This is a genomic window from Citrobacter sp. BIDMC107 (assembly GCF_001037575.1).
Classification (GTDB): domain Bacteria; phylum Pseudomonadota; class Gammaproteobacteria; order Enterobacterales; family Enterobacteriaceae; genus Citrobacter; species Citrobacter freundii.
The window spans coordinates 343619-401066 of record NZ_KQ089849.1 but is presented as its reverse complement, the minus strand read 5'-3'; the positions used below and the strand labels follow the sequence as shown (position 1 = coordinate 401066).

Here is a 57448-nt window from a genome sequence, read left to right as displayed (position 1 = left end):
GCTGGCACGGATGGTCTCGGCCATTGGAGCTGCTGCCGGATCTGTAGTGGTACAGACCATGCTAAGGGACAGCTATGAATCAACTGCGCTATCCCGCGTCTTTTCTGTGATGGGTGCCGCGTTGGCATTGAGTCCGGTTTTCGGTCTGCTAAGCGGAGGATGGTTGGTCAGTTTGTATGGTCATACCGGGGTATTTATTGCCCTTGTGCTGCTGGCGCTGCTACTGCTGATGCTGACCGTGACCATGCTGCCAGAAACCCGGCCCGAACATACGCTCAGACCAAGGCTTGCTGCGCTACTCTCCCGCATGGCGCGTGACTATGAGCTGTGGAAAAACGCCATACTGGTTGCTCTACTGAACACCATGCTGTTTAGCTATTACAGCCTGGCGCCGTTTCTTTTTGGGCAATTGGGATGGAGCTCCAGAGCCTTTGGCTTGACGGGGTTGCTACTTGCGTTTGCTTCTCTGTCGGGTAGCCTGCTGAACCAAAGACTGTTAACGACAGGTCTGACGCCGGAACAACTGGTACGTTATGCCTGTGCGCTGGCAGCGTTGTCAGGTCTCGTAGCGTGGTGCTTACAGCACTCTGCGTGGATCCTGATTCCGGTGTTCGGCGTGGTGATTGCCTATGGTATCGCCATTCCCAATGTGCTGAGTCAGGCGCTGCGTCATTATCGTGAACAGGCCGGAGCCGCGGGGGCATTGTTTGGATTAAGCTATTACCTGTTGCTGGGAATGATGCTGGGATTTGCAGGCATGGTGCAACAACTGGGGCTAGTTCTGAGCGTCTGTGCCCTACTCGCCTGGCTTTGCAGCCTGGGCCGCAGATAAACCCGATGGCGCTCCTGAAAGCACAAAGCCCCGGCAATATGCTGGGGCTTTATTTTATCAATTAGCCTGACCTCGCGGATATTTCCAACTTACCGCCGTCCGATGGCGACGAGGCCAGTGGCGCGAATAGTATAGACACACGTTTGCCGATATTTAGCTATCCGTGCCCCATTTACCGCTCGCGCTTAAAAGATTACTCATGCTTGATCATGACATGGCGAACAATAGTGTAATCTTCCAGCCCATAAACCGACATATCCTTGCCATACCCAGACTGTTTTTGCCCACCGTGCGGCATCTCGCTAACCAGCGTGAAATGGGTGTTGACCCAAGTGCAACCATATTGCAGGCGAGCGCTAAAGCGATGCGCACGCCCAACATCCCGGGTCCAGACGGAAGATGCCAGTCCGTATTTCGAATCATTTGCCCACGCCAGCACCTGGTCTTCATCATCAAATACGGTCACGCTGACCACCGGGCCGAAAACTTCCCGCTGCACGATGGCATCTTCTTGCTTCGCCCCGGCCAGCAGCGTTGGGGCAAAGTAGTAGCCTGCGCCATCCACTTTCTTGCCGCCGGTGATAACTTTGATATGCCTTAGGGCTTTGGCCTCATCGACTGCTTTAGTCACGCGATCAAGATGTGCCTGCGAGCTTACCGGTCCCAGTTCCGTCGATTCGTCGTTCGGCGCACCAATTTTCAGGCTGGCAACCGCGGCGCCGAGTTTCTCAACCAACGCGTCATAAATGCCTTTTTGGGCATAGATTCGACAAGCGGCGGTACAGTCTTGCCCGGCATTGTAATAACCAAAGGTCCGCACGCCGCTCACTACCGCATCCAGATCGGCATCATCAAAAATGATCACCGGAGCTTTGCCGCCCAGTTCCATATGTGTGCGCTTAATTGACGGCGCGGTGTGCTGAATAATGTGTTCACCGGTTGCAATGGAGCCAGTCAGAGAAACCATGCGGACTTTTTCATGGCCGGTCAGCGGATCGCCCACCGTTTTACCGCGACCAAACAGGACGTTGATAACGCCAGCCGGGTAAATATCTTTGGCAAATTCGGCCAATTTAAGCGCCGTCAGCGGGGTAATTTCTGATGGTTTAATTACCACACAGTTTCCCGCTGCCAACGCCGGAGCCAGCTTCCACGCCGCCATCATCAGCGGATAGTTCCACGGTGCAATAGAGGCCACCACGCCGAGCGGATCACGGCGAATCATCGACGTATGTCCTTCCAGATACTCTCCAGCCGCCTGTCCTTGCAGAGTTCGTGCAGCCCCGGCAAAGAAGCGAAAAACGTCGACAATAGCTGGAATTTCATCGTTAAGGACACAGTGCAGTGGCTTACCGCAGTTAAGTGATTCCAGCTCAGCGAAGGTTTGCGCGTTATCGGCAATAGCGTCCGCCAGTTTCAGCAGCAGTTCAGAGCGGACTTTCGGCGTGGTTTGCCCCCAGGAGGCAAACGCGGTGTCTGCCGCACGCACCGCGGCATCAACCTGCATGGCTGACGCCTCAGCAATCTCCAGAATGAGTTCACCAGTGGCAGGGTTATAGACTGGCTGCTTTTCACCTTCACCGTTGACCAGCTCGCCATTAATCAGTAATTGATGTTGCATAGCAATTTCCCATATCGTCGTTTATTTACCGTTTCCGGCGAGAGTGTCGCCTTCACGCGTTAGCCACCAGGCCCCTAAAATTGGCAGTGTTGTCACCAGCATTACCAGCAATGCCACAACGTTGGTGACCGGCACATCCCGTGGACGGCCCAATTGATTGAGCAGCCACAGAGGAAGTGTTCTTTCATGTCCGGCGGTGAACGTTGTCACGATGATTTCATCAAACGACAAGGCAAACGCCAGCATCCCGCCCGCCAGTAGTGCCGATGCCAGATTGGGCAGCACGACGTAACGAAAGGTTTGCCAGCCGTTGGCACCAAGATCCATAGACGCTTCAACCAGACTCCATGAGGTACGGCGAAAACGCGCCACAACGTTGTTAAACACCACCACCACGCAAAACGTCGCATGGCCCACTACGATCGTGAGAAAACCCGGTTCCAGGTTGATGGTTTTAAACGCCGTCAACAGCGCAAGGCCGGTAATAATGCCCGGCAGCGCGATCGGCAACAGTAGCAACAGCGATATTGCACTTTTGCCAAAAAAGTCCCTACGCCACAGCGCGGCCGCGGCCAGCGTCCCCAGAACAAGGGCAATAGCGGTCGACAACGCAGCGATCTTAAGTGACAACGTCACAGACTCCAGGATATCGCTACGCTGCGCCGCAACGCTAAACCACTTCAGCGTTAATCCCTGCGGTGGAAAACTAAAAGCAGCCTCCTCAGTATTAAAAGCATAGGTGGCGATGATGAGGATGGGAAAGTGCAGGAAAATAACCCCGCCCCATGCCGCCAGTTTGAGTAACCAGGGCGCGCGTTCAGAGTGCATCGAAAGCTCCCAGACGCTTCACGAACGCCAGATACAGTGCGATTAACACAATCGGCACCAGAGTAAATGCCGCCGCCATCGGCATATTGCCGATCGCCCCTTGTTGCGAATACACCATGTTGCCGATGAAATAGCCTGGTGGTCCCACCAACTGTGGCACGATAAAGTCGCCCAACGTCAGAGAGAAGGTAAAGATAGATCCCGCAGCGATACCGGGTATTGCCAGCGGAAGGACCACATAGCGGAAGGTTTGACGCGGACGCGCGCCCAAATCAGCGGAGGCCTGTAACAGTGACGGCGGAAGTCTCTCCAGTGCGGCCTGTACCGGCAGGATCATAAACGGCAGCCAGATGTAGACGAACACCAGAAAGCGCCCTAAGCCTGAAGTTGACAACGTATTGCCACCTACCGCAGGCAGCGTCAGGAACGAAAGCAGTAGCGGCTCCAGCCCAAGATGGGTTAAAAACCACTGCGCCACACCGTCTTTAGCTAACAGCAGCGTCCACGCATAGGCTTTAACGATGTAGCTGGCCCACATTGGCAACATTACGGCAATGTAAAAAAAGGCTTTCATTTTGCCGCTGGTATAGCGCGCCATATACCACGCCATCGGAAACGCCAGAATCGCGCTGGCAATGGTGACCGCCACCGCCATCGTCAGGGTACGCAAAATGATGTCGTAGTTAGCAGGATTAAACAGCGCCTGCAAATTCGCCAGCGTCAGGTCCGGCGTGACCGACATAGTGAAATCGTCGAAGGTATAAAAACCTTGCCACAACAGCGTCAGTAATGAGCCGAAGTAGACAATGCCAAACCACATCAGTGGTCCAAGGAGCAGCAAAAACAGCCCCATCCCCGGATTACGCCAGAAGTAACCTGAGATCCGGTTCAGGCTTGTCGACTGTGGAGGCGAATGTAAGACGTTCATAGCCATTCACCTCTCCTCAACCAGCGGTACCATCACGTCGCGGGACCATGATGCCATCACCTGCTGACCCGGCGACAACGTTGACGGTAGCATTTCTCCCGTCAGGTTCGCCTGGCTAACCAGCAGTTTTTCCCCTCCGGCAAGTTTCAGCTCAAACCGCGTCGCCGCCCCCTGATACTGCACCGCCTGAATAACACCCCGGGCCTGGACTTCTCCTCCGGCATCATTCAAGCGAATGTGTTCGGGACGTAGGGAGAACATACCCTGTAGCCCACAAACGTTCGCCGACATCGTCGCATCAAAGACATTTGACGTTCCGACGAAACTTGCCACAAACGGCGTCCGCGGACGCATGTAAAGTTCACGCGGAGAATCCACCTGTTCGATGCGACCGTTATTAAACACCGCCACCCGATCGGACATCGACAGGGCTTCACCCTGATCGTGGGTGACAAAGATGAAGGTGATGCCAAGGGATTGCTGTAATTTTTTCAGCTCCAGTTGCATCTGCTCACGCAGTTTGAGATCCAATGCCCCGAGCGGTTCATCCAACAGCAGGACGCGCGGTTCATTGACCAGCGCCCGGGCAATAGCCACACGCTGACGTTGCCCACCGGAAAGCTGCGACGGTTTACGTTCATAAACAAAACCGAGTGCGACCTTATCCAGTGCTTCACGTGCTTTCGCGTGGCGTTGTTTTTTATCAATGCCTTTAACCATCAGCCCATAGGCGACGTTGTCGAGGATCGACATGTGCGGGAATAACGCGTAATCCTGAAATACCGTATTGGCGTCCCGTTCCCAGGGCGGTAATTCGCTGGCCTGTTTACCAAAAATAGTGATCGCGCCGCCTGACAGTTGCTCAAACCCGGCAATCAGGCGCAGACAGGTGGTCTTGCCGGAGCCGGATGGCCCCAGCATAGAGAAAAACTCACCGTCGTTAATCGCAATACTCACCCCATCCACTGCACGAACATCCCCATACAAACGCGAGACGTTATGAAACTCCACTGCGTACGTCATAAAACCCCCAGCGGAATTAACGACCACCCATAATGGCGATGTAATCCTGCGTCCAGCGACTGTAAGGAACGAATTTTCCACCTTCGGCAATTGGCGTTTTCCAGAAGGCAATTTTGTCAAAATAGCTATAGCCGTTGGTTTCACAGCCTTTTTCACCCAGTAACGGGCTGGCTTTACAACCTTCAGGCACCACTGGCAGAGAACCAAACCAGGCGGCTACGTCGCCCTGTACTTTCGGGGTTAATGACCAGTTCATCCATTTGTAAGCGCAAACCGGGTGTTTCGCTTCACTGTGCAGCATGGTGGTATCAGCCCATCCGGTAACCCCCTCTTTTGGGAAGACCGTGGCAATTGGCTGACCTTCACCTTTCAAGGCGTTAGCCTGATAAGGCCAGGCGCTTGACGCCACTACGCCTTCGTTTTTGAAATCGCTCATTTGCACGGTGGTATCGTGCCAATAGCGATGGATCAACGCGTGCTGATCGCTCAGGACTTTGATCACCGCCTGATACTGTTTTTCAGTGAGCTGATAGGGGTCGGTAATACCCAACTGCGGCTGGGTGGCTTTAACGAATAATGCGGCGTCGGCAATATAGATCGGGCCATCGTAAGCCTGAACGCGACCTTTATTGCTTTTCCCGTCAGGCAGATTTTGTTCAACGAATACCACGTTCCAGCTGTCCGGCGGCGTTGGGAAGGTTTTGGTGTTATACATCAGCAGGTTTGGTCCCCACTGGTATGGCGTACCGTAAACTTTACCGCCAACGTTAAACCACTCCCCTTTTACTACTCGCGGATCAAGGGTTTTCCAGTTAGGGATCAGCGCAGTATTAATCGGCTGAACGCGTTTTCCCATTATCAGGCGCAGTGAGGCATCACCAGAAGCGGTTACCAGGTCGTAACCGCCTTTAGCCATCAGGCTGACCATCTCATCAGAGGTGGCCGCCGTTTTTACATTGACCGCACAGCCGGTATCTTTCTCAAACTGCGAGACCCAGTCATATTGTTTATCGGTTTGCCCACGTTCGATATAACCCGGCCAGGCAATAATATCCAGGCGGCCTTCCGGTTTATCTAATGATGTGGGGGGTTCGGCTGCCTGCGCAGTCATCAGCGTCATGCTGAAGGCACACAGGCTACTGAGGGCAAGTTGCTTGCTCATAACGTCTTACTCCTGTCGAAAAAATATTGAGCGGCAGCCTTGCCGTAAATATATGTCCTTTTCTAAAAATAGTCGGGGTGTTGTAAGCGTTCCTGCTGGTGCAAGGAAATTTAATCAGGTTGTGAGCTAACGCTCATTACGCTACAGACTCTGACCTGGGGGGTAATCTTCTGGAGTATAGACAAGGAGTTAGATGCAGAGGTGGCAATAGTATTAACTATTGATATTTTGTATGGCCGCACCCGATATAAATAATACCGTGGTTCAGCATTCACTATTTCGAAAATAAGAATGCGCTATTCATTTATATTGAATAGCGCGTTATGGTTTATTTCATCATTTCACGAATTAATTTGCCAAGCTGTTTTACGGCCTGCTCTTCGCGCTCTCCCCAGTGCCATGCAGTATTAAAACGAAAAAAACGTGTCCAGCTTCCCGAGGTCGAGAACATTTTCCCCGGCGCAATGCTGATGTGGTGTGCCAGCGCATGGGTACTGAGCACACCAGCATCAAGCGGTTCCGGCAGCTCCAGCCACAGAAAATAACCGCTGTCGTTGTGGTGAATTCTGACTTCCGCCGGAAGATGACGCAGCAGCGTTTGCCAGGCCTGTTGTTTACGTTCCGCCAACTGCCGACGCAAGCGTCGCAAATGCGCGTCATAGCGCCGGGTTGAAAGATAATCAACAAGTGCAAGCTGCATGGGCGAACTGGTAGATAAAGTACTCATTAGCTGGAGTCGCTGAATACGCCGGGCATGTTTCCCTGCTGCCACCCAGCCAATACGAAATCCTGGCACCAGACACTTCGAGAAAGACGAACAATGCAGAACGCTGTCGGCGCGATCCCAGGCTTTGGCAGGTAGCGGTTTTTCGCGGCCAAAGTACAGCTCGCTGTAAACATCATCTTCAATCAGCATTACGTGGTATTTTTCCAACAAGGCAACCAGACGCGCCTTTTTCTCTGCGCTGAGCGTAAAACCCAGCGGATTTTGGCTGTTGGTCATTAGCCAGCAAGCTTTTACCGGGTACTCCTGTAACGCCTGCTCCAACGCGGCAAGATCGATCCCCTCGTTAACGTCGGTGGCTACCGACAGCGCCTTCAGACGTAATCGCTCCAGGGCCTGCAACGCCCCGTAAAAACAGGGGTTTTCGACAATCACCCAGTCACCCGGTTCAGTGACTGCTTGCAGGCTCAGGTTGAGGGCTTCCAGCGCGCCGGTGGTGATGACGATTTCGTCCGGTGAAATGGTCATCCCCTGTTGAGCATAGCGACGGGCAATGGCATGACGCAGCTCAGCATTCCCCGGCGGCAGGTTTTCAATCACACTCATGGCGGTGGCGGTTTTACTCACCTGTGCCAACGAGCGGTTCAACTGTTGAAGTGGAAACAGACGCGGGTCGGGGAATGCGGAGGCAAAGGGCATCACTGACGCATCCCGGCTGGCCTGCAACATATCAAAAATATAGGTATTGATATCCACCGCTTCGTCGCGCGTGACCTGCACCTGCGGCGCTGCCAGTTCACGTTCGGGGCGCGCGGCGACATAATAACCAGACTGCGGCCGGGCGATAATCCGCCCCTGGCTTTCCAGCAACTGGTATGCGTGTCCGACGGTCATAAAACTCATTCCGCTGCTGACCACTTGCTCACGCAAGGAAGGCAAGCGATCGCCTGGCTGCCATACGCCAGACGCAATTTGATCGCGAATTTGCTCTGCCAGTCGCTGGTACTTTTTCATTTTTGATCCTGATTACCGGTGTCGGTGACAATCACTGTGTATATCAGTTTACATAATCAGGGTGTTTTTTATAACTGTTATAGTTAACAGTTTTACAACATCGTTAACGCCAGCTCTTTGCCTAAGGCGCGCGCAGCAATCTGCACAGCATCAATTTTTGTCGTGTGCTTTAAATCAAATAAACGGGTGATCTCCTGCTTAGGTCTGCCGATCCTGTTCGCCAGCTCCTGCTGGGTGATTTTTGATTCAAGGAAGGCATTCAGCAGAAGAACCTTTATACACACAAAGTAAACATTTATGATTACCTTTTAATTACCTTGCTATTAATATCGCAAAATCACTAACGTGGGGAGGACGCTATTTAATAACAGGAATCCAGCTTCCAGATTTCATATCAGCGTGTACAACCTATAACAGCACTGCAACTGTTATGGTTAAAAAGAACTGTTCTGTTTCTGCCCCGCAATGCTTCTCAGGCTTAGAATTGCGCCAAATCAATTTTGTCTGCGGAGTTAAGCATGTTCGGTCTTGACGCGTTTCACCTGGCGAGGATCCAGTTCGCGTTTACGGTATCCTTTCACATCATCTTTCCGGCCATTACCATCGGCCTCGCCAGTTATCTGGCAGTACTTGAGGGGTTATGGCTAAAGACGAAAAATCCCACCTGGCGTTCGCTATACCATTTCTGGTCGAAAATATTCGCCGTAAACTTTGGTATGGGTGTAGTTTCCGGGCTGGTGATGGCTTATCAGTTCGGTACCAACTGGAGTGGTTTTTCCGAGTTCGCCGGTAGCATCACCGGGCCGCTTCTGACCTATGAAGTGCTCACCGCCTTCTTCCTCGAAGCGGGCTTCCTTGGGGTAATGCTGTTTGGCTGGAACCGGGTTGGCCCAGGGCTTCACTTCTTTGCCACTTGCATGGTCGCACTGGGTACCATTATTTCAACCTTCTGGATCCTCGCCTCTAACAGCTGGATGCAGACACCGCAAGGCTATGAAATAGTTAACGGCCAGGTCGTTCCCGTTGACTGGTTCGCCGTTATTTTCAATTCTTCATTCCCTTATCGTTTACTGCATATGTCCGTTGCCGCTTTCCTCAGCAGCGCGTTGTTTGTTGCAGCGTCAGGTGCATGGCATTTATTGCGCGGGAATAACACCCCGGCTATTCGCGCGATGTTCTCAATGGCGCTATGGATGACGTTAATCGTCGCCCCGCTGCAGGCTTTGATTGGCGATATGCACGGTTTGAATACGCTGAAGCATCAGCCGGCAAAAATTGCTGCGATTGAAGGGCACTGGGAAAATCCGCCCGGCGAACCAACCCCGCTACTACTCTTCGGCTGGCCGGATATGGAGCAGGAACGCACCCGCTATGGGCTGGAAATTCCTGCCCTGGGCAGTCTGATCCTGACCCATAGCCTGGACAAACAGGTCCCGGCACTAAAAGAGTTTCCTAAAGAAGACAGGCCTAACTCAACTATGGTGTTCTGGTCGTTTCGCATAATGGCCGGGCTAGGCATGCTGATGATCCTGCTGGGCGCTTTTGCCCTGTGGCTGCGCTATAAGCAGCGTTTATACACCTCGCGCCCTTTCCTGCGCTTTGCCTTGTGGATGGGCCCTTCAGGTCTGATTGCCATCCTTGCCGGTTGGGTGACCACTGAAGTTGGCCGTCAACCGTGGGTGGTTTACGGTCTGCAACGTACGGCGGATGCGGTTTCCGCACATGGTGATTTACATATGAGCATCAGCCTGCTGTCCTTCTTTGTGGTGTACAGCTCAGTGTTTGGTGTGGGTTACAGCTATATGATACGCCTGATCCGCAAGGGGCCACATGAAGATGACCCAACAATTCCGCCAACCGGCACGCCTGCCCGGCCGCTTTCGGCTGCCGTCCTTGATTCTCAACCGGAGGCTCATCGCTAATGGGTATCGATTTATCAGTTATCTGGTTTGTGATTATCGTGTTCGCCACGCTGATGTATATCGTGATGGACGGTTTTGATCTCGGGATTGGCATTTTATTCCCCGCGATTCAGGACGCTGATGACCGCGATGTGATGGTTAACAGCGTCGCTCCCGTATGGGATGGGAATGAAACCTGGCTGGTGCTGGGCGGGGCCGGGTTATTTGGCGCGTTCCCGCTGGCCTATGCGGTGATTGTCGATGCGCTGACGATCCCGTTGACCCTGATGCTAATCGGCCTGATTTTTCGCGGCGTCGCGTTTGAGTTTCGCTTCAAGGCCACGCCGGCGCATCGACCATTCTGGGATAAAGCCTTTCTCAGCGGTTCAATCCTGGCGACATTCACCCAGGGCGTGGTGGTGGGTGCCGTACTCAACGGATTTTCCGTTACCGGTCGCAGCTACAGCGGCGGTCCTTTCGACTGGTTGACCCCGTTCACGTTGTTCTGCGGCGTTGGCCTGGTTGTAGCCTATGCCCTGCTGGGAGCGACATGGCTGGTGATGAAAAGTGAAAATCCGTTGCAGGATAAAATGCGTCGCGTGGCCAAAAAACTGCTGCTGGCAATGTTGATTGTGATTGCCATTATCAGCCTGTGGACACCACTGGCGCATAGCGCGATTGCCGAGCGTTGGTTTAGTCTGCCCAACCTGTGGTTCCTGATGCCGGTTCCGCTGCTGGTTGCGCTTATCAGCATCTGGCTGTGGCGTTCGCTGGGGCAACATAACTGCCATACGCTGCCTTTTGTATTGACACTGGGGCTGATTTTCCTCGGGTTTAGCGGGCTGGGGATCAGTATCTGGCCACACATCATTCCGCCGTCCATTACGCTCTGGCAAGCGGCGGCTCCGGCGCAAAGTCAGGGCTTTATGTTGGTTGGCGCACTGCTGATTATCCCGATAATCCTGGTGTACACCTTCTGGAGCTACTACGTTTTCCGCGGCAAAGTTCAACATGGTGAGGGGTATCATTGATGCAACAAACAATCTGGAAACGCCTGATGTGGCTGGTGATCCTCTGGGGCGGCAGCGTGCTGGCCCTCGCCGCTGTTGGCATGTTCTTTCGTCTCCTGATGACGGCCGCTGGATTTAAGTCCTGAATCTCTCCCTGATAACACCCGGGCAGCGCTGCACTGCCCGGGTGTTACAAATCCCAACATCGACTAAACAAAAATGTAAAAAACATCGAAATGACAAAACAGAGATTGTCATTATCCCGATTAAAATATTGAATAGTCACCAGGCGAAATTATCGCCAATTCCGCAGCTAACGTACCAGAGGGTGCATGATGTTTAAGAAAGGGTTAACAGTGTTATTGCTGGCCGGCGCGCTTTTTTCCGGTCAACTTTTCGCTACTAATCAGGGACATGAATATCTTCAGGTGCAGGATGCCGATCATTTACTACGACACACGGCCGACAGCGATGAGCTGCGAGTGACGGCGGAAGAATCCGCCGCCGATCTTCGTGAACACCATCACTGGCAAAAATCACGCAAACCCGATACGCATCTGAGCTAACGATTAACCTTTACGCTTCGGCAGTGTCTTCATCAGTTCTTCCGGACTGACCGAAGCCACGACGCTACCCGGCAACGGCATCTTCAGAATGTGATGTTTCATCTTGCCGATCACGTGCATTTCGCACGGTCGGCAATCAAATTTCAGCGTCAGGACTTCATCGCCGTTAACCAGTTGCATTGGTGTCGCTTTCCAGCTCTTGATATTCCCTTTCGCCTGTTTCGGACACAGGTTAAAGGCGAAGCGCAGGCAATGTTTGGTGATCATCACCGGTACTTCGCCCTTTTCTTCATGCGCTTCATAGGCTGCATCAATCAACTGAACGCCATAACGGTGATAAAACTCACGCGCTTTTTGGTTGTAGACGTTAGCCAGGAAACTCAAGTGCGTTTGCGGATAAACCGGCGCTGGCTGGGATACTGGTTTGCGGCTGCCGCGCTTATAGCTTTGCAGGCGCGCTGTATCCAGCATATCAACGGCTTCACGTCGTAACTGATTTAGTTGACCGTTTGGCACGAACAGCGCGCCCGGCAGATTCACCTGAATATTGCGGGCGTAGTACATCGTCTGCCCAAGTTTTGCCAGTCCGTCCTGTAGGTTACTCAACGCTTTTTCCGCATTGTTCGCTTCCTCAAACTGGCCATCCAGCGTATGGGTGATGCTCACGCCCTCTTCACTGGTGAGCGTCAGAATCAACTGCTCCTGCCAGCCGCCGAGCTCAATATCGATCGCAACACGGCGTTCGCTGGAGGTTTTGGTTAACGCTTGCTGCCAGTTATGATCGAGGTTGCGATTCAGCGGATGATGCGGACGCACTTTGTGCAGATCGGCAGGCATTTCATTCGGCCATACCCGATAACGATTGTTCCCCGTTTTTTCCACGGTGTTGGCGCGGAATCCAACAACCTCACGTTTGATTAACACGTTCAGGCCATCCCCGTTAGCCAGCGGTTCTGTCACCTCAACATCGAGATGATCTTTCGCCACCTTCAGGACTTCGCCGACCGGCAAACCGATAAACTTTGGTGAGTCGAATGCGCCGATATCCCCTTTACGGGCATTCACAAAATAATCGGTGCTGCCGCGATGGAAGGTTTTCTCCGTGGATGGGGTAAAGAAATGTTCGGTACGTCCCGCTGATGAACGGGCCAGGTCGCCGCGCTCTTCAATGATGGCATCGAGCATCTGGCGATAATGCGCGGTAATATTCTTGACATAACTCATGTCCTTATAGCGCCCTTCAATTTTGAAGGAACGCACACCTGCGTCAATCAATGCGCCGAGGTTGGCGGTCTGATCGTTGTCTTTCATCGACAGCAGGTGTTTTTCATAGGACACCACGCGTCCCTGATCGTCTTTCAGGGTATACGGCAGACGGCAAGCCTGGGAACAGTCGCCACGGTTAGCACTGCGTCCGGTTTGCGCATGTGAAATATAACACTGACCTGAATAGGCAACGCACAGCGCGCCGTGAATGAAAAACTCAATGGTCGCATCGGTAGCCTGATGGATGGCGTTAATTTGCTCAAGGCTCAGTTCGCGCGCAAGGACAATCTGGGTGAATCCGACATCAGCAAGAAATTTCGCCTTCTCAACGCTGCGAATATCACATTGGGTGCTGGCATGCAGTTCAATCGGGGGAATATCCAGTTCCAGGATCCCCATATCCTGTACGATCAGAGCATCAACACCGGTCTGATACAAATCGGTAATTAACAGCTGCGCGGGTTCCAGTTCATCATCGTGCAAGATAGTATTTAGCGTCACAAAGATTTTCGCCCCATAGCGATGGGCGAAAGGCACCAGTTCGGCGATATCTTTCAGGCTATTACTGGCGTTATGACGCGCGCCAAAACCCGGTCCACCAATGTAAACGGCGTCTGCGCCGTGCAAAATGGCTTCGCGCGCAATGGCGGTATCCCGAGCCGGGCTTAACAATTCAAGGTGATGAGGCTGCTGGCGCATACAGTTGTTACCATCCACAAGCGGTAAAAATGGCGGCTATTGTAGTCACAAGCGCAGCTTTTCGGAATAGTTTTCCCGATTAACTGCGCGGGTAATGGATCAGCGAATGAAAGTGCACCGTTTGTTCGCTGCTGTTACGGTAACTGTGTGCCATATCTCCGGCGAAACGGACACCCTCACCAGATTTAAGGGTGCGCCACTGCCCCTCAATACACATATCCAGCAGACCATTAATCACCACCACGTGCTCTATTACGCCGGTCTCATGCGGAGTAGATTCACTGAGCGCGCCGGGCGCCAATAGTATCGAAAAATGATCGAAGCACAGTTGAGGATCCCACGGGAACAACGGCGTGACGACCATTGCCTGCTGCTGGGGATCGAATGTTAGCGTGCCGTCTGACTCTGGTGGTGAAATAAACGTTGAAAACGGGACGTTCAGCCCAGTGGCGATTTTCCACAATGTCGCCACCGTTGGACTGGATTCATTACGTTCAATCTGCCCCAGCATCGCTTTTGAGACGCCAGTTTCCTCCGCCAGACGCGAAAGACTCCATTCCCGCTGGTGACGTAATGTCCTGAGCGTTGTGGCCAGATAGTGGGTTAAGTTGTCCATTTTCTCCTTCGTCGCTCTCCTTACTCGGGGCTACAGTTTAGCACTTGTACGCTATAACGCACAGTGCTACAGTGATTGACCGTTATAACGCACACGGAGTGAATATGCGTGCATTCTCCATCCCCCTGCCCACTGTATTATCGGGTTTTGTGGCGGTCCTGGTTGGCTATGCCAGTTCGGCGGCCATTATCTGGCAAGCGGCACTCGCCGCAGGTGCGACTACCGGGCAAATTGCAGGTTGGATGACCGCACTGGGGTTAGCAATGGGGGTCAGTACGCTGGTGCTGACATTGTGGTATCGCGCTCCTGTACTTACCGCATGGTCAACGCCCGGTGCCGCGTTGCTGGTGACGGGCCTGCACGGGGTATCTATTCAGGATGCCATCGGCGTTTTTATCGTGGCTAACGCGCTGATTGTGCTGTGCGGCGTAACCGGACTGTTTGCCCGCCTGATGAAAATCATTCCCCATTCGCTGGCATCAGCCATGTTGGCTGGGATCTTACTGCGTTTTGGTTTGCAGGCATTTAATAGCCTGAACAGTGAGCTTATTTTGTGCGGTAGTATGCTGGTGGCATGGCTGGTGCTAAAAGTTATTGCCCCAAGATATGCCGTTATCGCTGCGATGTTAGTGGGTATTGCCATCGCCTTGATGAAAGGTAACATTGTCACTAATGATGTTAATCTGTCACCGGTTATCCCAGCGTTTATTACCCCGCACTTTTCATTAGCCCACAGTATCAGCATTGCACTACCGTTATTTCTGGTCACTATGGCTTCGCAAAATGCCCCCGGTATTGCGACCATGAAAGCATCAGGATATTCGTTACCCGTTTCCCCTCTGATTGTTTTTACGGGTCTACTGGCGCTGCTATTTTCACCTTTTGGCGTCTATTCCATCTGCATCGCCGCCATAACCGCCGCAATTTGCCAAAGTCCTGAAGCGCATCCGGATGCAAATCGACGCTGGCTCGCCGCAGCGGCAGCTGGCGTCTTCTATCTTCTGGCTGGGGTTTTTGGCGGTTCGGTTACAGGACTGATGGCAGCCCTGCCCGTAAGCTGGATCCAGATGCTTGCTGGTCTTGCATTACTCGGCACGATTAGCGGTAGTTTATATCAAGCCTTACATAATGAAGCTGAACGCGATGCGGCCATCGTGACTTTTCTGGTTACGGCCAGTGGTCTGACGGTATTTGGCATTGGGTCTGCATTCTGGGGGCTGGTTGTCGGCGGTATTTGCTACGCAGTGTTGACGTTATTTCGCCGCGCGTAGCTGCGTTGGTGTTTTACCTGTCACTTGTTTAAACCGGTTACTGAAATGACTCGCCGAACTAAATCCGCAGGCCATTGCAATATCCGACAGGCTGCGTGATGAATAACAGACCAGTTGCTGCGCTAGCGCCATACGGCGTTGCATGACGTACTGATGCGGCGCCATATTCATCGACTGGCGAAACATTCTGGCAAAATGGAATTCGCTTAGCGCTGCTTCACCAGCCAGATCGCTCAACGTTATGGGATACGCCAGATGTGCTTCAATATAGGCCAGCACGTTACGCAAGGTGGCAGGTGCAAGCCCTCCGGTGACAACGGGAAGCCGCCATTGAACGTTGCTGTAATGCTGGATCAGATGCGTTAACAGTAGTGAAGATGCCGCGCTAAGCGTGAGGTGATTAGCGGGTTGCAGCCAGTCGTTACCAAGCAAAAACTGACGGTAAACCGCCGTGATCCCCGGGTCGCTGCCAAAAGTATGCTCGTCCAGCGTGAAGCTATAAGGGCTTTTGTCCCAGACTTTTTCACCCACTTCGCGCAGGTGAGCGTCGGTACAATAGAGATGAACAAAGGAAAGATCGTCACGAATATCCCAACTGGACTCACTCTCTTTTGGCATCAGGCAAAAACGATCCGGTCCGCCGCCATTCTTCCAGCCTCCCGCCGTTTTGTGATAACTCTCGTAGCCATCCGCGATGTATAAACTGAGCGTGTGGTGATCGCAATACTGGGTAATGGTGTCGCGCTTGTTTGACCAGGCAGCCAGTTGGATCCCCGAATGTAACGCAACCGACTCGTGCAGCACGGCATTGTGTTTGCGTAAGTTTTCAAAGGCACCATAGGGCTGAGACATACCATCACATTCAAAATAAGTTAGCAGGCTTTCAGTCTATATCAGCTACATATCGTTAACAGCTTCCTTTTCACCTTTACACTAAAAAAAGCGCAAGATTTTGCAAGTCCAGCGCAAGCCGATGAAAGCCCCCTGCTATCCGACGTGGCACAGTGTGCGCCTGAAGACCAAAAAGAGAGAGTTGTATGAACGGACTGTTGTACTGCCTGGTGGTGGTGATTTGGGGAACGACATGGATTGCGATTTACCTGCAACAAGGCCCGGTTGCGGCGCCAGTTTCCATCTTCTGGCGCTTTGCCATCGCCAGCACTGTGATGATAGCCATCCTGCTGATCAGCGGGAAATTGCGTAAGCTTTCCGGACGCGATCATCTGTTTTGTCTGTTACAAGGTGGATGCGTTTTTTGCTTTAACTTCTGGTGTTTTTACACTGCCGCTGCGTGGATCAATACTGGTCTCGAATCCGTCATTTTCTCGATGGCGGTCCTGTTCAATGCGGTTAATAGCTACCTGTTTTTTGGTCAAAAACCACCAGGACGCTTTTATGTTGCCGCCGGGCTGGGGCTGACAGGTATCGTCACCTTGTTCTGGCAGGATTTGGTCAACAGCGGGTTGAATCACTCGCTGCTGCTGGGGATTGGTTTAAGCGCCCTCGGCACTTTTGGTTTCTCACTGGGCAATATGATAAGTCTGCGTCATCAGAAAAAAGGTCTCGAGGTGATGACCACCAACAGTTGGGCGATGCTGTACGGCACCGTGTTGATTGCTACCATTGCGTTGGTGCGCGGCGACAGCTTCACGCCACAGTGGACCTTCAGTTATCTCAGTGCGCTGTTGTATCTGGCTATTTTTGGTTCGGTAATCGCCTTCGGCGCCTATTTCACGCTGGTCGGACGCATTGGTCCCAGTAAAGCGGCATACAGTACACTGCTTTTTCCACTGGTGGCGCTAACGCTGTCTACGTTGTATGAAGGGTATGTCTGGCAGGTTAATGCGATTGTGGGATTAGTATTGATTTTGCTGGGGAATCTGGTGATGTTTGCCCGACCAGAAACGCTGATGGGTAAACTCGTATATCGTCGCCGGGCGGCATAAAAAAACGCACCATCCAGGGATGGTGCGTTCTTCGTTATTATTGTTTTTTATTTACGTCAAACATGGAAGCATCAGTCGCCATGTCATCAACAACTTTCTTCAACGTTTCGAACGCCATCGGCGTACTTTCGTTGTTCAGGTCTTTACCTTCACCCTGACGTACAACTTTAATGACAGGTTTATTGGTTGCCGCATCAATCAACTCACCTTCGAAAAAGAGGTGCGTGTCCATGGTACGGTGCCCCGTCGCCATTTGCGTACCCGCAACGAGCAGTGCAACCGGGACCACTTCATAGAACTGCAGCCCTTCTTTGCTGGTAGCAACACCGGTGATTGCCCCGCGGAAAATCAGACTGCGCGAGCCTGGCGTCGTAACCAGCGGTTTACGTTTTGCCAGGGCAGTTTTCATTTGGGTATTGGTATAGCTCAACAGCTTATCAAGAACCTGCTGACCGACCTGGGTGGTTGGTTTAGGAACCGGATAATACGTGATCGGGTTATAAACGATGTTATCGTATTTAGACTCATTAAAGTTGGGATCAACCCAACGCAGCACCGGCTGTCCGGTTGCAGATTTTGTTTCCTTCAGGCCGGAGTAATCTTTTAAAAAACCTGAATATTTATCAGGCTGCGTAATTTTTGAAGCACAGCCTGATAACGCCAGTAAACCCGTAAGCACTGCAACTTTAAATAAAGTTTGAGCACGCATGGAACGATCCCTTAGTATTTGCAGATATGCATCTGAAATAATAGCAAAAGGAAATCATTTTGGATGAACTAAAAATGGTAAGGCCCGCACAATTTTATCTTAACGTTTTCTTAATATTCAGCACGAAAAAAATGCTGAACGTAGAAAGAGTTATCACAAATGGGCAGGTCAGATCGTTTTCCGCGCCAGCATTGTTGCAAAGCGTAGTTTAATTCGGTTGCCGTGCTCATCCGTACGATGAAGTTCACCTACGTCTTCGTTATATTTCAGCAGATCCCAACCTGTGTAGTAGCGGCGTAACTCCCCTGTTTTAAACGCAAACGGGAACCCAACGGTGCACGGAAAATCATCGGTATCCATTGCCGCGACGATCAGGTTATACCCACCTGGGTTGGTGCAGCGCTGCATATTTTCAATCAGGCCCGGGATGGTTTTCGCGTCCAGGAACATCATCACCACGGTAGAAAGAATAAAATCGTATTCACCGTCAAAGTTTAGCGCATTGAGATCCGCCACCTCAGCGTGCAGATTAGTCAGCCCTTCCGCGTTTTTAATGCGTTCCAGATTGGCGATGCTCATCGGATTCTTGTCCCATGCGGTAACGTCATAACCGTTGGCCGCCAGGTACAGACTGTTACGGCCATTCCCGCAGCCCAGATCTAACGTTTTGCCCGGGGCAACAATTTTCGCCGCGTCGACGACATCGGAATGCGTGCGGGTCAAATCATATTTCTCAGTAAAGTAGTTTTCGTCACAACGGATCATTATTTATCCTCAGATTTCAGTAATGCAGCACGTTCGGTGCGAATAAGCAGTTTTCCCTGCATCAGCAATGCAAACGTACGTATCAGTAATAGCGCAATGATAAAATTGGTAAAAATAAACAGCGGGATCGCCAGCGTATGAAAAAAACCTGACTCGCTGCCATGCCCTAAATGCAGCCCCGTAGTCGCCAGTGCCGACACGCCGAACGAGAAGCTCCAGAAAGACGCATTAAACGGCTGTGACAAATACCACGGCATCAGGCGTAGCATAAACAGAAGTTGCAGCAGACCATAGCCGAACAGCATTTTGGCTAACGTATCTCCCTCGCCACCGTTCACACTAAGCCACGCGCTACAGGCGACCAGCGCAGGCGCCAGTTGTATACCAAGTGAAGTCCGTAAAACCGTTGGCAGCTCGCCGCAGCTTCGTAAACGCTGCAGAATAACCGGCTCGAGGCTGAGCCAGGAAAATACCCCTGCGCCCAAAAACACCAACCCGGCATCGTTGAAGCCAAGCGCACCACAGGCCATGGCGCTGATAAAGTTATTGGCAACGGTTGGCAGATACAGACCCGGTGTGGTGGCCTCTTCCGGGTGCTCGCCACGCCATAATCCAGCCGTTTGCCAGGCTGCATACGCCAGCTGTATCACCACGCCGATGCTGAACAACACAATTGCCAGCGGTCGATACCACGGGACAAAACCAATCGCGACCAGCATCGTTGTAGCCGGAAACAGACTGACAAAACTGCTCATCACCGGATGACGAATTTCCGCCAGTACGCTATGAGGAAAACGCAGTAAACGACTAATAAAGGCCAGCGTCAACAATCCCCAGATGACCATCGCAAGGATCACTAAACCGTCGCCAATCCAGTGGCTTACAAGCCATACCTGGCTGGCATATCGCCACGCGAACCCCATCCCGATGATGCCCAGTACCATGCCAAAATAACCGGCCGGAAGATTGAGGACTCGCTCACTTTGCTTGCTCTTACTCATTTTGTTTATTTTTTAAAGTATATTTGAAATGCATTTTATGGAATTTCCACGAATTTAGCCAGTGCGGAAAACTTTGCTACGTTTAACTAAGGTGCGCAACATGGAAATGAGCTATGACCAAATATCGTCTGGGCGATGAACCTCGCGCCTTTAGTTACCAGGATAATGGCAATAAAAAGAGCGTATTACTACGCCAGATAATTGCGCTCATTGATTTTAATGATGTTAAAGCCGGTACGCTCGGTGGCTGGATTGATGATGAAAGCGTGCTTTCGCAAAGTGGCGATTGCTGGATTTACGATGAGAATGCGCTCGCGTTTTCCGGCGCGACGATATCCGGAAATGCCCGTATTACACAGGCAAGCGTGGTCAGAGATGGCGCGCAGATTGGTGATGCCGCCTGGATTGACCGAGCAGAAATCAGCCATAACGCGCAAATACGTGACAACGTCACCATTCGGGATTCTGTTGTTCGCGGTGAGTGCCTTCTCTGCGGTGATGCGCGCGTTGTGTGTGACTCTGAAATTATCGCCGCCAAAGGACTTACTCGTGAAAACGACCAGCTCCTGCAAATTTACGATCGGGCGACAGTCAGCAATTCACGCGTGGTGCATCAGGTGCAGATCTATGGTGATGCAATTATCAACTATGCCTTTATAGAACATCGGGCTGAAGTTTTTGATTTTGCACGGGTTGAAGGTAACGAAGAGAATAATGTCTGGATCTGCGATTGCGCTAAAGTCTATGGACATGCGCGTGTCATCGCCGGAACTGATGAAGACGCCATTCCTACCCTGCGCTATAGCTCGCAGGTGGCGGAACACGCGGAGGTTGAAGGTAATTGTGTGCTGAAGCACCATGTGCTGGTCGGGGGGCATGCAAAATTACGCGGCGGCCCAATTCTGCTGGATGGGCACATCCTGATTGAAGGCCACGCCTGTATTCTGGGTGAAGTGCTGATCGAGCATCATATTGAGATAACCGGTCAGGCCCAAGTTGAAGCCTTTGATGGCGATGCGATCCATCTGCGCGGGCCAAAAGTGATCAACGGCGAACAACGTATTACGCGCACCCCTATCGCCGGTTTATTCTGAAGAGTCATCAATGATGCGGGCATAGAGATTCACATCATAGTAATCGCCATTGAGGAACTCCGCTTGTCGTAAGCATCCTTCCAGTTGAAAGCCATTACGCAACGCCACCTGGTTGCTCTTGACGTTATCTACACGACATTTAATCACGAAGCGGCGAATCTCCTGGCGCTGCGCATAATGCTGAATCAATGCCTGTAGCGCCTGAGACAGAATACCTTTGCCCTGGTGATCTTCGTCCAGCCAATAACCAATATAAGCGGCTCTGTTCAGCGGTTCTATCTGGTTAAACGAGATAACGCCAGCCACCTCCCCTTGTTCGAAAATAAGGAACATTTTGGCGTAGCCGCGCTGGTGCAACATCATATTGCCCTGCACATTCTTGCGGGTGTCCTCCACAGAAGTCACAAACTGCGGCCAGTTCAGCGACTGCTGGAGCCAGACTTTATTTTTAAGCACCAATTGATGCAGAGGGGTGACGTGTTGTTCTTCGACGGCACGCAGTTCCAGCGCGTCACTAACGATTATTATTTCTGACATGTTTATCTCCTTTGCAATCGTAAACGGGGCATTTCTGACTGGCAGTAGCCGATATTACTCTGTTTAGAGTCGGGAAAGTCTTATTTTTATGCTGTAACAGCAATCACTTAGAAAGAATCTCTGGCGTGGAACCCGTTACTCTGGTGATCCGGGTATCCCTTCATGGATAGACCGTAATGATGACAATAACACTTTCACTTTATTGCTAAGGAGCAAGCATGGCAGCACCTTTGGGTCGTTTAGCACTTATTCCGCTTTTACTGATTACCGCCTGTCACCAACCCGTTTCCTCCACTCAAGCAGGCCCCGTTCCCTTTGCAGTCAATCAGCAACAGGTCGTGGATAATACCACGCTGGAAATTTCCCGTAGCGCACTGGAATATAACATTCATAAAGTTCAGCAACTGCTGGCAGATAAAACCCGGATGTGCGCCATTCTTAAAGGAGACGCGTATGGCCACGATCTCTCACTGGTAACACCGGTGATGATGCAAAACGGCGTGCAATGTATTGGCATCGCCAGCAATGAGGAGATTAGAACCGTTCGCCAGTCAGGCTATACATCACAGCTCATGCGCGTTCGCAACGCGACGGAAAAAGAGATGCGCCAGGCAGCGGACTTCGATACCGAAGAGCTGATCGGTAATCTGGATATGGCTAAGCGTCTGAGTGCCATTGCTCAGGAGAAAGGTAAAATCATTCGTATTCATCTGGCACTGAACTCTGGCGGTATGTCGCGTAACGGTCTGGAAGTCAGTACCGCTGCAGGTCTGGAAGAAGCCCGCGCCATTTCCGCATTACCCGGCCTGAAAATTGATGGCATCATGTCGCATTTCCCGGAAGAAGATGCTGCGGTGGTTAGACGCGATCTGGCCCGTTTCAACACGCAATCGGCCCAGGTACTGAAAATTACCGGGCTTAAGCGCGAAGATGTCACCCTGCATGTTGCGAATACGTTCGCCACCCTGACCGTTCCAGAATCCTGGCTCGACATGGTCCGTGTTGGCGGTATTTTTTATGGCGATACCATCGCCAGCACCGAATACAAACGCGTCATGACATTTAAATCCGCCATCGCGTCGGTAAACCATTACCCCAAAGGAAACACCGTCGGATATGACAGAACCTATACCCTTAAACGTGATTCCGTTCTGGCCAATATCCCGACAGGTTATGCCGATGGTTATCGCCGTGTATTCAGTAACGCGGGACACGTGCTGATCCGCGGCCAGCGGGTTCCGGTACTGGGTAAAACATCCATGAATACCGTGATCGTCGATGTGACCGATTTACCGCAGGTTGCATCTGGCGATGAAGTGGTGCTGTTCGGTAAACAGGGAAATGCGCAGGTTAGCGCAGAAGAAGTCGAAGAAATTAGCGGCGCGCTGTTCACTGAAATGTCGATCCTCTGGGGGGCGACGAACAAACGCGTGATGGTCGATTAACACCTAAAACAGGAAGGGCTTCCTTTTCTCGCTGGAAGCCCTTTTACACAGCAAGCGCCATTCTACTTAGCTCTCACTGACACTCTCTCTTTGCAAAATTTTGAGCAAATCTTCCTTCAGGTGGAGTTTCTGTTTCTTAAGACGAACAATGTCCAAGCTATACCCCCGACCATCCGAACCTTCCAGTCTGGAGATCTCATGATCAAGGCTGTTGTGTTTTTCGAATAAGGACAGAAAGCGAGGGTTCTCGGATTTCAGTCGGGAAATAAGGTCTCTGTATTCTGGAAACATACTTTCTCCCTGTTAGTGGACAAGAACGTGTATAAGAAATACACACTCACAGAGTACCCATTTGCCATACAGAAAAATGCGAACAGGATCGAGTAAATAGTGTACAGAGTCGTTATGAGGATGAATGCAGATACGGCTCCCCATCAGGAGAGCCGTAAAGAGAGTGATTAACGCATCTCGCGGTCGTCAACGTACTGACGTTTATCCGGCGCTGGTGGGAAGTACTGATACAGCCAGGTTTCGCTGATGGCGTCACCCTGACAACGCAGGAACATACGCATATCTACCGGATCGGTTGAGTCAGAGGTCGGATACCAGTCAAACTGAATGCGATAACCGCCGATTGGTTCCACGTAGAGGATCTCAATCTGTTTCGCTTCACCGCTTGAGAGCGTAATCACCGGTTCAATGCCTTTCGGCGCAGCAGCTTTTAGATCGCCACCAACAAAATCAACGGCAAAACGGCGCGCCCATTTTTCCGGGTAGTGCTCGCCCGGTGCCCATCCTTCCGGAAAACCGCCCATGCCTGTCCGGGTCGCCATCACGCGAGCCAGCGGTGAACGCACCGGCGGCTGAGCGCTCCAGTACAGGCGATATTTGAATTCCAGCTCATCGCCGGCTTTGATCTTCTTCTCAGGCTGCCAGAAGCAGACAACGTTATCCAGCGTTTCGCCGGTCGTCGGGATCTCCATCAGGCCGATGGTCCCCTTGCCCCACTGGTTTCGCGGTTCGACCCACAGGCTTGGACGCTTGTTATACCAGCCCATGATGTCCTGGTAATGGGAGAAGTCGCGATCGAGTTGCAGCAAGCCAAACCCTTTCGGGTTGTTATCGGTATAGGCGTTGAACTGCAGCTTTTGCGGGTTATTCAGCGGGCGGCAGATCCACTCGCCATTGCCCCGCCACATCGCCAGACGATCGGAGTCATGAATTTGCGGGTGAATAGTGTCGCACATTCGACGCTCATTGTTACCGCAGCTGAACATGCTGGTCATCGGCGCAATGCCGAGCTGCTTGATGTCTTTGCGCGCATAGATGTGGTTTTGCACATCCATAATCACCTGCGTTTTCTCGCAGTGGATCACGAACTTGAATGCACCGGTTACGCTTGGGCTGTCGAGAAGTGCATACACGGTAAAGGAGGTTGCGCCCGGTTTAACCGTCTCGAACCAGAAAGAGGTGAAATCAGGAAACTCTTCTTTGCTGTCGGTGTAGGTATCTACCGCCAGACCGCGGGCCGATAAACCGTACTGATAGGTGTCATCCACGGCGCGGAAATAGCTGGCACCCAGAAAAGAAACGACATCGCGGCGGGCCAGTTCTGGCGCTTTAAAAACACGGAACCCGGCGAATCCGAGGTCAGTCTGCCCTTCCAGCTGTTTGGTATCCACGCCCGCATCGTTATATTTAAACAGTTCCGGACGGAAGTGAATTTCACGCGCCATATGCGTACTGCCATCAACCGAGAACATGCGTACACGGCGACGAAAACCCATTCCCACGTGGAAGAACTGCGCATCAAGCTGACGATTTTCAACGTTATTCCACAGAGACTGCTCTGCGTCATATTGAATGCTGTTGTAGGCCTGCGGCGTCAGTTTCGCCAGCGTGTCCGGTAACGCGCGCGGTGCGCCGCCCCAGGGTTTCTGTGCTAAGTCATGGGCCATCGATTGCAGAACGGAAAAATCAAAACGTACGGTTTTTCCGTCTGCAATGTCAGACTCTGCCGCAAAGGCGGCGCGGGAAAAGAGTGATGCAATACCACTGGTTCCGCACACGGCGGCCATTGCCATTGAACCTTTAATAAATCGTCTGCGATTCATGCCTGAAAGTGAGTCCTTCTGGTCGTGTAAATGGTCCCGCGCCGGTCAAAATCAGCGGCAAGAGAGTGCACATTTCTGACCGCTCACTCTAGACAAAATTCATTAATAATCCAATTGTTGGTCGCCGATTATCTGTACAAAATCGAAAATATTTTATGTCGATGGGAACAGACCGAATCCCATGTAAATTCCATTAAAGTAAACCACACCGACGTTTACTTCGCTCTTGCGCCTCCTGATACAGCGCAAACTCGTCATAAACCGCGCAACCCAGCGCCTGTTCAAACGCGTCGCGGCTGGAATTCCCGTGGCTGCGAGCCTGCGTTTCATTCCCCAGATTGGACTGGAAAATCCCTGCGGCGCTCACCGGTAAAAAATCTTCGTAGGTGATGGGTTGCGCAACCAGCCACCCTCGCTCAATGAGCGGTTGCGGGTCGTCATCCGGACGGATTGCCTGGCGATGCGCTTCGCCTGATGGCGTCAGTCGATAACGAAACCAGGCGAGTCCCTGCTGGCGCAGCAGAAACTCACTGTCCGGGAACGCCTTGAACACCTCCTGAAGATGTAACTGGTGCGTCAGATTGTCTTTCCCCGTTCCCGCTTTATTCAGCAATTCGTCGTATAACGCTCTACCTTTCGGCGTCAGGGCCACACCGCGCTGTTCGATTTCACCGAAACGTGCCGTGTGAGTGCCGCGCATTTCACCGGCAAACAACACCGGTTCTTCCAGCGCTTTGAAACTCGTCTGACGTAATAAAATGGGCACCTCGCGGCGTGGCGGCCCTTCAATCAGTATTTTCGGTTCAATGCCGCATTCCGGCATCATCGACTGCACCCGGTCGATATCCAGCGTACGCGGCGTCAGGTGGTTGATATGGCAACCGGGGAAACACACTACATCAGCAATCAGCCGGTGTTCGTTATGCAATGCGTGATAGGTCTCTTCATCGACCGTGGCGTGCTGATGCCAGCGGAATGTTTCCAGCGCTTCATGCACAAACTCTTGCGCCTGTTCAGATGTAAAACTGCCCTGCGCATCAAATTCATCCAGCAGCTCGTGACAACGGCGAGTGAAAATATCGCGTTTCGCAAGGATCTCAGCGGCTTTTTGCCGCAGCGCGGCGTTTTCGATTAGTTCGAGCCGTAATAACGAGGTGAATACCCGAAACGGGTTGCGCGATAGCGAGGCATCGTCGATGGGACGAAAGGCTGTGGAATGTACGGGGACGCCTGCCTGGGAGAGATCGTAATAACTCACCGGATACATGCCCATAACGGCAAACATTCGGCGCAGCGTAGAAAGCTCCTGCGCGGTACCCACTCGAATAGCGCCATGGCGCTCAACGTTTAGCCGGGCCAGTTCATCCGCATTCGCCAGTTTTTCATGCAGCGTCGGATTATTTTCCAGTACCGCCAGATTCACATCAGCGACAAGTTCCAGCAACGTGCCGTATTGCGGGACTTCCTGCTGGTACATTGCTGACATTGCCTGCGAAAATTGTTCCCGAATCTCATCTGCCGTGATGGTGTTCGCCATAATGTCATGCCTCCAGTGAATATTACCTGGAGTGTAGAAAACACCGCTGACTCCGGTGGGAAGAATTTACAAAGTGTGACCCCGCGTAAACTTCCCACCCATATAAACGATGAACAGTACCTACTGACGGGGTTTCAAATGGCTTTCCAGCCAGGGGAGCATCTGTTTTTTACGGCTAAGCATACCTTCTACCTTGCAGGGTTGCGGGATGTCTGAAAGTTCTGCTCCAGCAAACCACAGGCTGGTGTCACCCAGATTGATGTCGGTGAGCATCAGCACGACCAACGCAGCATTCTTTTCCTCTGCATAGCGCGCCATTTCCTGACGGAGATCGTCCAGCACCGCATCCACCTGTTGCAGCGCATACAGTTCAAGCTGCGCTACACAGACTGAATGTCCATGGATGGTGAAGGTTTTAATGTCTTTCTGCAAAAGTTCGCGGGCGCTCATCCCTTCCACGCTTGTTTTGGCTGACAGCAGGTCGCGACTGAAAGCGTCAAGATCCACTCCGGTTTTTTGGGCCAGCGCATCAACCGCCAGGCGATCGTCAGTGGTGGTCGTTGGTGAACGAAGCGTGACAGTGTCACTCAATACGGCGCCGAGCAGTAAAATAGCCTCAGCGGAAGATAACTGGTTGCGTTCATCTTCCGGCATCAGTTGCCACAGCAGGGTTGCGCTACTGCCGACGGGCTTCACCCACACTTCCGGTGGCAGACGGGTGACTAACCCACCAAGTCGGTGATGATCGATAATTCCCACCACGTTACTTTCTGTCAACGATTCCGGCCCCTGAGCAGGCTCGGTGAAATCGACCAGCCAGACATCACGATCGGTCAGTTCAAACGTCAACCGTTCAGGCATCGTCAGCCCCGCATGCTCAAAGATAAACTGCGTTTCGCGGTTAGGCTCGCCCAAACGCCATGCCGTCGCCTGCTGGCCACGTAAACTAAGCCAACGAGCCGTCATTGCGGCGGTGCAGATGGCATCGCTATCGGGATTAAGGTGCCCTATTACATGTATCATTCATCAGTGCCTTGTGAAGAGAAATCGTTCAAAAGTAAACAATAACCAAAGTATAACGACTGAACATACTCCCTTCCATGATCCCACCACCCAGCAACGCTGTACAAAACATAAGCAAAATAAATCAGTTGTAAGTAAAACATGATAAATGTTAATAATATTTTGCTATCAGGTTATCAAAAACAAACAACTTTACTTGTCACCGATACGGCTCTGTTTTTAACATCGCTTATGGAAAAAAATGTTCTGTTCAATCAGCGCATTCGCTTGCGCCATCTTCATACTTTTGTCGCCGTTGCACAGCAGGGAACGTTGGGGCGCGCGGCTGAGACCCTTAACCTGAGTCAACCGGCACTCTCCAAAACGCTAAATGAACTGGAGCAACTGACCGGGACCCGGCTCTTTGAGCGTGGCCGCCTTGGCGCGCAGTTAACGCTGCCAGGAGAGCAGTTTCTTACCCACGCGGTAAGAGTGCTGGATGCGCTCAACACTGCCGGGCAAGCGTTAAATCAGCGCGAAGAATCGCAGACTGATGTCGTACGGATTGGGGCCTTACCCACCGCGGCACTGGGCATTCTGCCTGCGGTAATTGGTCCTTTCCACAAGCAGCAAATGGAGACCACGCTACAAGTCGCCACCATGAGCAATCCGATGATTCTGGCAGGTTTAAAATCCGGGGAAATCGACCTTGGCATTGGTCGTATGGCCGATCCGGAATTGATGGTCGGTCTGAATTATGAATTGTTGTTTCTGGAATCACTTAAACTGGTCGTGCGCCCTAACCACCCGTTGTTGCAGGAAACCATTACGTTAAGTCGGGTAATGGAGTGGCCGGTGGTGATTTCGCCAAAAGGAACCGCGCCTCGCCAGCACGCAGAAGCATTGTTGCAAAGTCAGGGCTGTAAAATGCCGCCTGGCTGCATTGAAACACTGTCAGCATCGCTCTCCCGCCAACTGACGGTTGATTACGACTATGTATGGTTTGTCCCTTCAGGTGCGGTTAGAGAGGATTTACGCCAGGCGACGCTGGTATCGTTGCCGATACCTACCCACGGGGCGGGTGAACCCATCGGGATTCTTACTCGTGTCGATGTGCAACTCTCTCAGGCCGCGCAGATCCTTATCGCCGCAATACGCAAAACCGTACCTGTTTAATCGTATTGATGATTGGGCCTGTTAGTACCTACAGGCCCAATTCATGTAAATGTTCAATATATGGACGGTGAAACCGTCATAAAACACAGCTAAAAGCGTATTTTTTCTTAAAAGCAATTTAAGCAACACTTATTATTGATGATATCTCTGTCGAATAATGGCGGACGAAATCCCCGACACAAACTTACATCTAAAAATTTCTTCTTGGAATTCAATGAAGAATAAAAAATCAATCCAATTAAGTTAATTTCATATTACATTAAATAATTAGCTATTACCTCTAAACAAATTCTTAAAAAACACTAACCTCAGCTTCACCCGCTATTCAGTCAGAATCTCACGACATATAATGTTTTCGCCATTTAATTTGTTATTAAGGAAAATAACGTGAAATTTGTTAATTGTTTAAGCGCAGTAGCGCTTCTGGTCGCAGGTGCTACTTTTCAGGCCCAAGCGGCTGGTTCTGATTCTGCAAACATTGATTTTTCAGGAAATATTACATCATCAACCTGTGATGTCAGTATTGATGGTATTTCTGCTTCCAAAGAGGTCAAACTGCCAGATATCACTGTTCCTGCGATGCAAGCGGCTGTCAGTAGTCCTGCGATGAAAACCAAATTTCAGATCACCGTTAAAAACGGCGCCACTGAACCAGCGGGTGGTAAAGTAAAAGGGCAATTTTCAACAACCGGTAATTACAATAGCACCAGCAAAGCATTGTTAAACGCTGCCGCAGGAGATAAAGATGCGGGTTTCCAGGTAGAAGATACCGCAACCAGTACCATTATCGATTTTACATCAGCCACACCGCAATCTGAAGCCACTTACGATACCACCAACGGTGCAGTATTTAATTATACCGTCGGTTATATCTACTCAGGTTCTGGTACGCCGACTGTTGGTGTAGTGAAAGCGAATACCACCTTTGTAACAACCTACCCCTAACAAGCTGTATAAGATCAACATTAGTTAATAACTCTGCTGCAACTTTAATTCAAGGTTGCAGCTATTTAACCAAGACACAAATGATATGATTCCACAAAATACATTCAGATTAATTATATTTTCTGCCGCTATCTCTTTTAGCTATTCGTCAGTCGCCAGCATAGTGATTAACGCTACCCGTGTTATTTACCCTTCCGACGCGAAGGAGGCACTAATTAAAATGGTTAATCAGGGGCAACAACCTTTATTAGTCCAGTCCTGGTTAGACGATGGTCATGAAGATGTTGATCCGCAAACCTTAAACGTTCCTTTTATCGCCTCCCCCCCAGTCAGTCGGGTCGATCCTAAACAGGGACTGACCGTACGCTTAAACTGGGACGGGCAACCGTTACCCACCGATCGTGAAAGCGTGTATTGGTTTAATGCACTTGAAATCCCCGGAAAAAATAAAGATGCCGCTAAATCAAATCAGCTGCAGATCGCGCTGAAAACCCGCATCAAGGTTTTTTATCGCCCCGCATCCCTTCCTGGTTCGGCGGATGACGCAATCCAACATCTGAAATGGAGCCTTGCAAACCAAGGTAAACAAATTTGGGCGACGGCGAAAAATGACTCTCCTTATTTTGTTTCGCTTGTTGGCGCTAACATCACTTCCGGGGGGAAAAAATACAAAATTGAGCCCGACATGGTCGCCCCTTTTTCCAGCGCCAGCTATGAAGTGAAAACGCTCACCACTCCCCGGCTAGAATCCGTTTCATGGACAGCAGTCAATGATTACGGGGCTAACGTTGACGTAACGGATAAATAAAAAAACGCGTGCAAGGATTGCTCTATGTCAATGTCAAAACACCGGTTAGCGACCTCAGTATGGGTATTATTGGCTATTTGTCAGACAGGTTTTGCTGACGATAATTACATTGAATTCAACGATGACTTTATCTTCAGCAATGCAGGTAAAAAATCGGCAATCGACGTGTCACAATATGCACGCGGCAACCCGGTGAAACCCGGTATATATACCGTCTCAGTTTGGATTAACGGTGAGCAACAGCAAACTGCAAAGATCCAGTTTATTGACAACCACACCCCGAACGCGTCTCCCTGCCTGACTCGTGAGGTGCTCGATGAAGCAAACGTTGATGTAAGCAAACTCCCCACGGCAGATGCGGACGAAGGTGAATCGCAATGCTATATCCTGGCGGATTATTACCCCTCATCCAGCGTGAGTTACGATCCTAATTCACAGATCCTGATGCTCACAATTCCGCAACTGTTTCTCGTCAGCCACCCTGCGGGTTATGTCAACCCCGCACGCTGGGATGCCGGTATTCCTGCTGCAATACTGAACTGGAGCTTCGGCGGTTATCACAGTGAAAATGACGGTAGCGCCTCTGACAGTGGTTATCTGGGGCTCGGCTATGGTCTCAACCTTGGAGCATGGCGGTTACGTTCCAGCGGCGCGCTGAACTGGACAAAAGACGATAGTGCAACCTGGGACAGCTACGATCTCTATTTAGCACGGGATTTACCCCCTATGCGGGCACAAATGGAACTGGGCCAGGTCACCTCTCGCAGCGAAGTACTGGATAGTATCGGCATTAAAGGCATACATCTGTATAACGACAAACGCATGGATCCGCATGATGGTCGCTACGTTCCCGTCATCAACGGCGTGGCCAACAGTAATGCCAAAATTACCGTACGACAGCAGTCGCGCATCATCTATGAAACCACCGTTCCGCCAGGTCCTTTTGCTCTGAAGGATTATTATGTGGCAATCAACGGCGCTGACCTCGACGTTACCGTGGAAGAAGCTGATGGGTCAAAACGGTTATTCACCGTACCGTATGCCTCTGTTGCTCAGTTAATGACCAAGGGTGAAGTTGACTGGGATTTTGCCGTTGGGACATTAGACAACAATGACAACAGCGACTCCCCATGGGTGCTCACCACGAACGGTAATTATGGACTGAGCGATATTTTCACGCTGTATGGCGGCATACAGTCAATGGAAGAAGACTATCTGGCGGGGATGCTGGGTCTGGCGATGAATACGCGTCTTGGTGCTATCGCAGTCGATGTTATCCACTCTCGTGCTTCACTTGAAGATATTGGCGCTCTGCAGGGGCAGAGTTACCGTGTAAGCTACAGTAATGTGCTGGACGCAACACAGACCAATTTCAGCTTTAGCGCCTATCGATACAGCACCAAAGATTACCTCTCGCTTAATGACGTCATCTCTTTGCAAAATAGCATCGATAGTTATAGCGACGATCACGATACTAACCGTAACGATGCGTATCGCAACAGCTACAGTCATTCCAAAAATGAGCTTCAGGCTAACGTCAATCAACCTATTGTCCTCAACGGAGAGGATTACGGCTCATTCTATCTCAGCGGCACCTGGACGAGTTATTGGGGTAGCTCAGACAAAACGTCTCAGTATTCGCTGGGCTACAGCAATACTTTCCGCACCATCTCGTGGAATATCTCGCTGCAGCGTAGTTATAACGAATGGGGTGATGAAGATGACAGCCTGTACGTTGGGTTGAGTATTCCTTTTGGTAGCAACGCTCAAAACGATCAACCAGCATTCTCCAGTCTGAACCTCAGCGCCAATAGCGACTTTAGCGGCAACAATGGTTTCACCAGTACGGCCAGTGGTAACAGTAGCAACAATAAATGGAACTACAGCCTCAGTACTACCGCTAACCAGGCCAGCCAGGGAGAAGACACCTATTCCGTCAGCGGATATTCCACCTATAACGGCGCGCATGGAGCGACCAGCGTTTCCGCTACAGTCGATAAAAATCATAACCAGCAGTATTCCCTAAACAATAACGGCGGTGTGCTGTTACACAGCGGTGGATTGACGCTGTTACCGGGTAATGTCAACGCACAAAGCGCCATAGCCCTTATTGAAGCGCAAGGTGCAGATGGCGCGACCACCACCAATGGGTATGGTGAGATTGACAGTGCCGGATATGCAGTTGCCACCAGTCTTTCGCCTTATGCCGAGAATACCGTCGGGCTGGATCTCAGCACCATCAAGGCAGACGTCGAAGTGAAAAACACCTCCGCCGCCGTGGTTCCGCGCGATGGCGCCGTGGTGAAAGTCACCTTCGCCACCCAGCAAGGTCAATCGGTGTTTGTCACGCTCAGACGTAGCGATAACAGTTTCATTCCATTGGGCGCGAACATTCTCAATGAACAGGGAGAATCCGTTGGCGCAATGGGTCAGGCGGGCCGCGCCTTTTTACGCGGGATCGAACAACGTGGCAGCCTGAAGGTTATTTGGGGGAGCGACGCCGCAAGCTACTGCGATGTGAGCTACCAGATCCCTGACGCGCCCGCGATGATCGGAAAATCAATTCGTCTGGAGACGTTAATTTGCCAGATGCCAGGAGCCGGGAAATAGCTTATGCGCCAGGTAATGCTTGTTTCTTTTCTATTATGCAGCCCACATCTCTTTGCGGCAGATGTCGTGGTTAACTTTAAAGCCAATTTGCTTGCTATGACCTGCACCGTCAATATTGTTGTTGGTTCAAGCAAAGCGGTGAACCAGACCATTGATTTTGGTGTATTAACCCGCGCAGAACTGGAAGCTCAGGGCGCTAATACGCTGAAAGATTTTTCGTTGCAGTACAGCAACTGCACGATCGGATCCAGTACAAACCAGACGGTTACCTGGATGAAAACGGGTATTAAAGCCTCTTCGTGGTACAACGGCTATCCAACCGAACTCTATGGTGGGAATAACGGGGCCGCAGCAGTTTTGTATCGTTCTGGCTCCCCAAATTCTCTGTTAGTTCTCAATAGCAGTACGCCGTTTGACTGGACCTCAACTGAGCGCACCAATAAGGCCCTGAACCTGGTTTTATCTCTGCGTCCAACGTCTTACTCAACCACCGCGACAAGTGGCACCTTCAACGGTTCGTTGACGTTCACCACCACCTATCAGTAGGAGCCACCATGAAATTTATACCAATAGCCTTATTGCTGATATCCACGCCGCTATGGGCCGCGAACAGTACCAATACAAATGTATTAACGGTTAAGGCGGAGTTGGTTACTGGTAGCTGTGACATCACCGCCTCCGATGTTGATTTGGGCGACTTAGACGCGAGCGAGTTCGCCGCTGGCGGCGCATGGGCGAATTTATCAGCAACAACGAAGGGTAACGTCCCCACACAGCCCCTGAAGATTAGCTTCCGCTGTGATTCAGGCTCTCTCGCCAAAACGCTGGTGTTGAGCTTTAAGCCGCAAAAAGCGCAACTCACCGGTAATCAGATATTCCCGAATGAATATACCGGTCCGATGACTGCAGCGGGAAACGTGGGCGTTGTGGTCTTTGAGGGGAGAACAAGTCCAGTTGCTATTAATGTGCTTAATAAAGACAATACCTCTGCCGTCAATATTGTTAACTATAAAGGTTCAACCACTACCTATTCTGATATCACCCTTTCGGCTCGTTTTCAAAAAGTGGATTCAGCAAAAACGGTCACTCCAGGTGGCGTATTAAGTCAGGTGCAAATCAGCGTGAGCTACAAATAATGGATAAACGGCAGGTTAATATGAGCACGATGATTTCACGATCAATTTCTTTTGTGGCATTGCTGTTGAACGGAATTTATTCATATCAGGTGCAGGCTAAGGAGTGTTATTTTGACAAAATTAATACCAGCACGGTAAGCGCGGGAACGTTAGCCGTGAATAATTATAACCCATCCAGTACAACACCCGTGCTATTGGGGACGCTCAGTGCGGGAGAATATGGTCACATAACTTGTAATACAGGTAATGATGGTTCTGATTTTTATGGAAGATCCACAGCAACAAGCGGTACGCAATACGATAGTTATACCAGCACCAGTGGTAGTACAAAATATAGCTACAACAGAGTTTTTTTTCCAACGAGCATACCTGGAATATATTATAACATTTACATAGCTAATTCTATTAATGCTACTTATACAGCTTACATTCCGTCTAATACGAGTTGGACACGTGAGATCGATAATGCCGCAGAAGGAGGTTTTCCTGTTGGATTATACATCGAAGTTTGGCAGCGTGGGGTGGTTTCCTCAATAGGTAATGGTGAAGCGCATCCTGTTATAAATGGTGAAGTAGGCAGGTTTAAAGCAGGGAATGAAGATGTAAGTAGTCAACAGGTTGTCGCTACAGTAAACGCATCTTCATTCACCGTAAAATTCGCCACGCCAACCTGTAATTTATCCGTATCCCCCACCACCATCGACTTTGGCGATGTGGGTAATGACAAACCACGAAAAACCTTCACCTTGAAAAATAGCAACTGCGTTAATGCTTCAGGGGTTACCCTTAAACTGACGTCGACCAAAGCGGCTTATGATAATAGCGGGTTGTCTATTCTCGCCAATACCACAACTGGCACCTCAGCAGCGGGCGGACGGGGAGTGGCGGTTTCTTACGAGGGATCGTCCCGGCAATATCTGTCGGCGAATGACACAAATTCTTCAGTGTCCATCGACTTTGGTTCCATCGTAACGGCGAAAGATATCACCATGGCCGGGTTACTCACCTGCACCTCCGCCAGCAATAACAGTACCTGCGATGACTACACCCCTGGCGCGTTCACCGCAGCGGGAACTATTAGTGCCACGTACAAATAGATAGTAAATCCGGTAATACAAAGGATCGTATTACCGGATGGCTGGCCTGTCAGAATGTTTCCCAGTTATCCGTATTTACCGTGTTTGATTTTGGCAGTGAAACCGATGGATGAACGGCAGGTGTAACGCGTCTAATTGCGCTTGTCCCGGTTAAACGGAATGTGCCGACGGCTTCCGTTAAGCGTGCGGCCTGCTCTTCAAGAGAGGCCGCAGCAGCCGATGCTTCTTCAACCAATGAGGCGTTTTGCTGCGTGACCTTATCCATCTCTGAAATCGCCTGGCTTACCTGGACGATGCCCCGGCTTTGTTCATCAGAGGCCGCCGCAATTTCCAGCATAATGTCGGTCACGCGTTTTACCGCATCGACAATATCCGTCATCGTATTGCCCGCAGCGACCACTTCTCCGGAACCCTGGTCAATCAGTCGGACTGATTCGCTGATCAATCCTTCAATCTCTTTTGCCGCCTGAGCGCTGCGGCTTGCCAGCGTACGGACCTCACTAGCCACCACTGCAAACCCACGCCCCTGCTCTCCTGCCCGCGCCGCCTCAACCGCCGCGTTCAGCGCCAGGATATTGGTCTGGAAGGCAATGCTGTTAATAACGGCGGTAATTTCAGAGATTTTCTTCGAGCTGGTTGAGATATTGCCCATGGTTTTAACCACGCCAGAAACCATCTGACCGCCCCGGCTGGCCTTGCCGGACGCATCTTCCGCCAGCGTACTCGCATGATGCGCGTTGTCGGCGTTTTGCTTCACCGTAGCCGTCAGCTCTTCCATGCTGGCCGCCGTTTGTTCAATCGCCGCGGCCTGTTGTTCGGTACGTGAAGACAGATCGGTATTACCCGCCGAAATCTCACTGGTACCGCGGTAGATTTCTTCCGCGCCCTGACGTACCGTGCCCACTGTTTTCGCCAGCGACCGTTGCATTGTCTGCAGATGACGGCTCAGGCGCCCAATTTCGCTGCGCCCAGTGGGTTCCTCTGGCATTGTCAGGTCCCCTTCTGAAATTTGCTCAATGCGCTGGGCCGCACGTAACAGAGGATGAATAACGGTACGGCGCAGAACAATAAACGTCATCACGGTCAGTGCCAGCGCAAGAACGAATGCCCCCAGCATAAAGGCCATGCCAAGCTGTGTACGTTGGTGCGCCTGTTCGCTTAACTGATTCGCCCTGGCGGTACGAATATCGATCGCCTTTAACAATACCTTGTTGTAAGCAGAGTCCAGCGGTCTGGCCTGTTCATTTTCATGGTTGATGATCGCCTCGAACATGCCGTTTTTAGCGTACTTGAGCATAGGCTGTAAGCCATCGATATAGGCTTTGAAATTGGCGCTCAGTTCAGCGTCTAACGCCTCTCCGGCAGTAGTTTTCACCGCACGAGCCATATAAGTATTGAAACCGTCCTGCGATTGCTTAATACGTTTTTCTGCCTCGGCAATATTGGCCTTCATGTCATCCATTTCAGCAATACGGCTCGCCGCACCAGCATGGATCATGTTGATACGCGCGGTGCGTAAGTGGTTAGAGCTGTTAGATAACCCCATCCGGACCTGAATCTCATCGGTTACATCGCGCTGATCGCGATCGGCCTGCATAAGAAAATAACCTGCCAGCCCGGAACTTAAGGCGAATAGCAGAAGGATGCCACCGAGAATGGAGGAAAACAGCGGAACCAGCCGGATTTGATGCAGAAAGCCCAGTTTATGCAGGGCTTGCATCGATGTAGTGTTGTCCATGACCGTCGACTCTCTTGTAGGGTTTATGCGTGAAAACACGCCCGTTAGATAGTCATCGGCAATCCGGGAAGTTTACTTACCGTGAAAAGCGCCGGATTCGTCACACTTTCACAACATAATTCTAAAAAATTCAGGAAAGTGCCAGCGGTGAAATCCGCTGGCCAATGAATCAGTTATCACCAAAATGGATAACGGTACGGATGGATTTACCCTGATGCATTAAATCGAACGCTTCGTTAATCTGCTCCAGAGGCAGGCGATGCGTAATAAACGGATCTAACTGAATTTTTCCGCTCATTGCTTCTTCGACCATACCCGGCAACTGAGTGCGCCCTTTTACGCCGCCAAACGCGGAACCACGCCACACGCGACCGGTTACTAACTGGAACGGACGTGTTTTGATCTCCTGACCGGCACCCGCCACGCCAATGATGATGCTTTCGCCCCACCCTTTATGGCAACACTCCAGCGCCGCACGCATCACGTTAACGTTGCCGATACACTCAAAGCTAAAGTCCACGCCACCGTCGGTGAGCTCAACAATCACGTCCTGTACCGGCTTATCGTAATCGTTCGGGTTGATGAAATCGGTCGCGCCCATTTCACCAGCCAATTTGAATTTCTCCGGATTGGTATCAACAGCCAGAATACGCCCGGCTTTTGCCTGCACCGCGCCCTGAATCACCGCCAGGCCAATACCGCCCAGACCAAATACGGCTACGGTATCGCCTTCCTTCACTTTCGCGGTGTTATGGACCGCTCCGATACCGGTGGTCACGCCACATCCCAGCAGACACACTTTATCCAGCGGAGCCTGCGCGTTAACCTTCGCCAGCGAGATCTCTGCGCAAACGGTATATTCGCTGAAGGTACTGGTGCCCATATAGTGATAAATCGGCTCGCCGTTATACGAGAAGCGCGTTGTGCCATCAGGCATCAGACCTTTGCCCTGTGTCGCCCGCACGGCCTGACACAAGTTAGTTTTACCCGATTTACAGAACTTGCACTCGCCGCACTCTGCGGTGTACAGCGGGATCACATGATCGCCCGGTTTCAGGCTGGTGACGCCTTCCCCCACTTCAACCACAATGCCGCCGCCTTCATGGCCCAGTACCGCCGGGAACACGCCTTCCGGATCGTCGCCTGAGAGGGTAAAAGCATCAGTATGGCACACGCCGGTGTGGGTAATTTTAACAAGCACTTCACCTTTCTTTGGTGGTGCGACGTCGATTTCAACAATTTTTAACGGTTGGCCGGGGCCAAATGCAACTGCTGCACGTGATTTCATTTGTCTCTTCCCATTATTGCAAGGTGATGGTGTTATTTTAGATAAGCACGCAGAAGATGGCCGATCTCAGCCATGCGCACAGCTCGCTGGTCTGGTGTTGTCTCCCCACTGACCAGTTCATCTTTCAGGTGGATCTCAACCATTTCGCCCATCAGACCATTGGATGCGCCGCGTACGGCGGCAATTTGTTGCAGGATCGACAGGCATGGTTCGCCAGATTCCAGTGCGCGCTCAAGCGCATCAACCTGACCGCGAATACGGCGTACACGAGTGAGAATGCGTTTTTTATCTTCGGGTGAATGCGGCATACGCCCTCCATATACTATAGGGGGGTATACTATCAGAATTTTTATGTAATTGTAAATTATAAGAATCATTTAAAATCAGTGAGTTAATAAGAATGTATAGTGGACATATGCAGCCTTTTCGATGCCCCCATTCATGCCCCCAAGAGCATTTTTGCCCCCAAAATCTCCCCCCCAAATTCCTAAAAATTATTTTGTGCGAAGCTCTTTCCAGATTTGAAGTGAGTGGATTTACACGTCCAGCTATCCGTGCCGTTGTGCAACTGGTTAAAACGGATTTCATCGTAAACGGTCGTTTCTCTCGGCAATTTATAAACCGCTGCCGTGTTAATGCCTAAACGCTGCAGCGCTTTAGTTCGTTGATGCCCGGCCACCAGCAAATCGCCGCGAGCGATGAGAGGTTTCACTAGGCCAAGAAACTTGATGCTATCTGCCAGCAGCTCCAGCTCCTTATCGTCAATGTGGCGAGGGTTATATTTGGCACCGTATAGCGGGGTAATATCTGCGTTTAAATCAAGCATCAGCACCCTCCGTAAGCAGTTGCGTTACGAAACCGAACAGTGAGCCATTTTTTTCAACGAACGACTCCAGCCGGGACATTAGTGCCGATGCCTCGATATCCGACAACGGAATCCTTTTCCTACAAAATGTCATGTAATCGATATCAACACCCGGTGTGTCTTCATCGTCATCAAAATCGATTGTCACGCTTTCGCCAGTTAGCAAGGCGCTTAACTCATCATCAGAAAATCCGATGAAACTTAGATTCGCGCCCTCCTCATTCAGCAAATCCAGCTCCATTTTTAACAGTTCTTCATCCCACCCGGCATTTAACGGCAGCTTGTTATCTGCGATGCGGTATGCACGTTTTTGCTGGTCCGTTAATCCCGTCAGGGTAATTGTTGGCACCTGCTCAAGCGCCAGCGATTCAGCAGCGGCGCATCGCCCATGGCCCGCAATGATCACGCCGTCCTCGTCAATGAGTACCGGATTGGTCCAGCCGTATTCCTGAATGCTGGCGGCGATCTGTTCTATCTGTTCCTCTGAATGTGTGCGCGTATTTCTTTCGTAACCATTCAGTTCTGAAATGTTTTTAAAGATGACTAATATCTGTTCAGCCATGATTTACCCGTTTATTATCGGCACCGCCTGCGCAGGCAAGCGGGCCTCGGTTCTATCCACGGCACCCTGTGGGTATGAATGACTGCCGCCAGCTCCAACTGGCGGTGGTCGCCCACCATCCAATAATCACTACGCAGAGTCCGCGCTGAGTGCTGGCCACTGAATTTTTTTGTATAAGCCCATTCTCAACAAGTTTTAACCTGCATATTTTTTAAGGAATAAATTGTGTCTCAGCCCAACATTTATAAATTTAACGAAATTACTGGACGAATTTTTTCAGCTTTATATGATTCATTTCCACAACCCCTTCAGATTAATTTTGAAGACTATCTAACACCACTTACCTCCCCAAATAATCCTGTTGATGAAGTAGCTGATAATTTCTTTGGATGTCAATTTGTATCTGATTCTGCTACATGGATTAAAGAGGCTGGATATATCACATCAGTATCAAGCGATCGTTTTTCGTTCTATGGTACCGTTTTAACAGCAAAGGGGCTGGAATGCCTAAAAAAGGTTCCAACCAGTCTGGACTCTCAACCCTCATTTGGGAAACAACTAGGTGATGCCGTAAAAGGCGGAAGCGTCGATGCTTTGCGAACCATCACGAGTTCGGTCATTACTGTAGGCGCGGCCTTTACTGCACAGCGATTCGGATTACCTATCACTTTTCCCTGATTCTAACGATCAGAACGCCTTATGAAGGCGTTCTGAAGTAACCCACTAAACCGTAAGTTGTAGCTCAGGTTAAATCAACAAAGCCATCGCCAAAAGTGATACACAGTTGATACTTCCATCTGCCACCTCTGCATAAAACGTGATTTAATGCTGTCTAGAGGTAATAGATAACTGCCTTAAAGCGGTTAACCCTTGTAATAAATACAGACTACAGTTCTTTGGCTTGATTATCATCAACCCACTTATCAAGCTCACCATCAGAATGCATTTCAACAACGATTAAATCCGTAGTTTTATGCAACTTACTAACCTTGGTTTCTAAGTCGGAAATACTTGGGTTTAAAACGACAAGTGTCTTGTTGTTTCCGCGATATGGAGAGTTTGAGATATAAGCATAAGGGTGAAATTCTACATTTACATCAGCAATCCCAACAACTCTATCTTTTCTTTTCACTAATGACTCATACATTGTCGAACCAAGTATCTGTTCAATTTTTTTATTATTTTTTGCATTCTGTAACTGCGACACTAGAATGAGAACATCTTTGTCATCTTTCTTTGATGCAATATCATAGACTCGGTTCATTACAGATTCTAGGACATGACTATGTTCGCCAGCAGCTTTAATTCTGTAGGATGCCATCACGTTCTCCTTTACGTTTATGATTATGATTAGATCAAGAAAACTCCCCCAACAATATATCAAATTTCATCGTGACAGCACATAGCACTGGTCACTTAGCTGGGCAAGGGATTCTCACACTAGTTGAGTCAATACCCCCACCAGCAGCAGTTGTAATTTTAGTACCTGGCGCGATAGCTACGTGTTTCACCGTCGAACCGTCCGCGCGCGTCGCCTCGGTGTAGGTCGTGTGCGTGCAACCACTCAGCGCCACCAACATGGCCAGCGCAAAAAGACTTTTCTTCATGTATTCCTCAAACAGAATTTTATACTTTGCTAAAAAGTATTATCCCTTGAAAACGGCGAATTACCCATCTGCTAAATCAGCATAATTCACTGGTTTTGCATGTTGGCCAACACCACTTCACAGGATTTTATAAAATTGAGTATCCGGGGTACATGGCTGTAGGTAGCTGAAAATGCGGACCGTCTTTCAGCGCTCTCCACTCGCCGCCCCATTCAACCGGAATACCTGTTTGCAGGCTCGCCAAGCGAAACGCTTTAGCGATTTGCTCGTAATATTTCCAATCCCATGAGCCGGAAGCCTCACCTGCTGGATACGCGTAGACGTCGATTGCATGCCCGGTGATGTGTCGGCTTTTCATCGTCTGGCTTTTGCCAGCGTCAACCAGTGCCCGCTGCCGTTTTTTAGTGCGCAGCCCCTCAGTAATAGCGAAATCCACCGTGGATAGTGAAAGCGCTACGCGGGCCAGCTTGACTAAATCAGCATTGACTCCAGCCAGGTGTGATTCACTTCGACTGCTAAATTTATAGACCATTATTTTTCCCCATAAAAAAGCCCCGCATTTAGCGAGGCTGGTTAGTTGCTACTTTTTCGTTGCGCTATTCGCTCGCGCAAATCGATGCCGAACCGGTTTTTCAATCCCCAAAAAATAACAGCCTTAATCCCCTTGTAACCCAACATGCCAATCACAAATGCGATCTCGCTGTGGCTTAACGTGACAACCCCTAGTTGTGGGATGGTCACTGTTACGTTTGGGAGGTGCGCCGCTGCAAACGTCATGATCACGGTTCCGATCAAGACGTCACCACAACATTCCCTGAGCCTACCGCCCCAATAAAAAAACCGAACGATTACACCCAATACAACCAACAGAAAAATATCAAACGAGGTTTTATGCGAGCGGTACAGCTCCAACATAAATCCCCACCAACTTGGTATATGCGGCATTATATAAACCATAAATAAGAAAAAATTAACTAACTTATTGTTTTTATGAGTGTAGAAAAAATCTAGGGATTATGAGGCCATTTATGGGCCACACACTTACTTATTACGCTGTAATATATTGGAATACACATTTTTACTCACATAGCTTCACCCTATTCCATTCTCGTTTTAGAATACTCCTTATTACCGCCATGAATTTATCGGTCAATTTAATTAGCTTAACATAGGTGTCTTTAGAGTTTTTTATTTGGCCACTATCAACATCCACAACTAATTCATCGGCAGTCATATTAATAAAACGAATTAAGGAATCAACCTCCTGCGTTTCTTTTTCATCATGATTAAGACTTAAAAGAATTAGGAAGGCCGTTTTATCAATTTTGTTTTGCGATTTTCTAAGTTCATCCAGCGCATTTGAAAACTCTGCATTAGCTTCTTTACATATTTCGAACATTGTTTCCGGGTGAGCAGAGCTTTCGAAATCCTTTGTTGTGTCTTGGTGTTTATGAAGAGAAAGCAAATAATCAACTTTTATATTGTAATGATTAAATGCAAGCGCACAAAAATCTGCTGAATTCAACCTTAATTCATTAATCCAATTTTGTCTATTCGAAGAAATAACTTGAGCATTAATTGTTTTTTGAGCAATAGAAGTCTGTAATTCGCGATCTTCTTTTAACGAGGAAAACTGTGAAGACCTTTCTCCCATCATAAAAATGTGTTGTTTTGCTCGCTCAGCCTGTAGAAATTTCTGCTGTTCCTGACGTTCTTTCTTGACGTTTTTAGCGTTCACATGGAACGTTCGCCAAGCAATTAAAGCGGGAATAATACCCCCCAAGAAAGTAGCACCAACAGTGAGGGCTAGTTGGTTGTAATCTGTTGGGGTATCAATAGTGAGCTTAGGTAAAGAAGATAATTTCAAAAATAACTGGTCAACATTACCGGCTTCTAAAAGTTTGAACGGCACGCCCTGCCACGACATACTTAGTCCTATTCATTAGGTATACGATGAATTTCAATATAGCATTTAAATCATGTACTTGAAATTTTGAAACTTATGATTCTTTGGATTTTGCGTGCTAATTGCAGTTTGACGATCTAACAGGGGTACTGTGCCGTAGCACGTTCGCGAATACCCCTGTCGGATCGCCGGAAAGCAAAAACCCCGCGCTGGCGGAGTTCTCGTTATGTTCAGATTGTTCGCTTTTCGTCGCTGCCATCGTGGCGCAGCTCTGCCAAGCATAGATAAATTATTCACTTTACTGGCCCGTTTTCAACGGTTTTTTCACTAATAAGCACTTCTAGCTAATTTGGGGTATCGCCATCTGGTTCAGGCCGTCCCATAGTATTAATTCTGCGAGGCTTTACCCCCTGTACATTGATACTCAATGTACACGTCCGCTTGTCTGCACCCCATTGGGCTAGGGTCTGTACATTGTGACGTTTGCCCGCCAAAAGCCTCAGCACCGTCGTACCCCCAAACCCTGCATTTTTGCGCGGCCAGCGATTGCCCCTGCATCAAATCTACATTCGCTTTTTCAAACGCGCCGTAGCTATCGCCAATGTGATAGCCCATTCTAATTGTCCCGTCAGCTTTGCTTCCACCGACAGGCGTCATCTGTTTTTGAACAGTGCAGCCGGATAGCGCCAGAACACACAAACAACACAATGTTATTTTTTTCATGTTAAACCCTATTCCTTAGAGGTTTTTTCATGATGCGCTATGGCAGTATGGAAACATACTGCCAGTACGGTCTTTTAGGAATACGTTTACCCGGATCGTGACTTCGCTTAATCAGTGCGTAACTGACGGCGTGCCTCCAGATAAACGCGCGCCCTGAATATCTCAACACACCAGCGCACTCGCTTTCTTGCCTCGTCCAGCGTCAGCCAGGGGGCAATCTGCTGAATATCCCGGGTCAGATCCGAGATTTTTTTCTCGTCGTATAGTACCTGACCCCGATCACGTAAACCGGATCCGTTGTTTCGAACGCCTCCAGCACACACCGCTCCATAAAATCTGCATCATCGTTCGTTATAGCTTCGTCGATGATGCAGGCAGGCTGTTTTGGCCAGAGAATCGCGTGAGCGCGCTTTAATGCCAGCTCGCCTTTAAACCCCTCATCTCTCGCCTGATTCAGCGCCTCTGTAAAACGTTCGAGCGCGGCATCAGACCAGTGCATGCCCTTTAGCGACCGCCAGCAAGCGTGGGTTGTCGGTGTTCTTGGCGCTATTCCGCCGCGAATACTTTCTCCCCAAACACAGAGCAGTGATTTGATCCAGGCTGACTGAATACCAGTGAGTAGTGTTGATTTGCCAAGCCAGCGTTTATTCGGCGCAGTGGCTGCATGCTCCAGCGCAGATTGGTGCGCCCTTCTTTGACGTAGTGAGCTCATCGAATAAACCCCTCCCGCCGCCATATCTCCAACGTTCTGAATACGCCCTCAGCATGCATGAGGCGCAATTCCTCGTAGCTGTACTCTTTGGTTTTAACTCGTCCGTCTATAACACCATGGCAGCCGTCACAAGCAATAGCGCCCTGCATATCGTCCGGCTTACAGGCAGCTCCACACGTTCCTGCTAGGCGATAATGAGCCAGCACGCTGGTTTCAGGATTGAAATTACAGTGACCGGGGATGCGAACGGTGCATTCGCGGCCACGGGCTTGTTTACGTAGATCGATCTTTTTCATGCTGCATACTCCAGCAATTGGGCGGCAGCGTTTTCGGCCTTGACAGCGTCCTTGAATGAGCGATAAAGGATATGGTTCCACAGCACATTGAGGACGGCTTTATACAGCTCGTTAAATTCATCCTCGCCCATTTTTGCGAACGAGATAGAACGCGCCTCACGACGGCGAGTGTTATCAGGGAGGATAAATTCGTCATAGAACCCGGCTTCAACTGTCGCCCACTTCCGGTACGATTCGAATGATTTAGTAAGTGCGGTGCCATTCACGCGGCGTGATGCCACGCGTTGAGCGTAGATTTCTGCCGTTTCCTCTATGAATTCAGCATAGCCAGCCAGGGCAATCAGGTAGCGGACGTATCCGCTCAGATAGGATTTTTCAGCGGCAGTAATAGAACCACCGGACGGAGTCCAGTATTCAAAACCGAGCTGAAGGAGTGAGAAGAGTTTTTTGTTTAGTCCTGCGGTGATTATTATAAATCAGTTTGCGAACGGCTAAAAGATGTCGGGGTTAATCCTGCCAGCTTTCTTGTTTCCTCAAGCGCTGAAATTGACGTGACAAATTCGTCAACCATCAAAACAAAACCACCGAGTACGCATCCCTGCTCAACGTAGACCAGCACAGCCCCGGTATGGTTAGCGGCACCGGGTACGAGGTTATCTGAAATATGCATACAACCTCCCATCCATCAGGATTAATAACTGTATATAAAAAAAGTATATATAGGTAAGAGACCCTAGGATAAATTAAAAAAGATTAATATTGGTTATAATTTTACTTAAATTATATTTAATTAATTATTAATCGTATGCGAACAATATAAAAAACAAATCATTAAGAAATGTTGCTAACTTGTTGATTTATGTATAAGTGCTACATTTTAAACACTGTAGATAGTCCCAAAATGGAAAACCTGCGAAGCGAGTCATTTCATGTTGGTTTATATAGTTAAGTGCTCCCGACACAGGGACGCGGCCTCATGTTTAATGGGTCAGATCGCAGGAAAGTTACATCATTCACCCTAAAAACTCCCGAGTGTTCCCTATTTCGGTATGTAATTGCGAAGAAAAATCCTGATAATTCCCCCGGCATATGCCGGGGTTTTTATTTGGTTCAGATAAGATATTTTGACATTAAAACCATCTCCAATTAATACCTTATAAAATTAAATTACCTCTGAGGTACTGGAGATGGATTCTCTTGCATGATTGCTATTTTCAATTCGTCTTCTGTAGGCAAACTTTCTGCGGCTACATTATAAAACTTTCCGTGACAAGGCATAACAACTACCTGAAGATTGAAAGATCTCAGTACAGCACTAGCTGGCGTAGGATCACCGGCCTTTATCAATACGGGCTTTGACACAACCCTGATGACATCAAGATTATCGTCATACTCTCTGACTTCGCCTTCATAACCATGACCGAAAATAATATAGTCTTGCATATCACCCTCATTGGTAAGGGAAATGATCTCAAATCCACGAATATTATGAGAAAGAAAACCAAACTGAAAACCCGCCGTAGTGGGCTGATTTTGACTTATCCATCGATAATATCTGAACTACCTAAAACAGAGATAAGCTTTGCCCTGTTTTAGGTTGTGGTGTGACATATGTTACATCCCGAATTTTCTCACCAAGGAGAAGAAAATTGTCCAAGCGTAATGGAGGAATCGTTGTAAACCCTTTCATCCCCTTCTTCCTGGCCATTCCTCTTGCATCCATGAGAATTCTTCCTAACACATTCATACCATAAAAGTTACCTTCCGGATCTTTACTTGCGCCCCAGAATTGATCTTTCTCAGAGTGTTCAACGATGTCATAGTCGCCAGTACTATCTAACAATGCAAAGAACGTATCCCAGTTCTGGCAAAGTTTTACGCAAACGCACCATTTCATAATCGAAACACGATTTTTTTCCCAACCATTTCGCGTTTTAGATTCAAACGACCTAGCCGTTTGCTTTGCCTCATAAGGATTCCCCTGAGTTATGATTAACTTCTGTATATCAGGGTAATCAGGGTAGCGGCATGCCTGGTAGAGGATTTCGCTAGACTGAATGGGGATATCATTCAAAAAGAGTGGGTATCCTTTGGCCATATTGGATAGCCCCCCCCATTTCTCGGTGGTTTTCCTGAAAAAAATTGTATTATCGTGAGAGTAGAGTCTATAAGTCATAGTTACTGATTATACACGATACGTTTCATTAGTGGATACCAACAGTCTAAAGCAGATGTACCTGTGAGTTCATAATCACCCCACCAAAATGCTAAAGGTGTATTGTTTGGACAGTTTCGGTAAGTAAATGTTGTACCGCCAAAACCTACACCCTTAAAAGTTGAAAATCCAAGTGGTTTAAGAACATCACTTGGAGACTTGCTTTTCAGCAATATGTCAAAACCAACTTTTGTTAGTATGGCCTCTAAACGATCTCTTGTCGACTCGTCTTGAAAATTTTTGTTTTGAGAATAGCCTGTTCTTAATGTGCCAGTATAAATTTCGGAGTCAGCAAATTCACTAGGTATATTAACACTATAATCCCTAGGCCAAAAAACCCCTGAACTTGAAGAGTAACTTACTCTATTCTCAACGTTTCTCATGCTCCCGGTTTTTATAACAACATTGATATTCCTATTGGAAAAGATACTTTCAATTCTATTTTTAATGTGGTAATCGGCATAAGTGTGGGATGCAAAAAAATAAACACTTACGTTGATATTGCTGAGATCATAACTATCTATTAACCATGCCAAATCAGTAATTGCTTTGTTTCCAGAAAATGACACATCATCGATATAAACAAAACTCTTAAACTTTCTTACATATTCTCGTTCTGACTCCCTCGTCACAACATTAAATTTAACACTAACTAAATCACTAAGTGACTTAATGAGTTCACTCTGGCTAGAACCTTGCTTTTGAATATTTAAAAAGCATGACTCTCTAAAGAACGGTACATTAGCTCGAGATTCAGCTATTGCTTTTAATATATGCTTATAATTATCTTCAGAAAGATAACCAATATCCAATAGTCTAATAGTTTCGTCAAGAATGAACCTCCTATCACTTTCATGAAATTGGGTGATCCATTTCTTTACATGCTGAGAGCACATTCCCATCGCTGGAACATGTTTATAATCGGCTAATTTTTCTGCAATCTGTTTTATTACTTGGTCATCGGTTAATAACGAAATAGACATGCAATTCCCTTTTTCTTTCGAGAAGCGTACAATCTGTATGATGTTTACCCCACCATAATAATGACAAAACAAATTATTTACAAATCAAAAACAATAGCAATATATAGACACGCATCACATTATTTATTTTATTCATAAATAAATGCTGTTGCAACATAAGCTTTTTATTCACATAATCACATAAACTGATATATAGAGATGCATTGATATATTTTCGACACTATATCATTTACATTTATCTTAAGCTCATCTTGCAGTTAATGTACAATCAAGGGACATTTTGTCTAATAGCGGACAGGACCGGAATATGTGGCAATTCGCAATCAATACCGGACTACGCCACGGTGAATTGGCTGCGCTGTCGTGGGATGACGTCGATCTGGTTTCCGGTACTGTACACGTTCAGCGAAATCTGACTAAGCTCGGGGATTTTGTTCCACCTAAAACCCTAGCGGGAGATCGGGAGATCACCCTGCTGGCTCCGGCTCTCGATGTGTTACGTGCGCAGTACCTCATCACCGGCCATCGCGAGGGAACAGATATTATTCAGCATTTCAGGGAGTACGGCAGCAGCGAAACGCAACAGCACAAGTTTGTATTCCTGCCAGGGCTAAAACAAAAAGTACCGGGTAAATATTTTTCTAATCAGTCGATAAGTGATCGATGGGATGCCGCTGTTAAAAAGGCCGGAATTCGCCGCAGAACACCCTATCAGACGCGCCACACTTACGCGTGCTGGGCATTATCCGCAGGCGCTAACCCGTCATTCATCGCCAGTCAGTTGGGGCATGAGGACGCCCAAATGGTTTACCGGGTGTACTCGTCGTGGATTAAAGAACTCGATGGAGAGCAGGTGGAGATGCTGAACGAGAAACTGGGTTTTAAATCGAATTCAAGTATACAAAAAGAAGGTCTGTAAAAACATAAACTCTCAAACTTCATCATACAGCCCAGTTATCACTACTGTAACCGTTCATCATTGCTCCATAGGGTTAATTGTAATACCCTCAGATATTGGGCCATGTGATTGAATCTTAGGTAGAATCATGTTAAAACCGTAAATTACAAAACTAAAGGTTACTAGTTGAAAAGGAAATGCGTATACTGTATACAAACACAGTGCAAGGAGGGTTCTATGCTGAGCTTTATCGCAAAATATATACTTACAGCCAGCGCTGTTGCCCCTGTATGCATTACGCTATCATTTGTTGCTTGGCTTAACGGAAGCAAGGTTTATTGTTTTTTTAGTCTTAGTCTGGCAATTTTAAGTTTTTTGCTATGCTGGTTGACATTACATATCGCTAAGAAAAGAGTAAGCGAAACCCATGTTAACTTAACATCTCTTACTCCTGCAAATAAGGAGATCACTAATTATTTCCTAGCATATTTATTCCCTCTAATTACTGATGATAAACTGATTGAAAATATTTGGTTGGCAGTGTTTTTCTATATCAGTTTATTTGTTTATATAGGTTTTTCTGGTAGTTACTCTTTTAATCCCATCTTATCTTTCTTAGGGTATAAATTTTATGAGGCAGAAGATGATACAAATGTTTCTTTTGTTTTAATATCTAAGAAGGCATTGCAAAAAGGTAATGTTAAAGGATTAAAGGTTGTACAGCTTACTGATCATACATTCATAAAGGTTTAATTATGGAACTATTTGCCCTTACAGAAGATGATATTACTCCTGATGTTGTTAAAATATGTTTGGACAAAAAAACGTCGGACACAGTTAACCAGATTTTCGAGAAAATGATAGCAGCATTTTATGAAACATCTCCTGACCCGATGGATTACTCTGCCGACTATAAGCTTGATAAAAATGAACATTTTATCATACCTGGCTTTAAGCAACATATACCATTAGGAGAAGCCCTTATCTCTCCTAAAGCAATTACAGCCTTAGATATTAATGATATTGGGCTAGACAAAATTAAAGCTCTATTTACAGGTTCTACAGATGGTCAGCGCATTTACATTCAAAAGTTTGATAAAGGACAAGTGATAACAGCTACAAATAGTTTTTTCTTTTTCGATAATACAAAAACATTTTCAGCCCCTGAGCACAACGGTTTAACTATTGGGCCAAAATTAACAGCAATAATAGACAGTAACATATTATTATTCAGAAATTTCAATAACCTCAGACGTATATTCAATATGGATGAATATTATCGATCCGCTACTGATAGTGAACTCGATGCGTTTCAAGAAAGTGATGTATTTCATTGTGAAAATGGGTTCAAACTTTCTGATTTTGACGATACTGTTATACGCAGGAAGGTTACTTTACTTAACATGTCTGGCGTTTTAAAAGAACATACAATAGCGACCTTGCAAGAAGCTGCAAGTGTGTTAAATCATCCACTAGATATTATGCGTTTTGAAGAAAAAGACAAAATAAAACTCCCAAACAACAAAAGAGATATAAAATTATTACTTAGCTTCCTTGACTCAGATATCTATATATCAGCAATAAATGGTGTTAAGTATCGCTCTAACTCCAAGACACGGATTATTTAGGATATTATTCTTGGTGTTTCTACACGAAAGCTATCATATAGGGCAAGAACTGAAATTTCACTTGCCCCCATTACGCCCCCTGATGCAGTGCACACCATAATAAAGCCTTAACTATCAATTAGATAAATACATAACCCTATACTATAGGGGGGTATACTATCAGAATTTTTATGTAATTGTAAAAAACTAACATCTATTTAATGAGGGGGTTACGACCAGGCCTCGTCAGATGAGCCCTGGTCGCCAGGTCACTGAATGGCTTTCTGAACTAATTTTTCCAGATTTTTTAAGGGTTGAATTGCCGCAGTATCTGGTCCATAAGTCTGTAATATCTCAACCGGATGATATCCAACGACTACACGTCCATCCGACTCTTCCCGAATCAATACTCTAAAGGGAAGGTCGAGCGCCATATCAGGATATGCCTGCATTAATGATGTGCCACCTTTAGGATTGCCAAAAATAATGACGGTTGTGGGTAACATGGTTAGTCCAGCATTTTTAGCCTCTTTCGCATGATCAAATTCTCCAAAAAAAACAAGATTATGACTCTCAATGGCAGCAATGAGATGCTCTCTGGTCTGCTGGTAATTATAAGTACTATACGTTTTGATCATGGTATTCCCGGTGTTGGCAGCATGACTGGTTACCGTCATAAGCAGATACAGTGCAACTGTGATAAATATATTTTTTAGAGACCGAAGCATCACAACATCCTTAATTTAACGATAGTCTGGAAAGCTATCTAAGACCAGCGGATACTTTGCCGGTATAATCTCTCTCGTTCTGATTCAGTGCAAGGATACACTTGGCAGAATGCACCATCGCAATAAGACCCGCAGCCATCATTATCGTGTCTTTTAAGACCAGTCGCCCGGCGCCAGAAAGATAGGGAAACCCGGTGTGAGAATCCTGGCCACTTACCCATGTTTCTGGTGTAAATATCAGGAATGTCAGAGTGACAAAAGGAGTTAAGAAGGCAAGTGTTGCCCCCCAAAAGCCGATTTTTGGTGATACATAATGAGCAAGAATTAATAATGAAAAAATGACTTCAACAATACCAAGTCCGGTAGAGTACCCATAAGTATTATTCGCATGATGCCATGCGCGGTTAGCCTCTATTAATTCGCCTTCATGGTTCATGAACTGAGTATAATTACTCGGATCGTTATAAAAGAAAGACATAAATGGGCTATTAGCTACAAAAGGAACGATGCTATCTGCTTCATAGGGAATGAACTTCAACAATCCTATCCACATAAATACAATGGCAATAGAAATGCGACAAAGATTTATTCCCACGTTTTCTTTCGTTGAAACATATTGGTATAGTTTATCCATCATATCCAGAGGTCCTGTGTTGTAGAAATCACGACCTTTATAACCTTGTTATTTATATGCCTATATGTTCAGGAATCTATAATTTTTGTTTGATCGTCTGGGAAGGTCAAAATATAGACTATGGATAAGTTCGGTTGAGTGGAATGAACTCCTTGTTTTCAGTTTGGCTATCAAACTACTCGTAGCAAATCGTTGTATAACGTGGTGAAAGCATGTCTCTCTTCATCGCCCACGGTTGCTGTATCCCTTGTCCGACAAAGTAGAGCGTTCCTTTACCCTTTTCCCAGATACCTCCATCAGTTTATCGCTGTTACGCCACAGCGTTAGGTTGTCGTCAAAAAGATTCAGTTCGCCGTACGTATCGGCAACCAACCTGACATGATCAATTTTTACCAATCCATAACCCAGGCTTACAGCATTAATATTCTCTCACGTCAATAACCACTAAAAGTTAATGGTTTATAAAACAATTTAACCTTACAATAACCATACTTTTTCATGTCTTAAGTTTAAGCTGGAGAAAAAAATGGAGCTCAGCCGGAGGCAGTTCTTTCGAATCTGCGCGGGCGGTATGGCAGGAACAACTGTTGCATCTCTCGGATTTTTATCATCTTTTTCCGTTCACGCGGAAACCCGTCAATACAAACTCTTAAAAGCAAAAGAGACACGTAATAACTGTACGTACTGCTCAGTAGGCTGCGGCATGCTGATGTACAGCCTTGGCGATACAGCCAAAAACGTCAAAGAAAGTATCTACCATATTGAGGGCGATCCGGATCATCCGGTGAGCCGTGGATCGTTGTGCCCTAAAGGCGCTGGCGTGCTGGATTATATTCATAGTGAAACCCGTCTGCAGTATCCCGAATATCGTGCACCGGGTTCGGATAAATGGCAGCGTATTAGCTGGGATGATGCGATTAATCGTATTGCCCGACTTATGAAAGATGACCGCGATGCCAACTTTATTGAGAAAAATGCCCAGGGCGTTACCGTCAACCGATGGTCCACCACGGGCATGCTATGCTCCTCAGCGGCAAGTAATGAAACCGGGATCCTCGACGGTAAATTTGCTCGCGGACTAGGTATGGTCGCTATCGACTGTCAAGCACGGTTATGTCATGGCCCCACCGTTGCTGCTCTTGCACCAACGTTTGGACGTGGTGCGATGACCAACAACTGGGTCGATATTAAAAATGCCAACGTAGTGCTTATTATGGGCGGTAATGCCGCTGAGGCACATCCGGTAGGCTTTAAATGGGTAGTCGAAGCGCAAACTAAAAACGACGCCACCGTGGTGGTTGTCGACCCGCGTTTTAACCGTAGCGCCGCCGTCGCCGATCTGTATGCGCCAATACGCGCGGGTTCCGACACCGCATTCCTGCTCGGTGTAATCCGTTATCTGCTGGAAAACAACCAGGTGCAGCACGACTATGTGCGCCATTACACCAACGCCAGCCTGATTATCCGTGATGACTATCAGTTCGACGACGGCTTGTTCAGTGGCTATGACGACAAAAAACGCCAGTACGATAAATCGAGCTGGCTCTATCAGCTTGACGAACAGGGTAATGCCCTGCGTGATGAAACATTGTCTCACCCACGCTGCGTGTGGAATTTGCTGAAAGCCCACGTCGACCGCTATACGCCAGAAATGGTTAACCGGTTGTGTGGGACCTCAGTGGCAGATTTCAATCGTATCTGCGAAATTCTCGCCAGCACCAGCGTGCCTGACCGCACCGCTACTATTCTGTATGCGCTGGGTTGGACACACCACTCCGCCGGGGCACAGATTATCCGCGCCGCCGCTATGCTCCAGTTGCTACTGGGCAATATAGGCATGGCGGGCGGTGGCGTTAACGCCTTACGTGGCCACTCCAATATTCAGGGCTATACCGATCTTGGCTTGTTGTCGACGAACCTGCCGGGCTATATGCCGCTGCCGTCGGAAAAACAGCCTGACTACCAGACCTATATTTCGCAAATCACGCCGCCTGCGCTAGGCGTGAATGAGGTCAATTACTGGCAAAATACGCCGAAGTTCTTTGTTAGCATGATGAAAAGTTTCTGGGGCGACAATGCAACAGTGGAAAATAACTGGGGCTACGACTGGCTACCTAAATGGGATCGCCTGTATGACGTAATGACCCAGGCTGAATTGATGCTCGAAGGGAAGATTAATGGTTACATCGTTCAGGGCTTCAATCCGCTGGCGGCGTTTCCGGATAAAAACAAATCAACTCGCGCGCTTTCAAAACTGAAATATATGGTGGTTATCGATCCGCTGGTCACTGAGTCGTCCAATTTTTGGCAAAATCATGGCGAGATGAACGATGTAAACCCGGCAGATATTCAGACCGAAGTTTTCCGTCTGCCCTCTTCCTGCTTTGCTGAAGAAAATGGTTCAATCGCTAACTCCGGGCGTTGGTTGCAATGGCACTGGGCTGCGGCAGAACCACCAGGTGAAGCCTTACATGACGGGAAGATCCTCGGTCGCCTGTTTATGCGGCTGCGCGAGTTGTATCAACAGGAAGGTGGAGCGAATCCGCAACCCTTGTTGAATATTGCCTGGAATTATAAAGATCCCTACGACCCACACCCAGAAGAGATTGCGCGTGAAGCAAATGGCCAGGCGCTTGAAGACCTTTATGATGACAAAGGCCAGCTTATAGCCAAAAAAGGCCAGCAGCTCAGCAGCTTTGCACAGTTGCGCGATGACGGCTCGACCAGCAGTTTCTGCTGGGTCTACTGCGGAAGCTGGACAGAACAAGGCAACCAGATGGCCAATCGCGACAACAGCGATCCGTATGGTCTGGGCTGCACACCGGGCTGGGCGTGGTCATGGCCTGCCAACCGCCGTATTCTCTACAATCGCGCTTCGGCCGATCCATCAGGAAAACCGTGGGATCCCAAACGAACCCTGCTGCATTGGAATGGCAAAAAATGGGCCGGTATGGACGTAGCCGACTACGGCCAGGCCGCACCGGGCAGCAACGTTGGTCCGTTTATCATGAACCCGGAAGGCGTAGCGCGTCTGTTCTCCATCGACAAAATGAACGACGGGCCATTCCCGGAACATTACGAACCCATTGAGTCGCCTATTGGTACCAACCCGCTGCACCCGGATGTTGTATCCAGCCCAGTTGCGCGTATCTACCATGACGATATCGCCAATATGGGTAAAGCGGATGCCTTCCCGTACGTCGCCACAACTTACTCCATTACCGAACTGTTCCGCCACTGGACCAAACATGCGCTGCTCAACGCCATTGCTCAACCCGATCAATTCATCGAAATCGGTGAGGCGCTGGCGAGCAAAAAAGGCATTGCGGCAGGTGATACGGTGAAAGTGATGTCGAAACGCGGCTTTATCAAAGCGAAGGCGGTGGTCACCAAACGTCTGCAAACGCTGACTATCGATGGTAAGCAGGTCGATACTATCGGTATCCCTTGTCACTGGGGCTTTGAAGGCGCCACACGCAAAGGGTTCCTCGCCAATACGTTAACGCCATCGGTGGGTGACGCGAACTCGCAAACACCGGAGTATAAAGCGTTTCTGGTCAACATCGAGCGAGCGTAAGGAAGGGAACTCATGGCTATGCAATCACAAGATATTATTAAACGCTCGGCGACGAACAGCATCACGCCGCCGCCCCAGGCGCGGGATTACCGTGCAGAAGTGGCAAAATTAATTGATGTCACTACCTGTATTGGCTGTAAAGGCTGTCAGGTCGCCTGCTCAGAGTGGAACGATATTCGCGATGAAGTGGGCTACTGCAACGGCGTCTACGACAACCCGACCGATCTCAGCGCTAAGTCCTGGACGGTGATGCGCTTTAGCGAAACCACCCAGAACGACAAGCTGGAATGGCTGATCCGCAAAGACGGCTGCATGCACTGCGCCGATCCCGGCTGTTTGAAAGCCTGTCCATCCGCTGGAGCAATCATTCAGTATGCCAACGGGATTGTCGACTTTCAGTCCGAGCACTGTATTGGCTGTGGCTACTGCATTGCTGGCTGCCCGTTCAATATTCCGCGACTTAATCCCGAAGATAACCGGGTCTACAAATGTACGCTGTGTGTTGACCGGGTCAGCGTGGGCCAGGAACCGGCCTGCGTGAAAACTTGTCCGACCGGCGCTATCCAGTTTGGCACCAAAAAAGAGATGCTCAATGTAGCGGAAACTCGCGTGGCGCAGTTGAAAAAACGCGGCTATGCCAATGCGGGCATCTACAACCCACAAGGGGTCGGCGGCACCCACGTGATGTATGTACTTCATCACGCGGATCAACCATCGCTGTACCACAATCTGCCGGATGAGCCAAAAATCGCCGCACCAGTGAACCTCTGGAAGGGGATTTTAAAACCACTCTCCGCCGCCGGATTTATCGCCACCTTTGCCGGGCTGATTTACCACTACGTGGGAGTCGGCCCAAACAAAGAGACGGATGATGATGAAGAGGAGAACGGTCATGAGTAAAAGCAAAATGATTCTACGCACCAAATTCATCGACCGTGCTTGTCACTGGACGGTGGTAATAAGTTTCTTCCTGGTGTCGCTTTCCGGTATTGCGCTGTTCTTCCCGACGTTGCAATGGCTCACCGAAACTTTCGGTACACCGCAAATGGGGCGAATTCTACATCCGTTTTTCGGGGTGATGATTTTCATCGTGCTGATGTTTATGTTCGTCCGTTTTGTACACCACAACATTCCCGATAAACAGGACCTTCCCTGGATTAAAGGGATCGTTGAGGTACTTAAAGGCAATGAGCATAAAGTCGCTGATGTGGGGAAATACAACGCAGGGCAGAAAATGATGTTCTGGAGCATCATGAGTCTAATTCTGGTATTACTGATTACCGGCGTTATTATCTGGAGGCCCTACTTTGCCCATTATTTCTCAATTAACATTGTTCGTTGGAGTTTGTTAATCCACGCGACAGCAGCCATTGTGCTGATCCACGCCATTCTGATCCATATGTACATGGCGTTTTGGGTAAAAGGTTCAATTAAAGGGATGATCGAAGGGAAAGTGAGTCGACGCTGGGCGAAGAAACACCATCCTCGCTGGTATCGTGAGGTTGAACTTAATGAAGAAAAAGCACCGGAATTAGAGTCTAAATAAAAGCAATAAGGCCGCTGTTATTCAGCGGTCTTATTCTCTCAATGGCCCAGTGATATACTGCGGCGCTGCAAGACCTGATTATCAGGCGAATAAAAGGCTCTCCATTCAATAATGAACAAACCCTATCCAACCCGCAGCAAATCACTGTATCTCGTGGTATAACGCGGTGAGAGCATATCT

General features: G+C 49.0%; 59 protein-coding genes and 3 pseudogenes (2 of these 62 cut by a window edge). 23 read left to right on the top strand and 39 right to left on the bottom strand.

Translation table 11 applies throughout. From position 1 onward, the window contains the following. On the top strand, window positions 1-832 hold the 3' portion of the coding sequence (locus tag SK39_RS22795) for a multidrug effflux MFS transporter (RefSeq protein WP_016150278.1). Its footprint begins 296 nt before the window's first position; the window shows 832 of its 1128 coding nt (coding positions 297-1128); its start codon lies off the left edge, out of view; the stop codon is at window positions 830-832. 193 nt (window positions 833-1025) lie between these two features. On the opposite strand, the gene patD is transcribed toward SK39_RS22795, so the two are convergent. From patD to SK39_RS22760, 7 genes and pseudogenes are all read right to left on the bottom strand, one after another. Next, complete coding sequence (gene patD / locus SK39_RS22790) at window positions 1026-2453, bottom strand: aminobutyraldehyde dehydrogenase (RefSeq protein ID WP_048217546.1); 1428 nt, start codon at window positions 2451-2453, stop codon at window positions 1026-1028. 21 nt (window positions 2454-2474) lie between these two features. Further along, the gene (locus SK39_RS22785; protein ID WP_003020204.1) at window positions 2475-3281 is read right to left on the bottom strand and encodes an ABC transporter permease; all 807 of its coding nucleotides are present in this window, start codon (window positions 3279-3281) and stop codon (window positions 2475-2477) included. Then, on the bottom strand, window positions 3271-4215 hold the full coding sequence (locus SK39_RS22780) for an ABC transporter permease (protein WP_003843727.1): 945 nt from the start codon (window positions 4213-4215) through the stop codon (window positions 3271-3273). The genes SK39_RS22785 and SK39_RS22780 overlap by 11 nt, the downstream gene beginning before the upstream one ends. Further along, the gene (locus SK39_RS22775) at window positions 4216-5232 is read right to left on the bottom strand and encodes an ABC transporter ATP-binding protein (RefSeq protein WP_048217545.1); all 1017 of its coding nucleotides are present in this window, start codon (window positions 5230-5232) and stop codon (window positions 4216-4218) included. A gap of 16 nt (window positions 5233-5248) precedes the next feature. After that, complete coding sequence (gene ydcS, locus SK39_RS22770) at window positions 5249-6394, bottom strand: putative ABC transporter substrate-binding protein YdcS (protein WP_003020212.1); 1146 nt, start codon at window positions 6392-6394, stop codon at window positions 5249-5251. Between the two features lie 328 nt (window positions 6395-6722). Further along, entirely contained in the window at window positions 6723-8132 is a 1410-nt protein-coding gene (locus SK39_RS22765) for an aminotransferase-like domain-containing protein (protein ID WP_003843728.1), read from the bottom strand. Between the two features lie 92 nt (window positions 8133-8224). After that, a pseudogene (locus SK39_RS22760) lies at window positions 8225-8416 on the bottom strand (type II toxin-antitoxin system HicB family antitoxin); the annotation flags it as partial. Window positions 8417-8650: 234 nt separating this feature from the next. Here SK39_RS22760 and SK39_RS22755 point away from each other — a divergent pair. The 4 genes from SK39_RS22755 to SK39_RS22745 all read left to right on the top strand — a co-directional run bounded on the left by SK39_RS22755 (window position 8651) and on the right by SK39_RS22745 (window position 11609). Then, entirely contained in the window at window positions 8651-10054 is a 1404-nt protein-coding gene (locus SK39_RS22755; protein WP_048217544.1) for a cytochrome ubiquinol oxidase subunit I, read from the top strand. Further along, window positions 10054-11064: a cytochrome d ubiquinol oxidase subunit II gene (gene cydB / locus SK39_RS22750; RefSeq protein ID WP_003020227.1), complete on the top strand. Its 1011-nt coding sequence runs from the start codon at window positions 10054-10056 to the stop codon at window positions 11062-11064. The genes SK39_RS22755 and cydB overlap by 1 nt, the downstream gene beginning before the upstream one ends. Next, window positions 11064-11189, top strand: coding sequence for a DUF2474 domain-containing protein (locus SK39_RS26470; RefSeq protein ID WP_003020230.1), 126 nt, complete (start codon window positions 11064-11066; stop codon window positions 11187-11189). Before cydB ends, SK39_RS26470 begins: the two co-directional genes overlap by 1 nt. A gap of 189 nt (window positions 11190-11378) precedes the next feature. Beyond that, a complete protein-coding gene (locus tag SK39_RS22745; RefSeq protein ID WP_048217543.1) occupies window positions 11379-11609 on the top strand; it encodes a DUF2554 family protein in 231 nt (76 codons plus the stop codon). Window positions 11610-11612: 3 nt separating this feature from the next. Here the strand turns inward: SK39_RS22745 and SK39_RS22740 are convergent, their stop codons facing one another. After that, the gene (locus SK39_RS22740) at window positions 11613-13574 is read right to left on the bottom strand and encodes a peptidase U32 family protein (protein WP_048217542.1); all 1962 of its coding nucleotides are present in this window, start codon (window positions 13572-13574) and stop codon (window positions 11613-11615) included. A 79-nt stretch (window positions 13575-13653) separates the two neighbouring features. After that, window positions 13654-14190 (bottom strand): helix-turn-helix domain-containing protein, encoded by a 537-nt coding sequence (locus SK39_RS22735; RefSeq protein WP_003836127.1) that lies wholly within the window; start codon window positions 14188-14190, stop codon window positions 13654-13656. A gap of 104 nt (window positions 14191-14294) precedes the next feature. Between SK39_RS22735 and SK39_RS22730 the strand changes: the two genes are divergently transcribed. Further along, window positions 14295-15461, top strand: a complete 1167-nt coding sequence (locus tag SK39_RS22730) for a benzoate/H(+) symporter BenE family transporter (RefSeq protein ID WP_048217541.1) — start codon at window positions 14295-14297, stop codon at window positions 15459-15461. Here the strand turns inward: SK39_RS22730 and SK39_RS22725 are convergent. Further along, window positions 15444-16313: an AraC family transcriptional regulator gene (locus tag SK39_RS22725; protein WP_003836123.1), complete on the bottom strand. Its 870-nt coding sequence runs from the start codon at window positions 16311-16313 to the stop codon at window positions 15444-15446. The genes SK39_RS22730 and SK39_RS22725 overlap by 18 nt on opposite strands. 185 nt (window positions 16314-16498) lie before the next feature. On the opposite strand from SK39_RS22725, the gene SK39_RS22720 reads away from it, so the two are divergent. Further along, window positions 16499-17407: a DMT family transporter gene (locus SK39_RS22720; RefSeq protein ID WP_003020250.1), complete on the top strand. Its 909-nt coding sequence runs from the start codon at window positions 16499-16501 to the stop codon at window positions 17405-17407. 37 nt (window positions 17408-17444) lie between these two features. On the opposite strand, the gene SK39_RS22715 is transcribed toward SK39_RS22720, so the two are convergent. The 3 genes from SK39_RS22715 to tehA form a co-directional block, all read right to left on the bottom strand. Continuing rightward, window positions 17445-18116, bottom strand: a complete 672-nt coding sequence (locus tag SK39_RS22715; protein ID WP_003020253.1) for a DUF3313 domain-containing protein — start codon at window positions 18114-18116, stop codon at window positions 17445-17447. Between the two features lie 168 nt (window positions 18117-18284). Then, complete coding sequence (gene tehB, locus SK39_RS22710) at window positions 18285-18881, bottom strand: tellurite resistance methyltransferase TehB (protein ID WP_003020257.1); 597 nt, start codon at window positions 18879-18881, stop codon at window positions 18285-18287. Beyond that, complete coding sequence (gene tehA / locus SK39_RS22705) at window positions 18881-19882, bottom strand: dicarboxylate transporter/tellurite-resistance protein TehA (RefSeq protein WP_048217540.1); 1002 nt, start codon at window positions 19880-19882, stop codon at window positions 18881-18883. The genes tehB and tehA overlap by 1 nt, the downstream gene beginning before the upstream one ends. Window positions 19883-19995: 113 nt before the next feature. Here tehA and ydcK point away from each other — a divergent pair, with 113 nt between their 5' ends. Next, window positions 19996-20976, top strand: a complete 981-nt coding sequence (ydcK, locus tag SK39_RS22700) for a YdcK family protein (RefSeq protein ID WP_032935675.1) — start codon at window positions 19996-19998, stop codon at window positions 20974-20976. Here the strand turns inward: ydcK and rimL are convergent. Beyond that, on the bottom strand, window positions 20968-21513 hold the full coding sequence (rimL, locus tag SK39_RS22695; RefSeq protein WP_003836113.1) for a 50S ribosomal protein L7/L12-serine acetyltransferase: 546 nt from the start codon (window positions 21511-21513) through the stop codon (window positions 20968-20970). The two genes, ydcK and rimL, sit on opposite strands and share 9 nt — an antisense overlap. 218 nt (window positions 21514-21731) lie before the next feature. On the opposite strand from rimL, the gene alr reads away from it, so the two are divergent. Beyond that, the gene (alr, locus tag SK39_RS22690; protein WP_048217539.1) at window positions 21732-22958 is read left to right on the top strand and encodes an alanine racemase; all 1227 of its coding nucleotides are present in this window, start codon (window positions 21732-21734) and stop codon (window positions 22956-22958) included. Window positions 22959-23024: 66 nt separating this feature from the next. On the opposite strand, the gene SK39_RS22685 is transcribed toward alr, so the two are convergent. From SK39_RS22685 to SK39_RS22670, 4 genes are all read right to left on the bottom strand, one after another. Further along, on the bottom strand, window positions 23025-23249 hold the full coding sequence (locus SK39_RS22685) for an HP1242/YdcH family protein (protein ID WP_003020276.1): 225 nt from the start codon (window positions 23247-23249) through the stop codon (window positions 23025-23027). A gap of 167 nt (window positions 23250-23416) precedes the next feature. Further along, a complete protein-coding gene (locus SK39_RS22680; protein ID WP_048217538.1) occupies window positions 23417-25072 on the bottom strand; it encodes a glucan biosynthesis protein D in 1656 nt (551 codons plus the stop codon). Window positions 25073-25265: 193 nt separating this feature from the next. Next, a complete protein-coding gene (gene hglS / locus SK39_RS22675; RefSeq protein ID WP_003020282.1) occupies window positions 25266-26609 on the bottom strand; it encodes a 2-oxoadipate dioxygenase/decarboxylase HglS in 1344 nt (447 codons plus the stop codon). Between the two features lie 120 nt (window positions 26610-26729). Further along, window positions 26730-27632, bottom strand: coding sequence for a manganese-dependent inorganic pyrophosphatase (locus tag SK39_RS22670; RefSeq protein WP_016150289.1), 903 nt, complete (start codon window positions 27630-27632; stop codon window positions 26730-26732). 231 nt (window positions 27633-27863) lie between these two features. Between SK39_RS22670 and pcaQ the strand changes: the two genes are divergently transcribed. The 7 genes from pcaQ (at window position 27864) to SK39_RS22635 (ending at window position 35383) form a co-directional block, all read left to right on the top strand. Beyond that, a complete protein-coding gene (gene pcaQ, locus SK39_RS22665; protein WP_048217570.1) occupies window positions 27864-28787 on the top strand; it encodes a pca operon transcription factor PcaQ in 924 nt (307 codons plus the stop codon). Between the two features lie 387 nt (window positions 28788-29174). Next, window positions 29175-29732: a fimbrial protein gene (locus SK39_RS22660; protein WP_048217537.1), complete on the top strand. Its 558-nt coding sequence runs from the start codon at window positions 29175-29177 to the stop codon at window positions 29730-29732. Window positions 29733-29817: 85 nt separating this feature from the next. Next, the gene (locus SK39_RS22655; RefSeq protein ID WP_032935666.1) at window positions 29818-30540 is read left to right on the top strand and encodes a fimbria/pilus periplasmic chaperone; all 723 of its coding nucleotides are present in this window, start codon (window positions 29818-29820) and stop codon (window positions 30538-30540) included. 24 nt (window positions 30541-30564) lie between these two features. Continuing rightward, window positions 30565-33150, top strand: a complete 2586-nt coding sequence (locus tag SK39_RS22650) for an outer membrane usher protein (RefSeq protein ID WP_048217536.1) — start codon at window positions 30565-30567, stop codon at window positions 33148-33150. Window positions 33151-33153: 3 nt separating this feature from the next. Further along, window positions 33154-33696 carry a fimbrial protein gene (locus SK39_RS22645; protein WP_003843747.1) on the top strand — a complete coding sequence of 181 codons (543 nt, stop codon included), beginning with the start codon at window positions 33154-33156 and terminating at the stop codon, window positions 33694-33696. An 8-nt stretch (window positions 33697-33704) separates the two neighbouring features. Next, window positions 33705-34286 (top strand): fimbrial protein, encoded by a 582-nt coding sequence (locus SK39_RS22640; protein ID WP_003836094.1) that lies wholly within the window; start codon window positions 33705-33707, stop codon window positions 34284-34286. Window positions 34287-34306: 20 nt separating this feature from the next. Beyond that, the gene (locus SK39_RS22635; RefSeq protein ID WP_231593828.1) at window positions 34307-35383 is read left to right on the top strand and encodes a fimbrial protein; all 1077 of its coding nucleotides are present in this window, start codon (window positions 34307-34309) and stop codon (window positions 35381-35383) included. Between the two features lie 49 nt (window positions 35384-35432). Here SK39_RS22635 and SK39_RS22630 read toward each other — a convergent pair whose 3' ends face one another. From SK39_RS22630 to SK39_RS22610, 5 genes are all read right to left on the bottom strand, one after another. After that, window positions 35433-37121: a methyl-accepting chemotaxis protein gene (locus SK39_RS22630; protein WP_003836088.1), complete on the bottom strand. Its 1689-nt coding sequence runs from the start codon at window positions 37119-37121 to the stop codon at window positions 35433-35435. Between the two features lie 169 nt (window positions 37122-37290). Then, window positions 37291-38409 (bottom strand): S-(hydroxymethyl)glutathione dehydrogenase/class III alcohol dehydrogenase, encoded by a 1119-nt coding sequence (locus SK39_RS22625; RefSeq protein WP_003836086.1) that lies wholly within the window; start codon window positions 38407-38409, stop codon window positions 37291-37293. Between the two features lie 32 nt (window positions 38410-38441). After that, window positions 38442-38717, bottom strand: a complete 276-nt coding sequence (locus SK39_RS22620; RefSeq protein WP_003020296.1) for a metal/formaldehyde-sensitive transcriptional repressor — start codon at window positions 38715-38717, stop codon at window positions 38442-38444. Between the two features lie 179 nt (window positions 38718-38896). Then, a complete protein-coding gene (locus SK39_RS22615) occupies window positions 38897-39235 on the bottom strand; it encodes a ParB N-terminal domain-containing protein (RefSeq protein ID WP_048217534.1) in 339 nt (112 codons plus the stop codon). Further along, window positions 39228-39836 (bottom strand): ParB/Srx family N-terminal domain-containing protein, encoded by a 609-nt coding sequence (locus SK39_RS22610; RefSeq protein ID WP_048217533.1) that lies wholly within the window; start codon window positions 39834-39836, stop codon window positions 39228-39230. Before SK39_RS22610 ends, SK39_RS22615 begins: the two co-directional genes overlap by 8 nt. Window positions 39837-40061: 225 nt before the next feature. Between SK39_RS22610 and SK39_RS27225 the strand changes: the two genes are divergently transcribed. Next, entirely contained in the window at window positions 40062-40514 is a 453-nt protein-coding gene (locus SK39_RS27225; RefSeq protein WP_075261977.1) for a hypothetical protein, read from the top strand. A gap of 208 nt (window positions 40515-40722) precedes the next feature. On the opposite strand, the gene SK39_RS22605 is transcribed toward SK39_RS27225, so the two are convergent. The 12 genes and pseudogenes from SK39_RS22605 to SK39_RS22545 all read right to left on the bottom strand — a co-directional run bounded on the left by SK39_RS22605 (window position 40723) and on the right by SK39_RS22545 (window position 48278). Then, complete coding sequence (locus SK39_RS22605; protein ID WP_048217532.1) at window positions 40723-41157, bottom strand: hypothetical protein; 435 nt, start codon at window positions 41155-41157, stop codon at window positions 40723-40725. A 413-nt stretch (window positions 41158-41570) separates the two neighbouring features. Then, window positions 41571-41975, bottom strand: a complete 405-nt coding sequence (locus tag SK39_RS22595) for a M15 family metallopeptidase (RefSeq protein WP_048217530.1) — start codon at window positions 41973-41975, stop codon at window positions 41571-41573. 41 nt (window positions 41976-42016) lie between these two features. Then, window positions 42017-42358, bottom strand: a complete 342-nt coding sequence (locus SK39_RS22590; RefSeq protein ID WP_048217529.1) for a hypothetical protein — start codon at window positions 42356-42358, stop codon at window positions 42017-42019. Between the two features lie 163 nt (window positions 42359-42521). Further along, complete coding sequence (locus SK39_RS22585; RefSeq protein ID WP_048217528.1) at window positions 42522-43370, bottom strand: hypothetical protein; 849 nt, start codon at window positions 43368-43370, stop codon at window positions 42522-42524. 366 nt (window positions 43371-43736) lie between these two features. Beyond that, window positions 43737-44072 carry a YecR family lipoprotein gene (gene yecR, locus SK39_RS22580; RefSeq protein WP_048217527.1) on the bottom strand — a complete coding sequence of 112 codons (336 nt, stop codon included), beginning with the start codon at window positions 44070-44072 and terminating at the stop codon, window positions 43737-43739. 107 nt (window positions 44073-44179) lie between these two features. After that, window positions 44180-44784: pseudogene (locus SK39_RS22575) on the bottom strand (hypothetical protein). Further along, window positions 44781-45080: a DUF1364 domain-containing protein gene (locus SK39_RS22570; RefSeq protein ID WP_048217526.1), complete on the bottom strand. Its 300-nt coding sequence runs from the start codon at window positions 45078-45080 to the stop codon at window positions 44781-44783. Before SK39_RS22570 ends, SK39_RS22575 begins: the two are co-directional and overlap by 4 nt. Continuing rightward, window positions 45077-45547, bottom strand: coding sequence for a DUF1367 family protein (locus SK39_RS26450; protein WP_231593831.1), 471 nt, complete (start codon window positions 45545-45547; stop codon window positions 45077-45079). The genes SK39_RS22570 and SK39_RS26450 overlap by 4 nt, the downstream gene beginning before the upstream one ends. A 2-nt stretch (window positions 45548-45549) precedes the next feature. Continuing rightward, window positions 45550-45750: a hypothetical protein gene (locus tag SK39_RS22560; RefSeq protein ID WP_048217525.1), complete on the bottom strand. Its 201-nt coding sequence runs from the start codon at window positions 45748-45750 to the stop codon at window positions 45550-45552. A gap of 497 nt (window positions 45751-46247) precedes the next feature. After that, window positions 46248-46523 carry a hypothetical protein gene (locus SK39_RS22555; protein WP_048217524.1) on the bottom strand — a complete coding sequence of 92 codons (276 nt, stop codon included), beginning with the start codon at window positions 46521-46523 and terminating at the stop codon, window positions 46248-46250. 121 nt (window positions 46524-46644) lie between these two features. Continuing rightward, entirely contained in the window at window positions 46645-47256 is a 612-nt protein-coding gene (locus SK39_RS22550) for an NADAR family protein (RefSeq protein ID WP_048217523.1), read from the bottom strand. 2 nt (window positions 47257-47258) lie between these two features. After that, window positions 47259-48278 carry a phosphoribosyltransferase-like protein gene (locus SK39_RS22545; RefSeq protein WP_048217522.1) on the bottom strand — a complete coding sequence of 340 codons (1020 nt, stop codon included), beginning with the start codon at window positions 48276-48278 and terminating at the stop codon, window positions 47259-47261. Window positions 48279-48558: 280 nt separating this feature from the next. Between SK39_RS22545 and SK39_RS22540 the strand changes: the two genes are divergently transcribed. The 3 genes from SK39_RS22540 to SK39_RS22530 all read left to right on the top strand — a co-directional run bounded on the left by SK39_RS22540 (window position 48559) and on the right by SK39_RS22530 (window position 50804). Further along, a complete protein-coding gene (locus SK39_RS22540; protein ID WP_075261975.1) occupies window positions 48559-49197 on the top strand; it encodes a site-specific integrase in 639 nt (212 codons plus the stop codon). 216 nt (window positions 49198-49413) lie between these two features. Further along, window positions 49414-49929 carry a hypothetical protein gene (locus tag SK39_RS22535; protein WP_048217520.1) on the top strand — a complete coding sequence of 172 codons (516 nt, stop codon included), beginning with the start codon at window positions 49414-49416 and terminating at the stop codon, window positions 49927-49929. Window positions 49930-49931: 2 nt separating this feature from the next. Beyond that, window positions 49932-50804: a Kiwa anti-phage protein KwaB-like domain-containing protein gene (locus SK39_RS22530; protein ID WP_048217519.1), complete on the top strand. Its 873-nt coding sequence runs from the start codon at window positions 49932-49934 to the stop codon at window positions 50802-50804. A gap of 248 nt (window positions 50805-51052) precedes the next feature. Here SK39_RS22530 and SK39_RS22525 read toward each other — a convergent pair whose 3' ends face one another. The 3 genes and pseudogenes from SK39_RS22525 to SK39_RS27220 all read right to left on the bottom strand — a co-directional run. Further along, window positions 51053-51421: a DUF302 domain-containing protein gene (locus SK39_RS22525; protein WP_048217568.1), complete on the bottom strand. Its 369-nt coding sequence runs from the start codon at window positions 51419-51421 to the stop codon at window positions 51053-51055. Between the two features lie 124 nt (window positions 51422-51545). Then, window positions 51546-52145: a reactive chlorine resistance membrane protein RclC gene (gene rclC / locus SK39_RS22520; RefSeq protein WP_048217567.1), complete on the bottom strand. Its 600-nt coding sequence runs from the start codon at window positions 52143-52145 to the stop codon at window positions 51546-51548. Window positions 52146-52320: 175 nt separating this feature from the next. Next, window positions 52321-52496: pseudogene (locus SK39_RS27220) on the bottom strand (DUF4113 domain-containing protein); the annotation flags it as partial. A 175-nt stretch (window positions 52497-52671) separates the two neighbouring features. Here SK39_RS27220 and fdnG point away from each other — a divergent pair. From fdnG to fdnI, 3 genes are read left to right on the top strand one after another with little or no spacing between them, the layout of a single operon-like run. Next, window positions 52672-55722, top strand: coding sequence for a formate dehydrogenase-N subunit alpha (gene fdnG / locus SK39_RS22515; protein ID WP_075261974.1), 3051 nt, complete (start codon window positions 52672-52674; stop codon window positions 55720-55722). A gap of 12 nt (window positions 55723-55734) precedes the next feature. Beyond that, window positions 55735-56622, top strand: coding sequence for a formate dehydrogenase subunit beta (gene fdxH / locus SK39_RS22510; RefSeq protein ID WP_003020306.1), 888 nt, complete (start codon window positions 55735-55737; stop codon window positions 56620-56622). Beyond that, window positions 56615-57268, top strand: a complete 654-nt coding sequence (gene fdnI, locus SK39_RS22505) for a formate dehydrogenase-N subunit gamma (protein ID WP_003843753.1) — start codon at window positions 56615-56617, stop codon at window positions 57266-57268. The genes fdxH and fdnI overlap by 8 nt, the downstream gene beginning before the upstream one ends. 122 nt (window positions 57269-57390) lie before the next feature. On the opposite strand, the gene SK39_RS22500 is transcribed toward fdnI, so the two are convergent. Continuing rightward, window positions 57391-57448, bottom strand: partial view of a Y-family DNA polymerase gene (locus tag SK39_RS22500; RefSeq protein ID WP_003843755.1) — the final stretch only. Its footprint extends 1211 nt past the window's final position; 58 of the gene's 1269 nt are visible here — the last part of the coding sequence; its start codon lies beyond the right edge, outside the window — the gene reads right to left on this strand; its stop codon occupies window positions 57391-57393.

Excerpts from the sequence above, each read along its gene's own strand:
- SK39_RS22610 (WP_048217533.1), bottom strand. The coding sequence starts at position 39,836 with ATGGCTGAACAGATATTAGTCATCTTTAAAAACATTTCAGAACTGAAT.
- SK39_RS22570 (WP_048217526.1), bottom strand. The coding sequence starts at position 45,080 with ATGAAAAAGATCGATCTACGTAAACAAGCCCGTGGCCGCGAATGCACC.
- SK39_RS22635 (WP_231593828.1), top strand. The coding sequence starts at position 34,307 with ATGAGCACGATGATTTCACGATCAATTTCTTTTGTGGCATTGCTGTTG.
- hglS (WP_003020282.1), bottom strand. The coding sequence starts at position 26,609 with ATGGCGAACACCATCACGGCAGATGAGATTCGGGAACAATTTTCGCAG.
- SK39_RS22650 (WP_048217536.1), top strand. The coding sequence starts at position 30,565 with ATGTCAATGTCAAAACACCGGTTAGCGACCTCAGTATGGGTATTATTG.
- SK39_RS22730 (WP_048217541.1), top strand. The coding sequence starts at position 14,295 with ATGCGTGCATTCTCCATCCCCCTGCCCACTGTATTATCGGGTTTTGTG.
- alr (WP_048217539.1), top strand. The coding sequence starts at position 21,732 with ATGGCAGCACCTTTGGGTCGTTTAGCACTTATTCCGCTTTTACTGATT.
- SK39_RS22720 (WP_003020250.1), top strand. The coding sequence starts at position 16,499 with ATGAACGGACTGTTGTACTGCCTGGTGGTGGTGATTTGGGGAACGACA.
- SK39_RS22620 (WP_003020296.1), bottom strand. The coding sequence starts at position 38,717 with ATGCCGCATTCACCCGAAGATAAAAAACGCATTCTCACTCGTGTACGC.
- SK39_RS22550 (WP_048217523.1), bottom strand. The coding sequence starts at position 47,256 with ATGACTTATAGACTCTACTCTCACGATAATACAATTTTTTTCAGGAAA.
- SK39_RS22645 (WP_003843747.1), top strand. The coding sequence starts at position 33,154 with ATGCGCCAGGTAATGCTTGTTTCTTTTCTATTATGCAGCCCACATCTC.
- SK39_RS22680 (WP_048217538.1), bottom strand. The coding sequence starts at position 25,072 with ATGAATCGCAGACGATTTATTAAAGGTTCAATGGCAATGGCCGCCGTG.
- rclC (WP_048217567.1), bottom strand. The coding sequence starts at position 52,145 with ATGGATAAACTATACCAATATGTTTCAACGAAAGAAAACGTGGGAATA.
- SK39_RS22685 (WP_003020276.1), bottom strand. The coding sequence starts at position 23,249 with ATGTTTCCAGAATACAGAGACCTTATTTCCCGACTGAAATCCGAGAAC.
- ydcK (WP_032935675.1), top strand. The coding sequence starts at position 19,996 with ATGACCAAATATCGTCTGGGCGATGAACCTCGCGCCTTTAGTTACCAG.
- SK39_RS22755 (WP_048217544.1), top strand. The coding sequence starts at position 8,651 with ATGTTCGGTCTTGACGCGTTTCACCTGGCGAGGATCCAGTTCGCGTTT.
- pcaQ (WP_048217570.1), top strand. The coding sequence starts at position 27,864 with ATGGAAAAAAATGTTCTGTTCAATCAGCGCATTCGCTTGCGCCATCTT.
- SK39_RS22535 (WP_048217520.1), top strand. The coding sequence starts at position 49,414 with ATGCTGAGCTTTATCGCAAAATATATACTTACAGCCAGCGCTGTTGCC.
- SK39_RS22590 (WP_048217529.1), bottom strand. The coding sequence starts at position 42,358 with ATGTTGGAGCTGTACCGCTCGCATAAAACCTCGTTTGATATTTTTCTG.
- SK39_RS22735 (WP_003836127.1), bottom strand. The coding sequence starts at position 14,190 with ATGGACAACTTAACCCACTATCTGGCCACAACGCTCAGGACATTACGT.
- SK39_RS22630 (WP_003836088.1), bottom strand. The coding sequence starts at position 37,121 with ATGGACAACACTACATCGATGCAAGCCCTGCATAAACTGGGCTTTCTG.
- cydB (WP_003020227.1), top strand. The coding sequence starts at position 10,054 with ATGGGTATCGATTTATCAGTTATCTGGTTTGTGATTATCGTGTTCGCC.
- SK39_RS22605 (WP_048217532.1), bottom strand. The coding sequence starts at position 41,157 with ATGGCATCCTACAGAATTAAAGCTGCTGGCGAACATAGTCATGTCCTA.
- SK39_RS22775 (WP_048217545.1), bottom strand. The coding sequence starts at position 5,232 with ATGACGTACGCAGTGGAGTTTCATAACGTCTCGCGTTTGTATGGGGAT.
- fdnG (WP_075261974.1), top strand. The coding sequence starts at position 52,672 with ATGGAGCTCAGCCGGAGGCAGTTCTTTCGAATCTGCGCGGGCGGTATG.
- tehB (WP_003020257.1), bottom strand. The coding sequence starts at position 18,881 with ATGATCCGTTGTGACGAAAACTACTTTACTGAGAAATATGATTTGACC.
- SK39_RS22585 (WP_048217528.1), bottom strand. The coding sequence starts at position 43,370 with ATGTCGTGGCAGGGCGTGCCGTTCAAACTTTTAGAAGCCGGTAATGTT.
- SK39_RS22530 (WP_048217519.1), top strand. The coding sequence starts at position 49,932 with ATGGAACTATTTGCCCTTACAGAAGATGATATTACTCCTGATGTTGTT.
- SK39_RS22740 (WP_048217542.1), bottom strand. The coding sequence starts at position 13,574 with ATGCGCCAGCAGCCTCATCACCTTGAATTGTTAAGCCCGGCTCGGGAT.
- ydcS (WP_003020212.1), bottom strand. The coding sequence starts at position 6,394 with ATGAGCAAGCAACTTGCCCTCAGTAGCCTGTGTGCCTTCAGCATGACG.
- SK39_RS22555 (WP_048217524.1), bottom strand. The coding sequence starts at position 46,523 with ATGCAAGACTATATTATTTTCGGTCATGGTTATGAAGGCGAAGTCAGA.
- patD (WP_048217546.1), bottom strand. The coding sequence starts at position 2,453 with ATGCAACATCAATTACTGATTAATGGCGAGCTGGTCAACGGTGAAGGT.
- fdxH (WP_003020306.1), top strand. The coding sequence starts at position 55,735 with ATGGCTATGCAATCACAAGATATTATTAAACGCTCGGCGACGAACAGC.
- SK39_RS22640 (WP_003836094.1), top strand. The coding sequence starts at position 33,705 with ATGAAATTTATACCAATAGCCTTATTGCTGATATCCACGCCGCTATGG.
- rimL (WP_003836113.1), bottom strand. The coding sequence starts at position 21,513 with ATGTCAGAAATAATAATCGTTAGTGACGCGCTGGAACTGCGTGCCGTC.
- SK39_RS22715 (WP_003020253.1), bottom strand. The coding sequence starts at position 18,116 with ATGCGTGCTCAAACTTTATTTAAAGTTGCAGTGCTTACGGGTTTACTG.
- SK39_RS26470 (WP_003020230.1), top strand. The coding sequence starts at position 11,064 with ATGCAACAAACAATCTGGAAACGCCTGATGTGGCTGGTGATCCTCTGG.
- SK39_RS22785 (WP_003020204.1), bottom strand. The coding sequence starts at position 3,281 with ATGCACTCTGAACGCGCGCCCTGGTTACTCAAACTGGCGGCATGGGGC.
- SK39_RS22545 (WP_048217522.1), bottom strand. The coding sequence starts at position 48,278 with ATGTCTATTTCGTTATTAACCGATGACCAAGTAATAAAACAGATTGCA.
- tehA (WP_048217540.1), bottom strand. The coding sequence starts at position 19,882 with ATGAGTAAGAGCAAGCAAAGTGAGCGAGTCCTCAATCTTCCGGCCGGT.
- SK39_RS22560 (WP_048217525.1), bottom strand. The coding sequence starts at position 45,750 with ATGCATATTTCAGATAACCTCGTACCCGGTGCCGCTAACCATACCGGG.
- SK39_RS22745 (WP_048217543.1), top strand. The coding sequence starts at position 11,379 with ATGTTTAAGAAAGGGTTAACAGTGTTATTGCTGGCCGGCGCGCTTTTT.
- yecR (WP_048217527.1), bottom strand. The coding sequence starts at position 44,072 with ATGAAAAAAATAACATTGTGTTGTTTGTGTGTTCTGGCGCTATCCGGC.
- SK39_RS22615 (WP_048217534.1), bottom strand. The coding sequence starts at position 39,235 with ATGCTTGATTTAAACGCAGATATTACCCCGCTATACGGTGCCAAATAT.
- SK39_RS22625 (WP_003836086.1), bottom strand. The coding sequence starts at position 38,409 with ATGAAATCACGTGCAGCAGTTGCATTTGGCCCCGGCCAACCGTTAAAA.
- SK39_RS22655 (WP_032935666.1), top strand. The coding sequence starts at position 29,818 with ATGATTCCACAAAATACATTCAGATTAATTATATTTTCTGCCGCTATC.
- SK39_RS22725 (WP_003836123.1), bottom strand. The coding sequence starts at position 16,313 with ATGTCTCAGCCCTATGGTGCCTTTGAAAACTTACGCAAACACAATGCC.
- SK39_RS22525 (WP_048217568.1), bottom strand. The coding sequence starts at position 51,421 with ATGATCAAAACGTATAGTACTTATAATTACCAGCAGACCAGAGAGCAT.
- SK39_RS22595 (WP_048217530.1), bottom strand. The coding sequence starts at position 41,975 with ATGGTCTATAAATTTAGCAGTCGAAGTGAATCACACCTGGCTGGAGTC.
- SK39_RS22780 (WP_003843727.1), bottom strand. The coding sequence starts at position 4,215 with ATGGCTATGAACGTCTTACATTCGCCTCCACAGTCGACAAGCCTGAAC.
- SK39_RS22670 (WP_016150289.1), bottom strand. The coding sequence starts at position 27,632 with ATGATACATGTAATAGGGCACCTTAATCCCGATAGCGATGCCATCTGC.
- SK39_RS22765 (WP_003843728.1), bottom strand. The coding sequence starts at position 8,132 with ATGAAAAAGTACCAGCGACTGGCAGAGCAAATTCGCGATCAAATTGCG.
- fdnI (WP_003843753.1), top strand. The coding sequence starts at position 56,615 with ATGAGTAAAAGCAAAATGATTCTACGCACCAAATTCATCGACCGTGCT.